The 55437-nt window shown below is 67.5% G+C and carries 54 protein-coding genes and 8 pseudogenes (2 of these 62 running past the window's edge); 33 read left to right on the top strand and 29 right to left on the bottom strand.

Annotated features, from left to right (window positions below; all coding sequences use genetic code 11):
* The 4 genes from ACQUQD_RS41365 to ACQUQD_RS41350 form a co-directional block, all read left to right on the top strand.
* Positions 1–2336 carry the 3' portion of an AfsR/SARP family transcriptional regulator gene (locus ACQUQD_RS41365; RefSeq protein WP_428957390.1) on the top strand. It extends 712 nt beyond the left edge of the window, so only the last 2336 of its 3048 coding nucleotides appear in the window; its start codon lies off the left edge, out of view; its stop codon occupies positions 2334–2336.
* A 443-nt stretch (positions 2337–2779) separates the two neighbouring features.
* Positions 2780–3175 carry a hypothetical protein gene (locus ACQUQD_RS41360; RefSeq protein WP_428957389.1) on the top strand — a complete coding sequence of 132 codons (396 nt, stop codon included), beginning with the start codon at positions 2780–2782 and terminating at the stop codon, positions 3173–3175.
* 268 nt (positions 3176–3443) lie between these two features.
* Positions 3444–3779, top strand: coding sequence for a hypothetical protein (locus tag ACQUQD_RS41355; protein ID WP_428957388.1), 336 nt, complete (start codon positions 3444–3446; stop codon positions 3777–3779).
* Between the two features lie 183 nt (positions 3780–3962).
* Positions 3963–4319, top strand: a complete 357-nt coding sequence (locus ACQUQD_RS41350) for a hypothetical protein (RefSeq protein ID WP_428957387.1) — start codon at positions 3963–3965, stop codon at positions 4317–4319.
* 333 nt (positions 4320–4652) lie between these two features.
* Here ACQUQD_RS41350 and ACQUQD_RS41345 read toward each other — a convergent pair.
* Positions 4653–5723, bottom strand: a pseudogene (locus ACQUQD_RS41345) (transposase); the annotation flags it as partial.
* Positions 5724–5828: 105 nt separating this feature from the next.
* Here ACQUQD_RS41345 and ACQUQD_RS41340 point away from each other — a divergent pair.
* Positions 5829–6266, top strand: coding sequence for a glutaredoxin domain-containing protein (locus ACQUQD_RS41340; protein ID WP_428957386.1), 438 nt, complete (start codon positions 5829–5831; stop codon positions 6264–6266).
* A 170-nt stretch (positions 6267–6436) separates the two neighbouring features.
* Here ACQUQD_RS41340 and ACQUQD_RS41335 read toward each other — a convergent pair whose 3' ends face one another.
* A complete protein-coding gene (locus ACQUQD_RS41335) occupies positions 6437–7255 on the bottom strand; it encodes a DUF6185 family protein (protein ID WP_428957385.1) in 819 nt (272 codons plus the stop codon).
* Positions 7256–7293: 38 nt separating this feature from the next.
* On the opposite strand from ACQUQD_RS41335, the pseudogene ACQUQD_RS41330 reads away from it, so the two are divergent.
* Together ACQUQD_RS41330 and ACQUQD_RS41325 are read left to right on the top strand one after the other, a co-directional pair.
* A pseudogene (locus ACQUQD_RS41330) lies at positions 7294–7416 on the top strand (IS5/IS1182 family transposase); the annotation flags it as partial.
* A gap of 278 nt (positions 7417–7694) precedes the next feature.
* Positions 7695–8078 carry a YrdB family protein gene (locus ACQUQD_RS41325; protein WP_428957384.1) on the top strand — a complete coding sequence of 128 codons (384 nt, stop codon included), beginning with the start codon at positions 7695–7697 and terminating at the stop codon, positions 8076–8078.
* A gap of 301 nt (positions 8079–8379) precedes the next feature.
* On the opposite strand, the gene ACQUQD_RS41320 is transcribed toward ACQUQD_RS41325, so the two are convergent.
* The 3 genes from ACQUQD_RS41320 to ACQUQD_RS41310 form a co-directional block, all read right to left on the bottom strand.
* Positions 8380–10062, bottom strand: a complete 1683-nt coding sequence (locus tag ACQUQD_RS41320) for a tetratricopeptide repeat protein (protein WP_428957383.1) — start codon at positions 10060–10062, stop codon at positions 8380–8382.
* Positions 10063–11546: 1484 nt separating this feature from the next.
* Positions 11547–12149 carry a dihydrofolate reductase family protein gene (locus ACQUQD_RS41315; RefSeq protein WP_428957382.1) on the bottom strand — a complete coding sequence of 201 codons (603 nt, stop codon included), beginning with the start codon at positions 12147–12149 and terminating at the stop codon, positions 11547–11549.
* Positions 12146–13054, bottom strand: a complete 909-nt coding sequence (locus ACQUQD_RS41310; RefSeq protein ID WP_428957381.1) for a metalloregulator ArsR/SmtB family transcription factor — start codon at positions 13052–13054, stop codon at positions 12146–12148. Before ACQUQD_RS41310 ends, ACQUQD_RS41315 begins: the two co-directional genes overlap by 4 nt.
* A gap of 153 nt (positions 13055–13207) precedes the next feature.
* Here ACQUQD_RS41310 and ACQUQD_RS41305 point away from each other — a divergent pair, with 153 nt between their 5' ends.
* Positions 13208–13894, top strand: a complete 687-nt coding sequence (locus ACQUQD_RS41305; protein WP_428957783.1) for an HAD-IA family hydrolase — start codon at positions 13208–13210, stop codon at positions 13892–13894.
* 732 nt (positions 13895–14626) lie between these two features.
* Here the strand turns inward: ACQUQD_RS41305 and ACQUQD_RS41300 are convergent.
* Both ACQUQD_RS41300 and ACQUQD_RS41295 read right to left on the bottom strand, forming a co-directional pair.
* A complete protein-coding gene (locus ACQUQD_RS41300) occupies positions 14627–16039 on the bottom strand; it encodes a S8 family peptidase (protein ID WP_428957380.1) in 1413 nt (470 codons plus the stop codon).
* 857 nt (positions 16040–16896) lie between these two features.
* Positions 16897–17285, bottom strand: a pseudogene (locus ACQUQD_RS41295) (GNAT family N-acetyltransferase).
* A 256-nt stretch (positions 17286–17541) separates the two neighbouring features.
* On the opposite strand from ACQUQD_RS41295, the pseudogene ACQUQD_RS41290 reads away from it, so the two are divergent.
* The 3 genes and pseudogenes from ACQUQD_RS41290 to ACQUQD_RS41280 all read left to right on the top strand — a co-directional run bounded on the left by ACQUQD_RS41290 (position 17542) and on the right by ACQUQD_RS41280 (position 19730).
* Positions 17542–18443 (top strand): annotated as a pseudogene (locus tag ACQUQD_RS41290) (DUF6192 family protein).
* A 2-nt stretch (positions 18444–18445) separates the two neighbouring features.
* The gene (locus tag ACQUQD_RS41285) at positions 18446–18856 is read left to right on the top strand and encodes a RacP protein (RefSeq protein ID WP_428957379.1); all 411 of its coding nucleotides are present in this window, start codon (positions 18446–18448) and stop codon (positions 18854–18856) included.
* A gap of 16 nt (positions 18857–18872) precedes the next feature.
* Entirely contained in the window at positions 18873–19730 is an 858-nt protein-coding gene (locus tag ACQUQD_RS41280; protein WP_428957378.1) for an IS5 family transposase, read from the top strand.
* Positions 19731–19742: 12 nt separating this feature from the next.
* Here the strand turns inward: ACQUQD_RS41280 and ACQUQD_RS41275 are convergent, their stop codons facing one another.
* From ACQUQD_RS41275 to ACQUQD_RS41260, 4 genes are all read right to left on the bottom strand, one after another.
* Complete coding sequence (locus tag ACQUQD_RS41275) at positions 19743–20282, bottom strand: class I SAM-dependent methyltransferase (RefSeq protein ID WP_428957377.1); 540 nt, start codon at positions 20280–20282, stop codon at positions 19743–19745.
* Positions 20231–21358 carry a hypothetical protein gene (locus ACQUQD_RS41270; protein WP_428957376.1) on the bottom strand — a complete coding sequence of 376 codons (1128 nt, stop codon included), beginning with the start codon at positions 21356–21358 and terminating at the stop codon, positions 20231–20233. Before ACQUQD_RS41270 ends, ACQUQD_RS41275 begins: the two co-directional genes overlap by 52 nt.
* Positions 21337–21822, bottom strand: a complete 486-nt coding sequence (locus tag ACQUQD_RS41265) for a hypothetical protein (protein WP_428957375.1) — start codon at positions 21820–21822, stop codon at positions 21337–21339. Before ACQUQD_RS41265 ends, ACQUQD_RS41270 begins: the two co-directional genes overlap by 22 nt.
* Before the next feature lie 599 nt (positions 21823–22421).
* The gene (locus ACQUQD_RS41260; protein WP_428957374.1) at positions 22422–22745 is read right to left on the bottom strand and encodes a putative quinol monooxygenase; all 324 of its coding nucleotides are present in this window, start codon (positions 22743–22745) and stop codon (positions 22422–22424) included.
* A gap of 64 nt (positions 22746–22809) precedes the next feature.
* On the opposite strand from ACQUQD_RS41260, the gene ACQUQD_RS41255 reads away from it, so the two are divergent.
* From ACQUQD_RS41255 to ACQUQD_RS41245, 3 genes are all read left to right on the top strand, one after another.
* Positions 22810–23181, top strand: a complete 372-nt coding sequence (locus ACQUQD_RS41255) for a MerR family transcriptional regulator (protein ID WP_428957373.1) — start codon at positions 22810–22812, stop codon at positions 23179–23181.
* A 1268-nt stretch (positions 23182–24449) separates the two neighbouring features.
* The gene (locus ACQUQD_RS41250) at positions 24450–24911 is read left to right on the top strand and encodes a DUF2871 domain-containing protein (RefSeq protein ID WP_428957372.1); all 462 of its coding nucleotides are present in this window, start codon (positions 24450–24452) and stop codon (positions 24909–24911) included.
* 408 nt (positions 24912–25319) lie between these two features.
* Positions 25320–25676, top strand: coding sequence for a hypothetical protein (locus ACQUQD_RS41245; protein WP_428957371.1), 357 nt, complete (start codon positions 25320–25322; stop codon positions 25674–25676).
* A gap of 82 nt (positions 25677–25758) precedes the next feature.
* On the opposite strand, the gene ACQUQD_RS41240 is transcribed toward ACQUQD_RS41245, so the two are convergent.
* Positions 25759–26199: a hypothetical protein gene (locus tag ACQUQD_RS41240; RefSeq protein ID WP_428957370.1), complete on the bottom strand. Its 441-nt coding sequence runs from the start codon at positions 26197–26199 to the stop codon at positions 25759–25761.
* 165 nt (positions 26200–26364) lie between these two features.
* Between ACQUQD_RS41240 and ACQUQD_RS41235 the strand changes: the two genes are divergently transcribed.
* The 4 genes and pseudogenes from ACQUQD_RS41235 (at position 26365) to ACQUQD_RS41220 (ending at position 29462) form a co-directional block, all read left to right on the top strand.
* Entirely contained in the window at positions 26365–26919 is a 555-nt protein-coding gene (locus ACQUQD_RS41235) for a hypothetical protein (protein WP_428957369.1), read from the top strand.
* A 47-nt stretch (positions 26920–26966) separates the two neighbouring features.
* Positions 26967–28505, top strand: a pseudogene (locus ACQUQD_RS41230) (ISKra4 family transposase).
* 42 nt (positions 28506–28547) lie between these two features.
* Positions 28548–28868, top strand: a pseudogene (locus ACQUQD_RS41225) (transposase); the annotation flags it as partial.
* A gap of 135 nt (positions 28869–29003) precedes the next feature.
* Positions 29004–29462 (top strand): SMI1/KNR4 family protein, encoded by a 459-nt coding sequence (locus tag ACQUQD_RS41220; protein WP_428957368.1) that lies wholly within the window; start codon positions 29004–29006, stop codon positions 29460–29462.
* Between the two features lie 346 nt (positions 29463–29808).
* Here ACQUQD_RS41220 and ACQUQD_RS41215 read toward each other — a convergent pair whose 3' ends face one another.
* From ACQUQD_RS41215 to ACQUQD_RS41195, 5 genes are all read right to left on the bottom strand, one after another.
* On the bottom strand, positions 29809–30372 hold the full coding sequence (locus ACQUQD_RS41215) for a dihydrofolate reductase family protein (protein ID WP_428957367.1): 564 nt from the start codon (positions 30370–30372) through the stop codon (positions 29809–29811).
* 260 nt (positions 30373–30632) lie between these two features.
* A complete protein-coding gene (locus ACQUQD_RS41210; RefSeq protein WP_428957366.1) occupies positions 30633–30971 on the bottom strand; it encodes a hypothetical protein in 339 nt (112 codons plus the stop codon).
* A gap of 243 nt (positions 30972–31214) precedes the next feature.
* Positions 31215–31466: a Rieske (2Fe-2S) protein gene (locus tag ACQUQD_RS41205; RefSeq protein ID WP_428957365.1), complete on the bottom strand. Its 252-nt coding sequence runs from the start codon at positions 31464–31466 to the stop codon at positions 31215–31217.
* On the bottom strand, positions 31463–32119 hold the full coding sequence (locus ACQUQD_RS41200) for an iron-containing redox enzyme family protein (protein ID WP_428957364.1): 657 nt from the start codon (positions 32117–32119) through the stop codon (positions 31463–31465). Before ACQUQD_RS41200 ends, ACQUQD_RS41205 begins: the two co-directional genes overlap by 4 nt.
* Before the next feature lie 282 nt (positions 32120–32401).
* Positions 32402–33310, bottom strand: coding sequence for an alpha/beta fold hydrolase (locus ACQUQD_RS41195; RefSeq protein WP_428957363.1), 909 nt, complete (start codon positions 33308–33310; stop codon positions 32402–32404).
* Between the two features lie 110 nt (positions 33311–33420).
* On the opposite strand from ACQUQD_RS41195, the gene ACQUQD_RS41190 reads away from it, so the two are divergent.
* Both ACQUQD_RS41190 and ACQUQD_RS41185 read left to right on the top strand, forming a co-directional pair.
* Positions 33421–33969: a helix-turn-helix domain-containing protein gene (locus ACQUQD_RS41190; RefSeq protein WP_428957362.1), complete on the top strand. Its 549-nt coding sequence runs from the start codon at positions 33421–33423 to the stop codon at positions 33967–33969.
* Between the two features lie 619 nt (positions 33970–34588).
* Positions 34589–34921 (top strand): hypothetical protein, encoded by a 333-nt coding sequence (locus ACQUQD_RS41185; RefSeq protein ID WP_428957361.1) that lies wholly within the window; start codon positions 34589–34591, stop codon positions 34919–34921.
* Between the two features lie 74 nt (positions 34922–34995).
* Here ACQUQD_RS41185 and ACQUQD_RS41180 read toward each other — a convergent pair whose 3' ends face one another.
* Positions 34996–35823 (bottom strand): alpha/beta fold hydrolase, encoded by an 828-nt coding sequence (locus ACQUQD_RS41180; protein ID WP_428957360.1) that lies wholly within the window; start codon positions 35821–35823, stop codon positions 34996–34998.
* Positions 35824–35892: 69 nt separating this feature from the next.
* Between ACQUQD_RS41180 and ACQUQD_RS41175 the strand changes: the two genes are divergently transcribed.
* Complete coding sequence (locus tag ACQUQD_RS41175) at positions 35893–36348, top strand: MarR family winged helix-turn-helix transcriptional regulator (protein WP_428957359.1); 456 nt, start codon at positions 35893–35895, stop codon at positions 36346–36348.
* A 621-nt stretch (positions 36349–36969) separates the two neighbouring features.
* Here ACQUQD_RS41175 and ACQUQD_RS41170 read toward each other — a convergent pair.
* The 4 genes from ACQUQD_RS41170 to ACQUQD_RS41155 all read right to left on the bottom strand — a co-directional run bounded on the left by ACQUQD_RS41170 (position 36970) and on the right by ACQUQD_RS41155 (position 38730).
* A complete protein-coding gene (locus tag ACQUQD_RS41170; protein WP_428957358.1) occupies positions 36970–37455 on the bottom strand; it encodes a nucleoside deaminase in 486 nt (161 codons plus the stop codon).
* 125 nt (positions 37456–37580) lie between these two features.
* Complete coding sequence (locus tag ACQUQD_RS41165) at positions 37581–37706, bottom strand: hypothetical protein (protein ID WP_428957357.1); 126 nt, start codon at positions 37704–37706, stop codon at positions 37581–37583.
* Positions 37703–37984: a hypothetical protein gene (locus ACQUQD_RS41160; RefSeq protein ID WP_428957356.1), complete on the bottom strand. Its 282-nt coding sequence runs from the start codon at positions 37982–37984 to the stop codon at positions 37703–37705. The genes ACQUQD_RS41165 and ACQUQD_RS41160 overlap by 4 nt, the downstream gene beginning before the upstream one ends.
* A 224-nt stretch (positions 37985–38208) precedes the next feature.
* On the bottom strand, positions 38209–38730 hold the full coding sequence (locus ACQUQD_RS41155) for a hypothetical protein (RefSeq protein WP_428957355.1): 522 nt from the start codon (positions 38728–38730) through the stop codon (positions 38209–38211).
* A 651-nt stretch (positions 38731–39381) separates the two neighbouring features.
* Here ACQUQD_RS41155 and ACQUQD_RS41150 point away from each other — a divergent pair.
* Positions 39382–39738, top strand: a complete 357-nt coding sequence (locus ACQUQD_RS41150; protein WP_428957354.1) for an SH3 domain-containing protein — start codon at positions 39382–39384, stop codon at positions 39736–39738.
* An 81-nt stretch (positions 39739–39819) separates the two neighbouring features.
* Positions 39820–40121 (top strand): annotated as a pseudogene (locus ACQUQD_RS41145) (GNAT family N-acetyltransferase); the annotation flags it as partial.
* A 30-nt stretch (positions 40122–40151) separates the two neighbouring features.
* Here ACQUQD_RS41145 and ACQUQD_RS41140 read toward each other — a convergent pair.
* The 4 genes from ACQUQD_RS41140 to ACQUQD_RS41125 all read right to left on the bottom strand — a co-directional run bounded on the left by ACQUQD_RS41140 (position 40152) and on the right by ACQUQD_RS41125 (position 42947).
* Positions 40152–40403, bottom strand: a complete 252-nt coding sequence (locus tag ACQUQD_RS41140) for a hypothetical protein (protein WP_428957353.1) — start codon at positions 40401–40403, stop codon at positions 40152–40154.
* 146 nt (positions 40404–40549) lie between these two features.
* A complete protein-coding gene (locus ACQUQD_RS41135) occupies positions 40550–41938 on the bottom strand; it encodes a DUF6357 family protein (RefSeq protein ID WP_428957352.1) in 1389 nt (462 codons plus the stop codon).
* Between the two features lie 72 nt (positions 41939–42010).
* A complete protein-coding gene (locus ACQUQD_RS41130; RefSeq protein ID WP_428957351.1) occupies positions 42011–42664 on the bottom strand; it encodes a DUF6357 family protein in 654 nt (217 codons plus the stop codon).
* A 133-nt stretch (positions 42665–42797) separates the two neighbouring features.
* On the bottom strand, positions 42798–42947 hold the full coding sequence (locus tag ACQUQD_RS41125) for a LuxR C-terminal-related transcriptional regulator (RefSeq protein ID WP_428957350.1): 150 nt from the start codon (positions 42945–42947) through the stop codon (positions 42798–42800).
* A 140-nt stretch (positions 42948–43087) separates the two neighbouring features.
* Between ACQUQD_RS41125 and ACQUQD_RS41120 the strand changes: the two genes are divergently transcribed.
* From ACQUQD_RS41120 to ACQUQD_RS41110, 3 genes and pseudogenes are all read left to right on the top strand, one after another.
* A complete protein-coding gene (locus ACQUQD_RS41120) occupies positions 43088–43294 on the top strand; it encodes a transposase family protein (RefSeq protein WP_428957349.1) in 207 nt (68 codons plus the stop codon).
* A 765-nt stretch (positions 43295–44059) separates the two neighbouring features.
* Positions 44060–45180 (top strand): annotated as a pseudogene (locus tag ACQUQD_RS41115) (IS630 family transposase).
* A 43-nt stretch (positions 45181–45223) separates the two neighbouring features.
* Positions 45224–46006, top strand: coding sequence for a class I SAM-dependent methyltransferase (locus ACQUQD_RS41110; protein ID WP_428957348.1), 783 nt, complete (start codon positions 45224–45226; stop codon positions 46004–46006).
* Between the two features lie 74 nt (positions 46007–46080).
* On the opposite strand, the gene ACQUQD_RS41105 is transcribed toward ACQUQD_RS41110, so the two are convergent.
* A complete protein-coding gene (locus ACQUQD_RS41105) occupies positions 46081–46686 on the bottom strand; it encodes a hypothetical protein (RefSeq protein ID WP_428957347.1) in 606 nt (201 codons plus the stop codon).
* Between the two features lie 467 nt (positions 46687–47153).
* Between ACQUQD_RS41105 and ACQUQD_RS41100 the strand changes: the two genes are divergently transcribed.
* From ACQUQD_RS41100 to ACQUQD_RS41090, 3 genes are all read left to right on the top strand, one after another.
* Positions 47154–47426, top strand: coding sequence for a hypothetical protein (locus tag ACQUQD_RS41100; protein WP_428957346.1), 273 nt, complete (start codon positions 47154–47156; stop codon positions 47424–47426).
* Between the two features lie 457 nt (positions 47427–47883).
* Positions 47884–48753, top strand: coding sequence for an alpha/beta hydrolase family protein (locus tag ACQUQD_RS41095; protein WP_428957345.1), 870 nt, complete (start codon positions 47884–47886; stop codon positions 48751–48753).
* Positions 48754–49181: 428 nt separating this feature from the next.
* The gene (locus tag ACQUQD_RS41090) at positions 49182–49781 is read left to right on the top strand and encodes a hypothetical protein (protein WP_428957344.1); all 600 of its coding nucleotides are present in this window, start codon (positions 49182–49184) and stop codon (positions 49779–49781) included.
* A gap of 273 nt (positions 49782–50054) precedes the next feature.
* On the opposite strand, the gene ACQUQD_RS41085 is transcribed toward ACQUQD_RS41090, so the two are convergent.
* A complete protein-coding gene (locus tag ACQUQD_RS41085) occupies positions 50055–50462 on the bottom strand; it encodes a pyridoxamine 5'-phosphate oxidase family protein (protein WP_428957343.1) in 408 nt (135 codons plus the stop codon).
* 59 nt (positions 50463–50521) lie between these two features.
* Positions 50522–52000 carry an MFS transporter gene (locus ACQUQD_RS41080; protein ID WP_428957342.1) on the bottom strand — a complete coding sequence of 493 codons (1479 nt, stop codon included), beginning with the start codon at positions 51998–52000 and terminating at the stop codon, positions 50522–50524.
* A 145-nt stretch (positions 52001–52145) separates the two neighbouring features.
* Here ACQUQD_RS41080 and ACQUQD_RS41075 point away from each other — a divergent pair, with 145 nt between their 5' ends.
* The 4 genes from ACQUQD_RS41075 to ACQUQD_RS41060 all read left to right on the top strand — a co-directional run.
* Entirely contained in the window at positions 52146–53171 is a 1026-nt protein-coding gene (locus ACQUQD_RS41075) for a LysR family transcriptional regulator (protein WP_428957341.1), read from the top strand.
* A 240-nt stretch (positions 53172–53411) separates the two neighbouring features.
* Positions 53412–54431: a DNA-directed RNA polymerase subunit alpha gene (locus ACQUQD_RS41070; RefSeq protein ID WP_428949820.1), complete on the top strand. Its 1020-nt coding sequence runs from the start codon at positions 53412–53414 to the stop codon at positions 54429–54431.
* A 274-nt stretch (positions 54432–54705) separates the two neighbouring features.
* Positions 54706–54990 carry a hypothetical protein gene (locus ACQUQD_RS41065; protein WP_428957340.1) on the top strand — a complete coding sequence of 95 codons (285 nt, stop codon included), beginning with the start codon at positions 54706–54708 and terminating at the stop codon, positions 54988–54990.
* A 362-nt stretch (positions 54991–55352) separates the two neighbouring features.
* Positions 55353–55437 carry the start of a glycoside hydrolase family 15 protein gene (locus tag ACQUQD_RS41060; RefSeq protein WP_428957339.1) on the top strand. The gene runs 1829 nt beyond the window's last position, so the window shows 85 of its 1914 coding nt (coding positions 1–85); it begins with the start codon at positions 55353–55355; its stop codon lies off the right edge, out of view.

Raw genomic sequence — 55437 nt, 5'->3', positions numbered from 1 at the left:
CCATCCTGCGGGACGACCCCCAGCTGAACCAGCCCGCGACCCAATGCGGTCCGGCCAGGGGGGCCGCGCAGGGCGGCCCGAGGCCGGAGTGGATCGTGCAGTTTCAACTCCCGGCCCCCGTACCGGGTTTCGTGGGCCGCCCCCAAGCGATCCGGCGCCTGGAGGAACTGCTGACAGCAGCGGCACAAGGCGCGCTCGTCGCGCCCGTCGTCATCACCGGCTCGCCCGGCGTCGGCAAGACCGCACTGGCGGTGCATCTCGGTCACCGGCTGCGGCCGCTCTTCCCGGACGGACAGTGGTACGTGCGGCTGCTGGGCGCCCGTGACCGGCCCCGCGATCCGTCCGAGGTACTGGCGGTACTGCTGCGCGCCTCAGGACTGGATGCGGCCGCAATCCCTCAGACGTTGGACGACCAAGCGGCTCTTTTCCGCGCCCGGCTGGCCGATCGCCGGGTGCTGCTGGTCCTCGACGACGCCGGGGACGCCGAGCAGGTCCGACCCCTACTGCCCAGCACTGCGGGGGCGGGCGTGCTGATCACCAGCCGGCCCGAGCTACGCGGCCTCGGCGTCAGCCATGCCGCACACACGTTGCGGCTGCAGGTGCTCGATCCAGGCGAGGCACACACCCTGCTGTCCGGCATGCTCGGCGAGCGGCGGGTGGCCGCCGAGCCGGAGGCGGCCGGGCAGCTGGCCGACCAGTGCGCCCGGCTGCCGCTGGCTTTGCGGATCGCCGCCGCCAATCTCGCAGCCCGTCCCGGACGGTCACTGAAGGCCTACACCACCGAACTGGCCCACGACGGACGCCTGGCCAAGCTGTCCATCGCCGGCGACCGCCACAGTGCGATCCGTACCGCCTTCGACCACTCCCACGCAGAGCTCGAGCCTGCCACGGCTAGGCTGTTCGCCCTGCTAGGCCTGCACCCCGGGCCCGACTTCTGCGCCGAGGCAGCCGCGGCACTGCTCGGGGCACAGCCGGCCGTGGCCGAGGACCTGCTGGACGTGCTCGCCGCCGCGAACCTTCTGCAGCGCACCGCGGCCGACCGGTACCAGTTCCACGACCTGCTGCGCCTGTACGCGGCCGAGCACGCCGCAGCCCAACCGGACGCAGAGCAAGCGTGGCACCGGCTGTGCGACTGGTATCTCGCCGCCGTCGACGCCGCCACGGCCTTCGAATACACCGGCGCCGCGCAGCTGCCCCGCCAGCGCGCCACCTCCGACCGGTTCACCGACCGACAGGAGGCTCTGGAGTGGCTGGACCAGGAACTCGCAAACCTGGTCGCCCAGGTCACCCGCGCAGCCGCGACGGGCCCGCACCACATCGCCTGGCAGCTCACCGACCAGCTGCGCATGTACCTCTACTACCGGCACCACCGGGTCGAATGGAAGACGATGGCCACCGCCGGCTTGCAGGCCGCCGAGGCCGCCGGCGAAAAGCTGGCACAGGCGGCCATGCTGCAAAGCCTTGGTGTGCTGGGCCATCACAGCGAGGACCAAGGACACAACCTGGAACACCTTTTTGGCGCCTTGGAGGGCTACCAGAGCTCCGGCAACGTTCCTGGCGAGGCGGCCGCCTTGGGGAACCTGTCCGTCTACTTCGGGCGCCGCGGCCAGATGCGCCAGGCAGGAGAATGGCAGCAGCGCGCCCTGACGCTACTCCACGACCTCGACCGCCCAGTGATGCTGGGCATCGCGCTCGACGTCATGGGACTGATCCATGCCCACCTCGGCGAATGGGAACAAGCGATCACGCACACGAGCGAGGCGATCGAGCTCTCTCTGCGGCACGGGCAACTGCTGGAGACCGTCAGCCCCCTGGTCAACCGGGCCATCGCCCACCACGGCCGGGGGGATTACGAGGCGGCGCTGGCCGACGGCACCCAGGCCCTGCGGCTGTCCCAAGAACACCGTGAGCGCCGCAACGAAGCCGACGCCCGCGACGTCCTGGCACGCATTCACCGCGACACCGGCCGCCTCGACCTCGCCCGCCCCCTCGCCGAACAGGCGCTGGCCTACGCCCGCGAGAGCGCCGACCCAAGCGCCTTGAGCGACTACCTGACCACCCTGGGCGAACTGCTCCGCCTCAGCGGCGAGTTGTCCCAAGCGTCGGCGTACCTGGAGGAGGCACTGGAGATCACCACCCGCTCCGGTTTCCGCCACCAAGAAGCAAACGCCCGCATCGGCCTCGCCCAGGTGCGCTACGCGCAGGGACACACCCAGGCCGCCGCGGAACAAGCACAAGCCGCCCTGGAAGCGGCCAAGGAACTCCACCTACGCCCCACCGAACACCGCGCCCACACCATCCTGACCACCGCCCGCCACAGCGACGAACAGGACTGACACCGCTCTACCGGATCGCTGCCGCAACAGTCTTGGTGCTGCCACGCCAGCGTCCCACGGGTCGTGTTGACCGTGCGGGACGGCACATCGTCCCGCTGCTCCGCACGGTCAACCCTGCACGGGCACCCGAGCCTTGGCGAACCCGGCATGACCCGGCGGCGCCCACTGCGTCCCCCTGCAGGGCAGCAGAAGAAGCCATGGCGGCAGCGACTGCACGTAGCGGAACTCGCCACCCAGCCCAAGGCGATCGCATTGCAAGCCTCCTGCAGGAATCTTGCAAGGGCAACGCGGCATGCTTCTCCTGCGGCAACAAGCCTCACAGCAGCCCCAAGACTTCAGCAGAGAGCGCTCGCTCATGACGTTGTACAACCCGACGGCTCACGACCCGCCGCACGAAGAACATCACAATCCCTCACCCGCAGCAGTGAATGCAGGGAAGCGAAATGAAGCCGCACAATTTGGCAACGAAATTGACGCTGGCAGTCACCGCTGCAACTAGCCTACTTCTCGTCGCCACACCCGCCCAGGCCAGCGCAGGTTGGGATTACATAGGCACTACAGACTTCGGTAAATTCGATAACCGCTGGGCGACGTCGCCCTCCGCTCTCTCCTCCGGCGGAGACGTAAAATTCTGCATCATCTCCGGCACCACCAAGACCGAGGAATACGAACTCTGGGAGAACGACACCACCGACGACGACTACGTACTGGCAGTCAAGGGAAGCGGCTGCTGGACCGTCCGGGACATCGGAAATTATGTCGACGGGGATAACAATCGCGCCGAGTTCCGGATCGAAACCTTTGACTCCCAGGCGCTATGGGTTAAGTGGTACGACTAAAAATCTTGAGTTCTGCGGGTTACGTCGGGCGGTGACGGCTGTCGCAGGACACTCTATTCCTGGCTACCTGAGATATCCCAAAGCCGGGGGCTACTGACCTGAATGTGTAAGGGCGTCACGTTGCCAGTCGTGCGGATCTCCTACATCATCGCGAGCCGAGATTAGTAAAGATCGCTCCAAGAGAGGGAAACCGTCCATGAGATTCCGCAGAACGGCCACTGTCGTGACTTCTTGCGTTGCGGCACTGTCGATAGGCGCAGGGACGGCGATGGCAGGACAGGACGCCGGATACGTCACGGCATATCACTCGGACTGCGACAACCCTGATCACTCGGCGGCCGCCGGCCGCTTTTGGAACGAAGGCGACAAGTTCTGGGTCGAGGACATCTGTCCGGACGGCCATCGCGCGGTACTGCAGGTGGATGCTGGGGCAGCCGAAACCGGCGAACGCTACGACTGGAAGGTGGAAGCCACCGGTGGGTTCGGCGATGAAAAAACCGTGGTGCACAACTACACGGAAGGCACCACGGTCCAGATCCGTGCTTGCGTCTACGAAGGCTCGACAAAGCTGAGCTGCAGTAAGTGGGATCAGGGCGAGGCCTGACGGGTTCGTCATCTGCCGAGAACGAGAGTGGAGTCCGCTGCCGGACTTCGTCAGACCGACGCCGCCATGCCAACCGTCAGGCAGACGCCTCTCACACCGACGAGCGGCATGTGTGTGCGATGCCGGAACCTGCAGCACTGCTTGCTGCCGTCGGCCCGAGACCGAGGGGCCGTTCCTGCCCTCGTGGTGGGCGTCAGCAGCAGTCCGGCTTTTGCCTCCAACCAGAACACCAATATCGTCGTAAACAACAAGCAGGTCGGCGGACTGCTGTTCCTCGACGACGGCGATGACTGGGAGCTGTGGGACTACTATTCCGACGGCCACGGCGTACGGGCCTACATAGAGGTAGGGGTTGCCGGCGGGTGGGCCCTGTGGACGGACGGCACCTGGTACAACGGCAAGGGTGCGAGCACCGTCGCCAAGAAGACTGACGGAAATCTCTACACGGGAATTTCCTACAGGGCGCGGGCCTGCACCGTGGATGGCGCCTCCGACACCACGCCCGTCAACTGCTCGTCCTGGATGTACATTCAGGAATAGACGCCGGCGCCCGGTGTCGGCATTCGCCGAAGCTGATTCCACGGAACATGTCGCAAGCCTCGACCACGCGGGGCGCAGACCAATGACGGCAAACCCGAGCATGACCAGCCGGGTTCGCTCCGGACGGGGGGCATGGTGGGTCTCCCATCACAGTGATGGGAGACCCACCATGAACGGTACAGGGCCACCACTCATGAGCCGGCATCGATACGGAAGGCGACGGCGTCGAACTGACCGGTGACGTATGCGTCTTCACAGTGTCGCCAAAGCCGCCGACCAGTGGGAGCAGCACTAGCGCAAGCGCAGTTAGCAGACAGACTCCCACCTTGTCTTTTAGCCTCTGCGGCTGTCGCGCCCGATAATGCTCTCGGGTCGCCTGGTCGTTTTTCCGACGTCATAGCGGGTCATGGGGCGGTGATTGCTGTAACAAAGTGGCCTTCATGGTCCGGGCGTTGAGGGTTCGGCACGGGCCGGACAGTGGAGGTGCGGGCGGAGGTTCCGAAACCCCCGGCGGACACGGGTGGGCCGCCTGTGAGCCGTGTGGTCTCGGCCGGCCCATCCCAGGGTGGCGGAGATCCACCACGGGCTCCGCGGGTGAGCCAGACCTGGGTGCGGGCGGCGATCACGGGCCACGTCCGGTGGTCTCCGGCCTCGGGGGCGTGGATTTTGGGCCGGATCCAGCCCTGGGTCTGCTTCATCAGCCGGAAGGTGTGTTCCAGGTCGAATCACCGCAGGAACACCTACCAGCGCACGTCGACGTCGTCGCCGCTCAGGCCGGTGGCCGACGACCACGGCCAGGCGGCAGCGGGTCTCCGCCGCCGGGAATCGGTCGACCTGGGGCAGATCAACGTGCCTTCGATGATGGGGAGTTCGCCGGTGTGGTCGACCCACGCGAAGCGGGCGGTCAGGTAAGGGTGGATGCGGTCCCAGGCAATCGCGTGGGCGGTTCCGTGCCGGTCAGGGGCCTGCACCGCGGCCGCCTCCGGATCACCCCAGGTTTCCTCCTTGTCGAAGCGGAACTCCTCGCCGTGCTTCGACGGCCGCCCGGACTGCGCCGGGAGCACCAGGGAACCAGGCGGCGCTTGCGCATCACCCGGTGCGTGCGCATCCGTCCGAAGCCCTCACCCGACACCCTGGCCATGAGGTGGGCCATGCGTGGGGCGTCGTAGCCAGAGTCGAACACGACCAGGTGTCCCGGTCACGGGTGCCAGCGGCCCATCTCGATCAGATCGACGCCCACCCGGCGGACCTGTGCGGCGGTGACCTTCTCGACCGGCCAAGGCCCACGGCGTCCAGCAGTTGACACCAGGACGTCCGGCCCGTTTCCAGAGCGGCGACGAACGAGTACGGCCGGCCGGGCTCGAACTGGTCCGAGGACCGTCCACTACGGCCATAGACGTGGCAGGACGGAGCACATGATCAGACAAAGGCCGCCTCAGCGTCCGGCGAACACCCAGGCGAGGAGCCTAGTTCGAGGAGTGTTGCGACTCATCGATAGCCTGCATCACCATGATGCGCGCTTGGATTCTGCCGACACTGCTTGTGCTCAGCGGCTCAGCCGTCGCGACTGGGCAGATCTTCACCGGAAGCCCCGCCACAGCCGCAGCACTCCTGCTGGCATTCCTGGCGCTCGCCGGCATCAACTCACCACTGATCTTCCCGAAGTCGATCGGCGCGCAGGAGGCACAACGCCGCAGCGCACTAGACGGCCGACCCGTCGTCTTCTGGCGGCCGGGCTGCAAGTACTGCATACGACTGCGCATCCGGCTGGGCCGTAGTGCCCGCCACTTGCACTGGGTCAACATCTGGCGCGAGCCGGCAGGAGCCGCAGCGGTGAGAGCAGCCAACGACGGCAACGAGACCGTGCCGACCGTCGTCGTGGCGGGCCAGCCACACACCAACCCCGATCCCGCATGGGTGCGCGAACAGCTCTCCCCTTCCGCGTGATCAGAAAACGTGTCCTACGGGAGAGGCACCCGCAGACCCAGCGGACACAGGTCAAAAGACAAGGTAAGTCGGTGACGGCTGCGCGCCATCACCGGCTCTGCGGCTGAATGACACGGGCGCGACCGCGGGTGCGATCAGGGCGCAGAGGAACATGATCGGGCGGACAGGGTCTAGCAGGGAACGATCGACGGGGGTGATCCTCCGGTCTCGGCGAAGAACTGCCAGATCGTCGCGATGGCCGCCGCCTGCGCCAGGAGCCAGGCGAGTTGAATGGACACGAAGCGCATCTGGTAGACGGAGAGCAGTAGCGCGAATCGGCTGCGCCAGTAGTGGCGTTCGTCGCGGAAGGTCTCAAGGTCCATGAGAATGCTGGTCACGGTGAGGATCAGGAGCATGGCGGTGAGGGCCAGCGCCAGTCCCGCCTGTTCCTCTCCCAGGGCCCAGTTGCCCAGCGAGAAGAGTCCGGCAGGGACGGCGTAGGCGAGTGTGAGGACGAATGCCTTCATGGGGCCGCGGCGACCGGGGAGTTGATGCCAGAGCGCTCCCAGGACCTGTCCCGCGGCGGCGTAGCCGACCTGCCAGAGAAGGAACTGGAGAGCCACGTCGGGAAGGCCGAGGCGGTCGTGCAGGGTGCTGGTGAGGCCCTCGCCCCGCAGTTGTTGGGTCCAGACCAGTACGGCACTCAGGGGCAGCGCCACGGGCTGTGTCAGTTGTGCTGCCTTGACGCCGTTCTCCCACCATGTGGCACCGGGCCCGAGAGACAGTGCGGCGTCGACGACCGAGACGTGGCGAGGCAGTCGGTCGCGGCCGCCCGCGGAGGATCTCCAGCGGTACAGCCCGGACAGGCGTTTCTCGAGTGCGCGGCGGTGGCCACTTGTCGTACGCCGGGGATGCCGAGAACCGCATCCCGGATCTACATTTCGAGACCTCGCATCTGCGCGAGTTCGTTGGGTTCTGGGTGATGGTGAACAGATTCCCCAACGTGTCACGGACCGCCCAGGACCTGCGCGAGCGTGTGTCCGCGCCCACCACCACCGCCTACCGCTACATCGCCGAGGCCGTCGAAGTCCTGGCCGCTCACGCCCCAACCCTCGCCGAGACGATGAAGACCGATGCCATCAAGGCATTCGTCCTCGTCCAAACCGTCCTCACCCTGCACCTGACCTGCACGAACTGAGGTGGGTGCGGCTCTTCTACAGGGAGGGCAACGTTGGTGGTCTGGCAAGTCAATGGTCCGCCCTCCCCCCCCCCCCCCCCCCCCCCCCCCCCCCCCGAGTTCAGATCGCTGGCCCTTGTGGAGGCTTCCCGGATGGGGAACGATGCGCCAATCCACCCGAGGTGACCTGACCCACGACTGGGCAGCACGCACGGGCCGGCGACAACAGGGGGCGACGACATGCTGATTGAGTCACGGACAGAGGCGGCCGGGTGAACGTCACGCTGGCGTTCGCCAACAACGACGCCATGCTTGCGATCCGCTTCCTACTTGAGCTGGTCTCGCTGCTCTGCCTGGCCGTCTGGAGCTGGCGCAAAGTCCCCTCTCCATGGCGCTGGCTGATGGCCGTCGCGCTGCCCGTCGCTGTGGGCTGGGCGTGGGGTTCCTTCACCGTGCCGGATGACCCGTCCAAGGGCGAGAGCGATATCCACACCCCCGGACCATTGCGCCTACTCCTCGAGCTCGCCGTCTTCTTCGGTGCGGTGGCTGCGCTCTACCTCGCCGACCTGCGCCGCGCGGCACGCTGGCTCCTTGCGATCATGGTCGGCTACCAGGTCCTCGCCTTCGACAGAATCGGCTGGCTGCTCAGCCACTGAGCAGCCACTGCCTCCGACACTGTTCCCGCCGTTGGCCAGATTTGCGCTGGCGGGGCCATCCTCTCCAACCGAGCCACACTCAGCAGAGGTTGGAAAAGGCTCAGTATCGGGACTCACCGACAGCATCCTGAGGTCACATCGGCCGGCCGCCGACCGCGTCTCTCAGCCCCGCGGGTGGGTCCTCAACGACCATCGCTGTCCGGCTGCTTCTGCCACAGAAGTGCCCCGGGTAGCCTGCATAGAGGACCGATACAGGGCCAGCGCCCCGCAGACAGTCCAGTCACCCGCCGCCGTACGGCGATCAGGCGCGACGCTCCGCCAACAGGACCTCCACCTCGGCGAGTTCCTTCGCCGGGCGAACCATTCGCGACCGGACCTCCAGGTCGTCCACGTCGTAGCGGGTGAGCACCTCCTCGTCCCAGCGCGCGGCGGCCTCCCGCAGCGGCGTTTGTGCCTCCTCCGGGCGGCCTAGGCGCGAGAGGGCCAATCCGTAGTAGCCGGCAGCCTCCACCCACTGAAGGGTGTCCTCGTCACAGTCCTCCCAGACGCTGCGCAGGAAGGGCTCGGCCTCCGCGTAGGCGCCGCGTTGCGCCTTTAGCTTGCCCACGAGCATGGTGTGCAGGTACGAGCCATCGGCGGCCGCGCGGACGTACCAGCGTTCGGCCTCCTGGTAGTCGTGGTGGAACTCGGAGAGCCACCCCATGCGCCGGCACGCGCGAGGGTGCCCCGCCTCGGCCGCCTTACGGTGCCAATGGTCACGCAGCGTCGGCCTGCGCAGCGCGCTGTACAGGTCCGCCAGGTCGTATGCAGCGTCCGGATCACCGGCCAGCGCGGCGGGCTCGATCCAGCGGATCATGTAGCGGTACGACGCCTTGGCCCCGTCACGCAGGATCTTCCCGTATGTGTACGAGGCCTCGGCGTCACCCGCCTCGGCCCGCGCCCGGATTGCGGGCAGCCGGTGCAGGTCCTCGCCGGGGTCCACCGGGCCCGCGTCGCGCAGCGCCGCGATCGTGTCCAGCATCGTGACGGCCTTCTGCACGTTCGTCCCGAGCCGGTGCAACCACACCTCTGCCTCGTCGTAACGCTGTTGGCGTTTGAGGAGGACGGCGAGGTTCCACTGCGCGTCCCGGTCGCCGGCGCCCGCGGCGATGTCGTACCAGCGCTCGGCCTCGACGAGGTCGCCGCGCTCCGCGTGGACAGCCCCGAGTACGTAGGTGGCCTCGGCGACTCCTTCCTCGTGGGCGCTGACCAACAGGCCGACCGACTCGGCCCAGGACGCCTCGCCGAATGTCTCGACCAGGAACAGGGCGTGGTCCACGCGGGCGGCTGCACTGAGCGTTGAAGCCCGGCCGTAGAGGTGCGCCGCCTCGATGGTCAGGCCGTGGTAGTCCACGAACTGGTTTTGCAGGTCAACGAGAGCGCGTACGGCTGCCGCGGCGACGTCCCCGTCGCTGTCGTCCTCCGCCACGTCGAGGTCCGCGGCGACTTGGTCGAACGTCGCGCGGACCGTCTCGAAGAGCTGTGCCCAGCGGAACACGGCGATGTCGCCGATCTCGACGTCGCTCATGAGGAACCGTGCGGCTTCACCGGGGTGGCCGTCGGCGGCCAGCAGCTTGCCGAGCTCGACCTTGCAGTCCAGGTGGCGGCCGTTCTCCCAACCGTGCCGGAACCACTCGGCGGCCTCCGGGTCGCCGTTCTCCCGGAGCAGCACCCCGAGCCCGTGGGCGCATCCGGAGTCGCGGTCCGCCGCGGCCCGGTAGAGGGCTTCCGCGGCCGCGCGGTCCCCGCGGATTTTCCGGTACCGGGCGAGGGTGTAGTGCGCGAACGGATCGCCCGCCGCCACTGCCCGCTCCCAGTAGGGAATGCCTTGGTCCACCAGGTGGCTGAGCACGAAGAAGTCGCTGTGTTGCCGGGCCGACTTCCAGTCACCCGCCTGCGCGGCGGCGACGAGTGCTTCCCCGTGGGTCTGTATGCCGTGCGTCACCTGACGCATCTTGTCACGAAGGTTCCATGGGCTTCTCGTGCCGGGTGACCCGTCGGACCCGAGCCAGGGTTTGTGTGCGGCAGTCTTCGTACGACTTCGATGTGGCGCCTGGCTGACGGCCGTTGGTGCTGGAGCGCCATCAGGCCGTCGTCGCCGAGTTCCAGGAGTATGCGCGTCAGGTCGTGAAGCTGAGGTGGGTGACTTCGTCCTCCTCAGGGTTTCCACCGCCCTGCCGGCCCGGCGGCCACGGGACAGAAGGCGGATCCGCACAGTTTGGTGCTGTAACTGGTGGTGTCTCCATTGAGCGCAGCGAGGTGATCTGCGAACGGAGCGGTGCCGACGGTGCGCTGCGTGAGAGCAAGCGCATCCCTGCGGTGTTACGTGAGACACGCACAGCGATCGTTTCGGAGCACTGCCGCCTCGTCGTACTTCGGATCGCTTGCCAGCGCACGAACCATAGGAAGATGCCCGTGAAGTGCAGTTGTCCTGAGTCTTCGTCTGGTCGCACTCCTCGACCGACCCTAGTTTCCCTGGTCTGTCGTCTCGCGCAGGTTTGCCTTGATGTGCGCCAAGGCTTCCGCGGGCGGCAGATGCGTCAGGCCCTTCGTGAGAGGTAGATGTGAGGGGCAGAACCACTCACAGTGATCCGGGTGACCAGCCCAGTCATCTGGATAGGTCTGCGTGGGCCGGAAGTACACGAGAGTGAAGTCCTCGTATGCAAAGCCTGAACGCTGGTAGGGAACACAGCATATGGCGCAGAAGGGCGGCATCATCAGGGGCTCGCGTTCTCTGACGGGTCGACACTTGACGACGGCTCACAGTATCCGACAACAAAGGTGGGCCAGAGCCCTAAGAACCGTCCGTGCACCTGACGGGTGCGCCGTGGGGGGGGCGATGAGCGTGGAGTTGCTGAGGTTCTGCGACGAATGCGAGCTCCTGGCATAGCGAGGGAACTGGCAGTGCTGGCGGTCGGAATGCAGGCGGCGTGGAAGCGCTCGTGTGGAAGACGCACCGGCCGAGCATCCTGAGCGCATGCGAGAGCCCTCTACTCCCTTCTCGCCGTGCAGTGGCGCATTGTGGGAGCCATCCAGCTATCCGTCTTGGGTGCGGGCGCAGCGCTCTTCGTCTACCGGGTTAGCCGTCAGCATGCGAAGAGCAAGGCACCCTGGGGCCTCATCCCTATCAGACCCATCCAGCAGGCTCTTCAACGTGCGGAATGCGACTTGCCGCCTGACCTCGAGGTCCGTGACGTTCGCCTCTGATCAGCACACTTCGCATCTCATAGCCCGCCGCTTCACCGCCGATGCCGCCCCCCCCATCGGACGCACACCCCTGACCAGGGGGCAGACACCCCGGCTACGGCGACATGCTCGATCAGGGAAGGAGGGGCAAGGCCTGGGGCGAGGTACGGTCACAGGTCGTGAGCGGCGCGGAGCACAGCGCCGATGCGGGCCCTGGCCTCGGGGCGACGTCGGCGCGCCACATCAGCGCAGCCGGTCGTAGACGAGGGCGGTGGTGCCGTGCTCCCCCGCGCTCTGGCTGACGAGCGTCCACGCTCCCGCAGGCAGGCCGTCGTCGAACAGCCTGGGGCCACCGCCGAGGAACACGGGGAAGACCGTGAACGCCAGGCGGTCCACCTGGTCGGCGGCCAGCAGCGCCTTGATGACGCTCGCGCTGGACAGGACGAGGATGTCGCCGCCCTCGGCCGCCTTGAGGTCCCTGACCACGTCGGCGGTCGGTCCGTGGGCGAGCCTCGTCCGCTCCCACGGCGCTGCGCGAAGAGTGGAGGAGAGGACCACCTTGTCGGCATCGACGAGCCACTTGGCGAAGCCCTCGTCGCGTGGGTCGGCGCCTTCCATGCCGATGACGGTGGGCCAAAAACCCAGGAAGCCCTCGGCGTTGACCCGGCCCAGCAGGGCCGTCGTCGCCGGCTCCCACAGGCTGGTCAGGTGATCGCGGGCGACGTCGGTGACGGCGAACGGCATCACCCAGCCCATGTCCAGCGGGTTGTCCGGCTTCGCGTAACGGCCGTCGAGGGAGAGTGCGATGTTCGTGACGACCCTGCGACCGCCAGCCTGCTCAGTCACTTCGTGCTCCTCGTGTCGGTACTCACGGTGCTTTCGGGGCTCTCTGTGTTCGCTGCGTTCGCGGCGCGCTCGGCGCCGTCGGTGGTGTGCGGTGCCGCGCTGAACGTCGCGGCAAGCTTGTCGAGGCTCTGGCCGAAGCCGATCTCGATGCCCGCGATGAAGTCGGCGGAGTCCACGGTGCTGTCAGTGATCCGGTACTGGACGTCGAGGTCCGTGCCGGTGCCGCTGGGCCGCAGGTCGAGGCCGACGTGGGCGGTGAAGGCCACGCCGCCATCAGGAAGCCGGGGCGAGAGCCGATAGGTGAGCCGCTCACCGGGACGGACGTCCTCGACGACGCCCTCCGCGCGCCCGGCGACCGGGCCCAGGTCCTCGGTGTCCTCGGCGTCGCGGTATTCCTGGACGATCCGCCCACCCGGCTGTGCCTCGAAGACGAGCTCGGCAACGCGCAGGTCGTCGGGCGTCCACCACCGGGCGAGCAGAGCGGCCTCGGTCAGGTGGCGCCACACCAGCTCGGGGCGCTCCGCCAGGGGACGTAGAAACCTGAACGAGCGGCCGTCCGCCCACCCCGGCTCCCCCGCCGCGAGCCGCTCCGCGCGCAGGCTCAGCCCGTACCGGTCGAACGCCGCGCGCGGGCCATCGCCCCGCTGCGCGGTGTCGGCGAGGTGGCCGAGCGCGGCCGCCAACTCCCGCAGCGGCTCGGGCCGCAGAGCATAGATGCGGCGCTGGCCGGTGCGCTGGGAGGTGACCACGCCGGCACGCTCGAGGGTCTGGAGGTGCTTGGTCGTCTGTGGCTGGCGGGCCTCGGCGAGCTGGGCGAGGACGCCGACCGAGCGGGGCCGCTCGGCCAGGAGGCTCACGAGCCGCCAGCGGGCCGGGTCGGCGAGTGCGGTGAGGAGTGCGTCCATACTCACTAGCATTCTCCACAACGAATATTCTTGTCAAGGAATATTCTGAGCTCGCACTGTCACAGCCGAATAAGACGTGGCGCGCCACCAGAAGCGCGGCAGGACTGTCCCGCGAACTGCCTGTTCAGGGCCGGATGGCACGATCGGCACGTGATGACTGAAGCTCGCCCGAACGCTGCCATGCGGTATGTCCTGTTTGATGCCGATGGCACGTTGATCGATGCCCTGAACAATCAGCGTCTGGTCTGGCGAACGTGGGCAGAGCGATACGGACTGGAGCCGGATGAGGTCTATCGAGTGGCGCTCCGAACCCGGCCGATGGAGACATTCGCCCAGATCGCTCCGGACCAGGACCCCCAAGAGTGCCTTGCCGCATTGCACGAATTGGAGGACGAGGATGTCCGCACCGGAGTCTATGCAGCTTTCGACGGCGCCTCGGAACTACTCCAGGCTCTGCAGCCCGGAACCTGGGCGCTGGTGACATCGAACTATGAGCACCGAGTGCGTGGCCGTTTCGCGCGGACGGAGTTGCCGGTCCCGGAAGTCCTGGTGGACGCGGCCGCCGTGAAGGAAGGCAAGCCGTCACCGGTGCCATATCTGCAGGCTGCTGAGCGACTTGGTGCCCAGCCGGAGGACTGTCTGGTCATTGAGGACGCCCCCTCCGGGGTGCAGTCCGGGCTACGTGCCGGGATGACGGTGTGGAACGTCAACACCCTGACGGCGGTGGACGGCGCACAGCGCCACTTCGGCACTTTGCGCGACGCGGTCGGCGACATTCTCGCCTTCGCATCGGCGGGTCCCCTACCTCCCCGGCCGCAAGGACCAGCCACACCGAAATGATCTTGCTGCGCTACCGGCACGGCTGGTCCCGCCAAGGACCCGCGCCTGGGGCCGGCGCGGGCACACCGGCGCGGCGGTACCGAAGCCGTTCCTCGATCACCGCCCTGTGCTGTGACCGGCCGGGCGCGCCTTCCCGACTTACCTACCGGCCCCGGCGCCACCGGCAAGGCTCACGACAGCATCGCTGCCCGACTACCGCGACCTCATCGTGCGCGCCCACATCCAGCTCAACGCGCCCATCGGCCTCATCTGATACGGCCTCAACACTCTCCGGGCCGCTGGGATGCGCCAAGCACGCGGTGGAGCACAACTGGCTCACCATCGACCAGCTCCCTTCCTACGAGCCAGACATAAACCCCGTCCCACGGAACATCACGAACTGCGTCGTCGACCGGCGCAGCCACGGTGAACGCCGCACGAAGTCTTGGTCGATCGCTCTGCGCACGGTATCGACATCGGGCGGCGGGAGCGGAGCGTGGTCTGCGCGGCGTTGGCGCGGTAACTGAGCCCAGACACGGCGGAGTCGGCACCCGACGGTTCCTCTCCCTGCCCGGTGATCCGCCACCAGGGGCACCCCCTCCCGCCCACTCCCCCGGCCGCCGCACACGCCGCAGCCGTAGCCCGCCAATACGGCAGCTGCGGGCGGGTGTGGTTAGGCGCGGCTCGGCCTGATGGCGGGCCGGCTGCGGCAGACGACGGGAACACGGGGGCATCGGTGTTCCGCAGCGGTAACTACTGCTGGCCGTAGGGAGGTTGCGGGGGCGTCTGCGGGTACGCGCCCGGCATCGGAGGCGTCTGTTGATACGGCCCCGGGTACGGCTGCTGCTGTCCGGGATACGCCTGCTGGCCGGGGTACGGCTGCTGACTGGGGTATGGCTGCTGAACAGGGTACGGCTGTGGCTGGCCAGGGTAGGGCTGTTGGGCCGGGAACGAGGGCTGACCGCCGCTCCCGGGGGCTCCGGGACCGCCGGGGCCGCCAGGACCGCCGCGATTCTTCTTGCGGGAGCTCAGGACGACGATCAGCACGATGGCGAGGACGACGACAGCACCGCCGGCGATGCCCGCGTAGAGCACGGTGTCGGAGCCGCTGTCAGTCGCCTTGTCCGCGGTGCTCAGCTTGGGCAGCTCGGACGGGTCCCAGGGGCCGGATTCGCGGCCCTTGGCGATGTCCTGTGTGAGGGCCTTGTGCGGGCTGAGGTCGCCGTAGCCGTGTTCCGCGTCCGGGAGCCTGCTCTTGTCGACGCCTTTGGCGATGTACGTGGACTTGATGACGCGGTTGATCAACTGGCCGGGGGTGTGGTCCGGGAACTTCTCTTTGAGGAGCGCGAAGGCGCCGGCGGCGATGGCACCGGCGGACACATTGCCCTTGATGGTCTCGTAACTGCCATCAGGGTTGGCTACTTTGATGGTCTTGGCCGGGGCGGTGAACATCAGGGACTCGGAGGTGTTCGAGCCGTGGTCCTTGTCCCGCCAGACACTGCCGTCCGGCGTGGAGCCGCCGACCAGGGCGACTCCGGGGACGTTGGCGAGCCCCTTCGGTTCCTCCTCGTTGTCGTCGGCCGCGTTCTGGACGAGGACGACGTCGTGGGCGAGGGCGTAGGCGACGGCCTGCCTCACCTTCTTGTTGTCCTCCGGCGACTGGGAGATGTCGATGACGTCAGCGCCCTGGTCGACGGCGTAGCGGATCGCCTCGTCCGCATCGCATGCCTCGGTGTGGTGGTGGCCGGCGATGATGCCGTCGCGCACGTAGATGTCCACGGGGAGGATCTTCGCGTCCGGCGCGATCCCCAGGATGCCGTCGCCGTTGCCCGCGCCGTGACCGTGACCGGCGATCAGCGCGGCGAGGTTGGTGCCAAGGGAGTCTTTCGTCTCCTTGTTGGCGGGCTGGTCGTCACTGCAGCGCTTCCCGGGAAGAACATTGCCGGTGAGGTCGGCCTGGTCGCCGTCGACCCCGTTGTCGAGGATCGCGACCGTGACATCCTTGCCCGTCGCCTCCTTGTGGACGGCGTCGATGTTGTAGGCCTTGTTCTGCCACTGCTTGTCTCTGGTGTCGTCCGCGGAGGCGGTGGGCGCGGCGCTGAGCACCAGGGCTCCCACCACGGCCGTACCGCCGATCATGCGGATCATCTGCTGCGCGAAGCGCACGTTCTGACATCCTTCTGCGTTGGATCCTGGCTGTCGTTCGCGGGGTCCGCGACCGCTGGCCGGCTGTGCGACGACGGACGGATCGTCCGCGTGCTGCTTCGGCCCCCGTGTGGTGTTGTCGTTCTCCCCGAGATCATCCTCGCAGTCGCGCATCATGCACAAGGCGCGCACCAGGCCCCTCACGGAACGCGCGCACCATGCGCAACGCCCCTGAGGTGCCAAGGGGGCGTTTGGTTCTGCGGTGTCTGTTTGGTTCGCCGTCAGGTGTCATGCCAGGTGGGGTGTTTTCGCGGGTGAGGCGGTGGGTCATGAGGTCGAGGACCGCGAGCTCGATCATGGCGGCGGAGCGGTGGGGGTGTCTTGCGACGTCGCAGACGGTCATCGGTGGCGCGTGAGCCAGCCCAGGGTGCGTTCGATCACCCAACGCCGGGCCAGCGAGTGAATCCGCCGACGGCGGGGGCGCGTTGGACGACTTGGAGGTCCAAGCCGACAGCGCCAGTGGCGTTCGAGCTCAGGACCCGGGGTCGATGGTCGCCGGGGAGAATGGCGCGCCCGCGGACGCCACCGTCCCCGGCACGGTGCGCGCGGGCAAGTCTTTCCGCTTCACGGCCGTGACCTGCGACAACACCGCCGAGCCCGATCAGTGGCGCATGACCGTGGCCACGGTGAGCCTCGAATGTGGCCAACGCCCACATCTCCGCACCGCTCATCAAGACGGAAGTACACGCCCACTGCCGGACCGTCGCCGACCAGGCCCACTCGGCCGCCAGCAACGTGGCTGAGAGCACCTCGCCGACTGAACGTTCTTTCCTTCCCGTCCGCTGGACACGTCTGAAGGGGGCCCGGGAGGCCCAAGGTCACACGGCGATCGGTCCCGCCGCCGTCTCCCTGAAGCCGCAGGCATCGACGTAGAACGGTCGCAAGTGCTCTTCGAAGTCGACATGTATCACTCACACCCCGAGGCACGGTATCCCTCAGCAGCCGCCCGAACGAGTGCGGCTCCCACCCCGTTCGCACGACTGCGCTGAGCTACGGCCGTGTCCAGGAGGAACGCATGGACACCGCCGTCCCAGGCGACGTTGACGAAACCAACCGACCGATCGTCCTCCCGGGCGCAGGCCCAGCCCAGGCTGTGCCGCTGATGCCGTGCACACCAGTCCGTCCGCCCGACCGGATGATCGAACCCCTCAGCATGCAGCCGGTTGAGAGCCGCGTTGTCGACGTCGCCCCGCCACTCAGAACCCATCTCTGAACCTCGACGGATCTCTTACAGGCGCCACGTTGGAGGACTTGAGTACGCGCACGGCCCGCAGTTCGCAGCGGTCAGGAACAGGGCTTTGCGGAGAGCTTCCGAGCGCCCCACGTACGTGAGCGGTGGGCCTTTCCGGAGCCGCCACTCAGGCGGATTCTGCCGGTACCGGGTGGGCCGGAGTCCCTTGTTTCACGGCCACGGGGCCGTGCTCCGGCCTGGCAAGGGGGTGGGTGCGGTGACGAGTTCGGAGATGGTCGGCAACGTCAGCGTCGGTCGGTACGAACAGATCGTGGAGCGCCTGCAAGAGGCCGTCGAGAACATGGCGAAGTGCCAGTTCATCATCGGTGACGGCGCTCTCGAGTTGGTCCCGATGCAGGAGCACGGCGGCCGGTCCTTCCGCGACGACCTGTTCGGCGTCTCCGCGTGGCTGCACCGGCTGTCGGAGGACATCAACGTCCCCTACAACACGATCAAGGAGTACCGGTGGGTGGCCAGCCGGTGGCCCGAGCGGCACCGGTGCCCAGGGGTCGCCTTCAGCACGCACCAGATTCTCGCGGCGATCCCAGACGACGAGGAACGGTGGCAGGCGATCAAGAATCCGCCGGTGGACGAGCGGACCGGAAAGCGGCGGTGGACGCCGCAGACGACCCGGCAGCGGGTCGGCTACCACGGGCCGGGCCCGGAGACGGTGCAGGAGAAGATCGAGGCCGTGCACGACCTGGTGGCCGACGAGCAGTTGCCGCGAAGGTGGCCACGGACCTGTTGCGTCGGCCGTCGGTGGCGTTCAAGGCCCTGACCGACGACACGGCCCGCCACCAGGTCAATCACGCTCAGGTCGAGCAGTCCCGCCAGATCCGCGAGGCATACGAACAGCAACTCACCTGCGAACAGCCGCCATTTGAGCCGACCGTGCGCCGCATCAACCATGCGCTGGAGTTCCTGCACCTGGTCGGGGCCTGCCAGCGGTTCATTGCGGCCACCGGCCGGATCGTGCCGTCTCTGCGCGAGCGGCCCTTCTCGGAAGACGAGCGCGACACTGTGCACCGTAACGTCGACCGGGTCCGCGCCACCTGCGAGTGGATCCTGACCGCCGTGGACACCGGTGAGGTCGACGTGGACGAGGAACTCGCGAAGCTCTTGCGGGGCGAGTAGGAATGCCCCGGTCACGGCACCGGGGCGACGCATCACGCGAGCACGCGGAAGCGGTCTGGAAGGCGCTCAAGCAGGCCCGCCCGGCCGGGGTGCACATGCCGCAGCTGATGCGGGCCACCGAACTGACCCACAGCCAGGTGCGATCGGGACTGGCGATGATGCGCGACATCATCATGCAGAAGGGATGGCCGCCGGTGATCTACACGCGCGCTGACGGCTACCAGTTCACCGTCGACCCCGACGAGTTGGAGTCTTACGAGACGGCCCGGGTGCACGTGCTGCTGACCGAGGTCCGCCGTCTGATCACCGGGACCATCGCCCCGCACGCTGCGGTGGCGCCGGAGGACAAGCGGATCCGGCACATCGTCGCCCAGCTGAACTCCGTCGAGTCCACCCTCGACCTGATCGTCTGACGGGGAGGCGGACGTCATGCGTCGGCGCCGGTATCCCTCGGACACTACGCACCTTGAATGGCTACTCATCGAGCCGTTGTTGCCGGTGCCGGCCTGCCGGACCCCGCGCGGCGGCAGGCCGGAGGCCCACCCGCGGCGCGAGATCGTCGACGCCCTGCGCTATCTCGTGGATACCGGCTGCAAGTGGGCAGCGCTGCCCGGGGACTACCCGCCGTTCAAGACGGTGTTCGGGTTCTTCACCCGCTGGTCAGCCGTCGGGGTCTTCAACCTGATCCGTGACCAGCTGCGGCTCCGGATCCGCCGCGCGATGGGCACCTCCCCGCATCCGGTGGCGGCAGTCATCGACTCGCAGTCCGTCAAGGTCGCCGCCACCGTGCCGCGCGCCACGTCGGGCTACGACGCGGGAAAGAAGACGCCGGGGCGGAAGAGACACATAATCGTGGACCTCAAAGGGCTCCCGCTGTTCGTCATGGTCACCCCTGCCGATATGCACGACAGCGTTGCCGCCCGAGAGGCCCTCTTCCGGCTCCGGATCTTGCATCCCGAAATCACCATCGTCTGGGCCGACTTGGCCTACGCGGGCACCCTCGTCACCTGGGCCAAGTCCTTCCTCCACCTCACCATCAAGACCGTGAGCCGTCCCAAGGACGCGAAGGGGTTCGTGATCTTGCCGAGGCGCTGGGTGGCGGAGAGGTCACTGGCATGGTTGATGCACGCGCGCCGCAACGTCCGGGACTACGAGACCTTGCCCGAACATGCCGAAGCGATGCTCACCCTTGCCGCCATCACACTCATGACCAGGCGGCTTACCCGGCCCGTCACACTGCCCAACGCCTCAAAACCTCGACCTCAATCTGCTCTGCAAGCGGCCTGATCGCCGAACAGCTCAGACGTTCCGGCGATAGATCGCTTCCCACTGGGACCACTGCCCCAGGTCCTTCGACGCACGGTGAGTCTGATGGATGCGAGGCGCGAGAACGGGGGTGAAGTCATCCGGCAGCAGCGCCGTGAGCTCGGGCAGGCTGAAAAAGTGGATATCCAGGCCGGCCTTGGATCCTTGCAGATACCTGACGGTGAGCCCTCCGTCAGAGGCTTCCTCAAAGACCTCATGTTCGGGGTGAATGTCCGTGCCAACGGCATTGACGCGGACGCAGAACAGGCCGCCCACCCTGACTCGGTCAAGTGCGGCACGCAGGTGCGCATGTGCCGTGGCACGGTCGCCGTGCTGGAAGACCTGGATGCCGATGACCAGGTCGAACATCTGGGCATCGGGAAGGTCTGTGACGCCTCCGTGGAAGAGGAGCGGTGCATCAGCAGGTGAGCGTCTGGCCAGCGAGGCCAGTGCTACCTCGGAGATGTCCAGGCCCACGAGGTTCAATCCCGCGGCGCGCAGAGGCAGATAGTTGCGGCCGTTGCCGCATCCCACATACAGACCCTCTGCCCCAGGTGGAATGCTGTGTGCCGCCTGCACGATGTCGTCGACGAATCCGACCGGCGGCTCATCCTCGTAGCGGCCACGCCGGTGGGCGCCCACGCCTTCTGCTGTCCTAGGTCGACGATGGGGACGAGGACATCGAGGGTGTAGGCGATGGGGTGGAATGCCGGGGCCGGGGTGGCTGTGGCGGCAAGGTGTGCCGGGTGGGCGTGGGCGAAGACAGCAGTCCCGAGGGCGAGCAGGGCGAGGAGCCAGAGGGCTGCCAGCCATGTCCGGTAGCCGTAGCCGACGGTCAGGTACAGCAGCCAGTTGAGCAGCCGCCCAGCCGGGTTGAGTGTGTGGCGACGATGCTTCTGCTTGTGGATGGCCACAAGTCGGGCGGCGTCCTCCTGGCCGGCTTGGCGGTAGGCAGTAGCGAGTTGATCATAGGGTTGCGGGGCGTAGCCGTGCTGCTGTCGCTGTAGCCAGTCCAGTCGGGCATGCACGGGGAGATGGTCGTTGCCCAGAGTCTGGTAGGCGAGTCCGCGCAGGTCGAGGCGCGCGGGCCACGTCGCGGGGTCGTCGTGGAACGTGCCGATCTTCGCGTGGCTGAGGTCGACGATTCCGTCCGGTGTGCGATGCGGCAACAGGTACAAGGCCGAGGTGTTGAGCCTCTCGAAGTCCAGAGCGAGGCCACCGGAGTTGGTGAAGGCGGCGTCGCGCAGGTCCACCCGGGCACCAACCTGAGCGCCGTACAGACTGAACTCGCCACGTGCAGTGAAGCCCTGACGGCCAGAGACCTGGCGGTCCACCGTGAGCCAGCCACCTTCGAACGCGAAGCCGCCCGGGCTGTCGAGTTCAGCCCCGTCCAGGATGAGCGCGCCGAGGTGCGCCGATCGCACGTCGATGCCGCCACGTGCGGTGAAGCCGTCGTTGAGGCGCACATCTTGTGCCACCTGAAGGCCAGGGACGCTCAGCGCCCAGTTCTCCGTATGGGTGAGGCTGGCTCCGGTGAGAGTGAGGGAGCCGCCGATGCGCGCGGCGGGTGCGTGTGCGCCGCCTTCGATCACCAGCCCCTCGGCGAGCACGCTCTGCGCTGTGTCCATCTGGTCGGCGGCCAGGGCCGTGCCGCCGGGTTGGAGATCCGCACGGCGGTGAGAACCAGGTCTCCACTGATCCGGGCGCCGGCCAGGCGGACCTCGCCGCGGGCGGTGAAGCCGTGGCCCAGGCACACGTGGTGGTCCGCCGTGAGTCGCGCGGCGTCCAGCGCGGTCGCGCCGGGATTGTCGAGCAGAGCTCCGGCCAGGGACAGCATGCCGCCGATCCGAGCCCGGGCCAGCTTGACCTGGCCTTGGCAGGTGAAACCCTCGTCCAACGCTAGGTCGGCGTCGATCCGCAGATTCTCGGCGTCCAGGCCGGGCAGATGGCAGCCGGTCATGCGGATCAGAGGGGCGGTGGTGTGGGCGAGGCTGACCGGTTCCTCCAGCCAGCAGCCGGTCAGTAGCAGCCAGCGACCCAGCGCGGCGCCTTCCAAGTCCAGCGGGCCGGTCACACGGGCACCAGCCAGGCGAAGTGGGGTGCGAACCGGGGAGTCGGTGAGCAGTTGCGCCACCAGCTCGGCCCGTATCGTCCGCTCCGGTCCCCAGGACGCACCGCGTCCAGGATCATCCTCAACACCGTCGCCTCGCAGGCCGACAGCCTGCCCGCGAGCTGCCGCACGGACCAACCGCTCCTCAACTGACGTCAAGTCGTCGGCGGCCAGCATCGTCCCCCAAAGTGTAGGCACCGAACTACCGGAAGCCTATCCACCTGCGAACAGTGTTCACCGGCTGAAGCGCTTCCCTCATCGCGCGCAGAGCCGGACGTCCCCAAGTCATCGTCAGCGAATCTATGGTGGCCGCTCCACCGTGGTGGGTTGGGTGCCTGTCGAGGAGTGCGCCCGGCCGGCCGGCTTGCCGCCTGCAGGGCACACGCAGCCGTCACTTGCACATGTCTGTGACGTCCACCTCCCGAGCAGCGCCGACTCTGCGTCGGTGTCCTCCGGCTCGCACCGCTCACAGTCGTTCTCCAAAATGGGTCGCTCAAGGGGACGTCACACCGCTGCGGCCCGCACTCAGAAGCGGAGAACGACGGTGGTTCGAGGTCGCTGAGCTACTTGCTGCTGGGCGTCGGGTACGCGCTGACCATGGTGTTGAAGTAGCCGTCAGGGGCCTCTTCGAGGAAATCCAGCAGATTGTCCAAGAAGGCGCGCAGTGGTGGGGTCGCGTTGTGCCGATCAAGGTCTTCTTGAGAAAGCCAGACTTCGTACAGGAAGAGCCGGCCGTCGTCCTGTGCGTGCAGGTGGTACTCCAGATTGCCCTCCTCCTGCCGGGTGGGTTCCACGAGGGAGGCGAGAAGCTGGCGCACTTCGTGCGCACGTTCCGGCTTGGGGCGCAGGAATCCGTACAGGGAGATGGGCGCTTGTGTTGTCGTCATGCCCTTGACGCTAGGATCTGACATCAGTGTGAGCTTCAAGGTGGGGGCGCGTGAGGTGAGTCACATGAAGATCGGTGATTTGGCCCGTGAGACGGGTGTGAGTGTGCGTCTGCTGCGCTACTACGAAGATCAGGGCCTGCTCACGTCGCTCCGGACGGACGGCGGCCATCGCCACTACACCGCCGATGCCCCGACTACGGTCACACGGATCCGCACCCTGCTGGACGCCGGTCTCCCCACCAGGATCATCCGGGACCTCATGCCCTGCTTTCTCGGCGACGGCCCCGAGCTCGATGTCTGCGTCCAGGGACACCTACAGGCGCAACTAGAGGATCTGGACGCCCGCATGGCCCAGATGCAACGCGCTCGCACGTCGCTCAGTGACCTCCTCGACGCTTCCGCACGAGCATCCGCTACTTCGCCGCCACCCACCTGAACCAAACTCAGGACCCCTCTGTCGCCGGTCGGTCCAAGCCGCGCCCTCCACTGCCGATTCAAGGACAGCGCGGGGGATTCGATCCCCGTGTGGGCTGCTGTCACCCCAGCACCTTCTCCCAGGGTGAACTGCAGCTGTTCTGTGCACATTGCCCGCGAAAGGCCCTTGGGGAGGGCCGAAGTCCGGGCGGATGGTCGGGCACAAGCAGCACGAAGGCTCGAGCATCTGGGCGATGGGTCTCGCAGGGCCAGGACGGTTACGGCTACGAGCCTCGCTGCAGGTAGTTGTGTGCGGCCTGCCCGTTCAGAATGAACGGCGCGGGGGCCGGCCCGCTTCCGTCCTTATGAACGATGACGCACTGGACCGCGTTCCCGTACTGTTCCCACACCACAGACAGGTTGGGGTCGTTCGTTTCCGAGACTCCACAGTTGTCCATGCGCTCACCCTAGAACGCTCTCGTCGATCAGGTAAGCGATGCGCGCACACCGTGTTGCAGCACTGTCCGCTCACCCATCGCTACTTAGGGGTTGTCGTGCGACGAGTACCCCCTCACTTCCACCTACGAGGGGTCGGCGCAGTCGACCTACGAGCTAGACAAGTCGGCGAACAACTTCTGCGCGCTGGCAGTGGCGGCCGATGACAACACCACGGCCAGGACCTCAGCGGCGAGCCCATCGTCGGCAAGGGAGCGGACAAGTCCGCGTTGGCACCTGCGCCACGGCATGCTGGAGTCGAGACACTGCTAATGCCGGGAATGACGTCGGCGGTCACAGAGTAGGCGCCGCGGGCTTCGATGTCGGAGGGGGTTCCAAGCGTGCAGTTGTAGAGGGTGGCTCACCCCACACGACATACGCTCCGGTTTCCCCTTCCGCCAACTCGTCACGCATCAGGCGCCATTGAAATTGCCCCCGCGCGCATGGCGCGGATCCTGGACGGCAGAGGCGTAGTCGCAGCGGTCCGTGGGGCGGCGGCATCAAGCCCGTCACTGCGGTACACACCCCACCCATGACAGACCACCGCGCACTACGCACGCAAGAACCCCGCCCCCGTCATGGCTTCATAGACCATCACCACCCTTCTTCCGAACGGTAGTTCACAGCGCCGGCATCCGCGTCAGCGACTAGCGGAGGGCACCGCAGTACACCGGCACCCTCCCCCGGTACCAACTGCGGACTTCGAACGTCAGTCTCGGCGAAACGGCACCACGCCCCGTCGGACAGCGCTTGAATGGACGCGATCACGCAACGGGTGACTCAGGGGGATGCACCATGCGCAAGTCGTACTACGCGGCACACGTCTACATGATCGTCGGAGTCGTCTCGGGACTCTTCTACCGGGAGTTCACGAAAGCCGAAGACTTCCACGGCGACACGCAACTTGCCCTCATGCACACCCACTTGCTGGCCCTGGGCATGCTCGTCTTCCTGATCGTCCTCGGCCTGGACAAGGTGTTTCAGCTCTCCGGGACCAGACTGTTCACCGCCTTCTTCTGGTTCTACAACGCCGGTCTGGCGATCTCGACCGCGATGATGGGCGTGCACGGAATCCTGACCGTGTTGGGCCGCGACGAGGACCACATCGCAGAGGCAGTGCCACTGACCGCCGGACTCGGCCACATCCTCCTGGCCGTCGGCCTCGTCCTCCTGTTCGTGCTGCTCGGCCAGCGTGTCAACGAGCACGTTCAGCAGTCCGGGGCAACAAGCGAAGACGAGGAAACCGCAGCCGCGTGAGGGCCGTGCGCCAGGCCGCAGGCGCACTCTGGGCCGAACAGCCTGCCAACTCCCATGCCGCAGGCTGGCGAAGATCATCACCGCGACGTCATCCGTAAAGTACGGCCCAATACGATGCCGGTTTGCCGCGGAGGGGCAAGCTGGGCACTCACCATCGAGGACTGTATGACCGACTACCTGCCCGACGTCATGGCGATGCTCGGCCCGGCCCAGAACCGCTTTGCGGGCCCGGCTGCCTGGGACCGTCTCCATTCGGATCTCGGCATACAACTGCCGCCCGACTAACAGGTCCTGGTCGACGCCTATGCCCCGATCCGGCTCAATGGCCACCTGAGCCTCCACCATCCGGCGACCGAGCGATGGAACCTAGGCCAGCAGATCCGGAGAAGTGTCCAAGCATGGTCCGAGGTGCCATGGGACGAGCTGGATCTCGACGCGAACGAGGACCCGCGCCAGCTCTTCGGACTCGACGAGCTGACCTTCGGCACCCGCAACGGGCTGTGGCCGATCGCGAGCACCGACCGAGGTGAGACAGTTTTCCTCGTCGACGCCATCAGTGCCCCCAGGCTCCTGGTGAGCTTCGACGAAACCTGGGCAGAGCACCGCATGAGCTTCGCCGAATGGCTCTACCGCTATCTCATCGGTGAAGACATGACCGGTCCCAACAGCGCAGCCTTCTATCCAGATTCTGTGCAGATGCAGCATCTGCCGATGTCCGCCGACGCACGCCCCGAGCCTTGGTATGGCCCGGACCGCGGCATGTGAGGGAGTGAACTGCGCTGGCAAGAGCGGCAGCCTGAATGAGATGGGTGCGGATCCTCTGAAGTGAAGGCTTCCTTGCGTGAGCTCAGTTCGTGGCGTCCCATTCATCAGCAGTCATTGGCCTGGCGTCTGGGTAGTGCCGTCGGATCTCGCTGAGTACCCACTCGTCTGCTGTGCGGACGTCCCAGCTTGAACTATCGAACTCTCGCAGGGTCAATACGAGGTCAGTCCCCGCATACCCTTCGAAATCTCCGTCGACCGCCTGCAGGTAAGGCGCGTCCATGGCGAGCAGCTCAAGGGTGGGGATTCCATGGGCTGAAGCCCTGGCCAGCTCGGCGAAGCCGGGGTGCGGGCGATCATCGAAGACCTGGGTTCGCCATGTGAGGCCGAGACCGTAACTCCCCAGGCGGACCAAAAGCTCGGCCAGGGTGACATAGTGCCGGTCGGTCGCGTGCCCGACATGCGGGGCACTGTCCCGCCAGGCGGCGAAGGAGATCATCTGCGTCGTCGTCGGTGTGTTGGTCATGAGTGCAGCGCCCTGCTCCGATTTTGAGGAGTCACCGGTTCCAGCTCGTCCATTGTCCCGGTTACCTCGCGAGAGGGATCGATCGGGCGGGCCCCGGAAGTCGGTCATTCGCCCTGCCGAGGGCGGTGGCTGGCTTCTACCGTGGTGGAGTGGAGGTGGGGCGCCATGGTGTCTTTGCCGGAAGAACTGAAGGCCAGGGAAGCTGCGGCCCGGCAGAAGGTCGAAGAACTTCAGTCGGAGGCAGCCAAGTTGGCCGTCCGGTTGGCGGAGGCCAGAGAGTACCTGTCTCGGCTGGAGATCACTCGGGAGACCGTCGCGCAGGTCCTAGCGGACCTGTCAGCCGCAAAGGCCGCGGCCGAGCCGGACTCTGTGGAGACCAATGGGCGTCAGGAGAGTGAGACATCAGTGCCGCATGGCGTCGGCGTCATGATGGTGCCGCCGTGGCGGGAGGGTCTGGTCGTGGCGGTGCTGCCAGATGTCTACCGGGACATCGTCGAGATCATCGCGGATGCACCGGGACCGGTGCAGGCCAAGCAGATCGTCCCACGGATCGGGCTGCCGACGACGACCGGGAAGATCGAGGGGACCCCGGGGAAAACTGAAGCGGCTGGTCGAACGGGGCTGGCTCGACGAGGACTCGCCGGGACAGTTCGCCCTCGCCCGCCAAGGACCGGGCCGGGAACGCGCCAACTCGCGGTGACCAAGGGCTCTTCTCCGTAGATTCGAAGGTGCCAACCGAACGAATCACTCCCGAAGAAGAGCCCTCGATGGAACCGTACGACGCCTTACCCGAGCCTGATCCGTACTCCGCCTCCCACGATGCCTTCGAACGCCTCATCTCGACGCTGGCCGACGGCCCGTCGGCGGACGTGCCCCACGATGCGCTGGAGACCCACCTCGAAGTGCAGGGACGCGCGCTGCTCAGGTAGTTGATGCAAGACCACCTCGATCTGCGAGCCTCGAAGGAGGAGGCCAGGCTGCGAGCGGATGGACCGCAGCCGGTGGTACTCGGTCCGGAAGGACAGCCGCGGACCTGGCGAGAGAGGCGCCACCGACGGCTGCTGACCTGTGTGTTCGGTCCCGTGCGGGTGACCCGGATCGCCTATCGCGGCCGCGACGTGGCCAACGTGCATCCGGCGGATGCGGAACTCTCACTGCCCGCAGGTCGGCACTCGCGGGGGTTGGCCCGCCTCGCGGTCCTGGAAGCCGTCCGCGGTTCGTTCGATCAGGCCGCCGCCGCGATCGAACAAGGGTGCGGGAAGGTACTGGGCAAGCGCCGGCTCAAGGAACTGGTGGTCCAGTCCGCCGTCGACATCGCCGCCTATTACGCGGTGAAGATCCCAGCTCCGTGCACCCGTGAGATGCCGCTGGTCATCCAGATCGACGGCAAGGGTGTGGTGATGCGGCCTGAAGCACTGCGGGAGGCCACTCGTCAGGCCGCGGCCAAGACCGCGGCGGCCGGGCGCCGCGGACGCTTGGCCCCGGGCGAGAAGCCCAACCGCAAGCGCATGGCAACGGTGGCCTGCGTCTTCGACACCGCGCCTGCCCCGCGCCGGCCGCACGACATCATCCATCCACCCGGCGGCCGCAGCGACTCCCGCCATCCCCGACCCGGCCCGAAAGCACAGCGGAAATGGTGCACTGCCTCAGTGACCTGCCCACCGGAACAGGTCATCGGCGACGCCTTCTCCCAGGCAGATGCCCGTGCCCCGCAGCATCTACGGGACTGGATCGTGCTCGTCGACGGCGCCCGACACCAACTCGACCTGATCCACACCGAAGCAGCCCGCCGCGGCATCCGCCCGACCGTCCTGCTCGACTTCGTCCACGTCGCCGAGTACTGCTGGACAGCCGCGCACGCATTCCACCCGCCCGGCAGCCGCCAGGCCGAGACCTGGGCCGCGGACAAACTCACCGCGATCCTCGCCGGGCACGCCGACCGAGCCGCCACCGAGATGACCGCCCAGGCCGCAGCCGAACAACTTCCCACCGCCCGCAGCGAGGCAGTGACCACCTGCCACCGCTACCTCACCGGCCATCTCGACCAACTCCGCTACGACACCGCACTGGCGGCCGGCTGGCCCATCGCCACCGGCGCCGTCGAAGGCGCATGCCGCCATCTGATCGCTGACCGCCTCGACATCACAGGGGCCCGCTGGGGCCTCGACGGGGCTGAAGCCGTCCTCCAACTCCGCGCGCTGATCACGAATGGAGACTTCGAGAACTACTGGATCGTCCATGCGGCTCGCGAACATCAGCGCCTCTATCCCAGCCCTGACCAGCAGAACTACAGGCTCACAGCTTGATCCCGACCGTCACTTCAGAGGATCCGCACCCGAATGAGATGACCCCCTACTGACTACTGGCGCGTGCGGCCCACCCAAAGGTTCGAGGCCTTGGGCAGGCCCTTCGCCGACCGCGGCTATGACCACGACGTCTACCGCGACCGGTTCCGCGCCCGCGGCATCGTGGCGGCCATCGCCCACCGCGGCACCCCGCACGGCACGGGCCTGGGCACCTAGCGCTGGGTCGTGGAGAAAAGTTTCGCGTGGCTGCGCGGCTTCCGACGTCTGCGGATCCGCTGAGAACGCCGGGCCGACATCCATGAAGCGTTCCTCCAGCTCGCCTGCTGTCTCAGTACCCACCGACAACTCAACGCATTGAGTTGAGACTTGGATGCAAGGCCGCTGGTCACACCAGGGTGTCCGTGACTCATGCCATGATCCGGCCTCATGACTGACCGATCGCTTTCGCCCGCTTGGCTGACCTCATGGACAGACCGAGTCTGCCGCACTCTCACGGCCATGAAAGGCGAGTTCGAGCATCGGCACGGTTTCCCGCCTGGGACCAACGAGGTTCGGCCGGCCGACCACGACGATCAAGCCGCGGCTCGCACTCTTGCCCAAGCCACTCCTACACCGGCTGACCTGATCACCTTCTACGACATCATCGGCGACCTCACCTGGGCGGACGTCGGAAACGGCTACTTCTTCGATCCACCAGATGACCTCCTGCTGCGGCTCCAGGAGCGCGGAGTTGTCGACGTCGGCACAGGCCAAAAGGCCCGCGGTCTGGTCATCGGCTCGAACGGTGGTGGCCTGGCCTACGTCGTGAGCCCTGATGGAGCGGTCTACCGGACACGGACGGCGTCGTTGGATGAACCGGAGTTCGACAAGGTGGCCGATGGCCTACAGCAGTTTCTGGAGCTCCTGGAGCTATCCCTGACACAGTTCGTCGCCGACGGCGAAACGGGATACCTGTAACCGCAGACGCCAGCGCCCATTCTGTTAGCGACTATTAGCCTTCACGGAGTGAGGTCTGCCGCCGTCGCAGACGACGTCGAATTCATTCTGCACTTGGCCGAAGGGATGGCAGAGCGGGGAGCTCTTGAGCCGGAAACTCTCCGAGACCTCAGGGCTATTGACCGGTTCGTCGAGGCGACGCGCCTCCGCGGCGTGGAAGGACCATGAGTTGAAGCTTTGACGGGTCTGAACGCTCTGGCAGACACGGCAGTTGGCAGGTGGATGGCAGGCGTGGATGGCAGGCAGTGCAGGGGCTTCACCCGCTTGGGCGGCTCGGGCGGTAGTCCGGGTCACCCAGAACGGGCGCTCAGCGCCTCGTCTCGTACCTGGTCAGGATCACGCCGCAGGGAAGCGTCCGCGTCTCCACCAGGTTGAGGTTCACCCAGTTGTCAACCGCGGTGAAGAACGGCGTGCCGCTGCCCACCAGGACAGGCGCGGTGGCCAGCACGTACTCGTCAATCAGCCCGGCCCGCATCGCCGCCCCGGCGAGCGTCGCGCCGCCGATGTCCATCGGGCCGCCGTCCTCGGCCTTGAGGCGGGTGATCTCGGCGACCGCGTCGCCGGTGACCAGGCGGGTGTTCCAGTCGACCTTGTCGATCGTCGAGGAGAACACCGCCTTCGACATGTCCCGCCAGCGGCGCGCGAACTCGATCTCCGCCGGGGTGGCGTTGGGCTGCTGGTCGCCGGTCGGCCAGTAGGAGCTCATCGTCTGCCACAGCTTGCGCCCGTACAGCGACAGGTCGGTCGCCTGCAACTGGTCGGACCAGAACTGGAACAGCTCGTCGCTCGGCACGCCCCAGCCGATGTCGTCGCCGGGCGCGGCAATGTAGCCGTCCAGGGTCAGGTTCATGCCGTAGATGAGTTTCCGCATGGCGCCAGCCTTCCGTGAGTCGGTCTCACGCGTACAGACCGGCGCGGCGCGGGAAACTCATCGGTGCGCGATCCGAGCTCACATGTAGTCCTCGTGCTCGGTTGCTCAGCCGCAGACTCATCGTTCCGCCTAGGAGATGGCATCGACCTGAGACGATCTTGGGTGACATCGCGGTGCGACGACAGAGAACCAGCAGGTCACAGAAGATCGACATGTCATCGGCGGCGAGACCCTACAAGCTTGTCATCGGCGGCGAGACCCTACAAGCTTGCCAGGGCGTCCACGGCGGGTTCGCACTCGTAGCGGAGTTCGCAGTGAATCCGTACGTAGTGGTCGTGCTCACCGCCGTCGTCACTGATGTCGAACTGTCGCTTGAGGTCCACAGTGAACATCGGACGCCCGCTGAAGGCGTGCGTGCCGTACTGGAAGAGCAAGCCGTCTGAGTCGGGTGTCGGCGCGGTGGCCAAGCGCTGCCGCGCGAGTCGCATGAAGGCCAGCCGTGCAGCCCACGTGGTCAACTCAGCCTTCGTCGATCGCCCCACCTCCAGCTCGGCAGGCAGGACATCGCGGGCTTCCTCCATCCGCGCCCTGTCATGCACGTCAGCTCTCCTCGGTTCGTGGATCAGCACCCCAACTTCGTGGGCCGGATCAGATCCAGCCCTGACCAGCCAGGCAGCCACCTTCCGGCTCGCAACGCTCAGTCACTGCTGCACGGAACCTGAGCCAGAACCTCGTTCTCACGCCATCGTCGGCAGCGGCCTCCTCCGGAACGACCGTCCCGGAGGAGGTGGCAAGGCTGCACGACCGCGCGTACACGCCGTTACGGGCCTGTGTGCCGGCCGTCAGCCCTCGGTCCTTCGCACGCACAGAGCCCGTCCGCTGGGTCCTCCGTGCGGCTCCCCCGTTTCGAGGCTGTAGCTGGAGTGGTGCAGCGGGCACGTGATGCGCAGGGCACGGGTGTTGACGTAGCCGTGGGCCAGGTGGCCGCCGCGGTGGGGGCAGTGGGCTTCCGTTTCGAACTGGCGGTCACCGACGGTGATTCTCAGTCGGTCCTCGCCGATCTGCTCGATCGTCACCTCCGGCGGGCGCTTCACGGCGCCGTCCGCTGAGCCGACGCGACGGCGGATTCCGTCGCCGCTCCAAGGATTTCGCTGGCCAGCATGAATCCGGTCCAGACCTTGGCCGGCTGAAGGTCGGCCTCCGCGTCGAACTCCCTGATCGAGTTCTGGAGTTCCTTCATGTGGAACGTGTCGATGTGCAGGTGTTCCGTGTAGTAGCGGGCCCCTTCGAGGCCGAGCCGCTTCGCGCCGTCGGCGAAACACTGGAACGCGTAGAGGATGCTGGACTCGAGGTAGCACAGGCAGCCGAGGAAGTACTCGGGCCGCGGGGCGCGGGTCGCCGCCCAGAAGAACATGTTGACGTAGTCGAACGTTTCCGGGTTGGTGGTGTGCAGGTAGTCCCGCTCGTCCTGCGACAGGTTGAGTTCGGCAGCGAGTTCCCGGTAGATGTTGAAGTGCGCCTGGTCCAGGTTTCCGCAGCCGAACTCGTCGACGAGGACGCGGAAGATCGCCATCTTGGCCCGTTTGGGCAGACGCCAGACGATCGGCAGGAAGGATTCCGACTCGGTGAGCCCGTCGACCGCGAACTGGGCCACCACTTCGCGGAACTGGTTGAGCGTCAGATCCTGGGCGAGGGCGCGCTCATACTCCGGCGGGCTCGCTTCCTCCTCGGCGAGGCGCTCGCGCACGTGCCACTCGGCGATCCCCGACAGAGACGTTGGCGCCCCGTCCGTCCCTGGGCCGCGTCTCGTCGAGCATCCGGTACGTTCGCCGACGCCCGGAGCGCCCCCAGGTAAACCTTCAGGCGGCCTCGCCGAGTCTCACCCACGCTTCCAAAGAAGGCCGTGCACAGGAGAGTTGAGTGCGCTTCCCGTCGTGTCCTCGGCGGCATTCTGGCGCTGTGCTCGAGGAGATTGACGCCGCGTTGACGGCGCGGGCGGCGGCCCGTCCGGGCGAGGCGGAGGCAGGGCTCACAGACGCGCGGCCGCGCGGAGCAGGTCGTCGACGGCGGCGAGGACCGCGTCGGGCCGTTCCTCGTGCAGCCAGCCGTGCCCGGCGTCGTCCAGGACGCGGTGTTCGCCGCGCGGCGACTCGGCGGCGAGTTCGGCGTGCAGGGCGCGCTTGGCCGCGGCGATCTCGCCGAGCAGCTCCGCGGGCCACAGGTGGGCCTGGGTGGCGTCGTGCCCCATGGCGGAGAGCACGATCGTCGGGACGTCCGGGGTGGGCGACGCGGCGCGCAGTTCGTCGGCGACCTTGTCGTAGAGGTTGTCGTTCTCGCGGCCCGCGGCCCGGAAGGTGGCCAGGTGGCGGTCTGCGAGCGGTCCGCGCACGGCGTCCGGCCAGGCGGCGAAGTGGGTAAGCAACTGCTCTCGGGCGGCCGCCAGTTGGCCGGCGGTCGGCTCGGTGCTCTGCTGCCGCTCCAGGTGCCTCGTCATCCGGTCGAGGTGGTCGCGCGCCTCCTGCGGCACCCGTCGGCCGAGGTCCTCGTGAAACGGGTCGAGCAGCAGCAGGCCGGCCACGTCGGCGGGGTGGGTCCGGGCGTAGTGGCGGGCGTAGGCCCCGCCGAGCGAGTGCCCGACGAGCAGGTAGGGCCCGGGCACACCGGCCGTCCTCAGCAATGCGCGCAGTTCGGCGACGACGTCGGCGGCCGTGCGCGGCAGCGCATCGGCGCCGTCGCTCCAGCCCGTGCCCGCGCGGTCGTAGAGGACAGCGGTGGTGCGCTCGGCGATGCGCTCGTGAAGGTTGAGGTAGTCGAGGCCCATCATTCCTGCCCCGGCGAGGAGGACGACGGCCGGGCCGCCGGCCCCGGCCCGGTGCAGCATCAACTGCCGTCCGGTGACGGTGTGGTGGCGCCCCAGCGGCGGCCGGTGCACGGTCATGGCGTTCCCCCTCGGCTCGGGCGCGCACGTCACGCGCCACGATGCGTTCTCCCCTGCGAGCGACACATTCTCAACTTTGAGAACGTTATCAGCTGTGAGAACGTACACCCATGGACACGGTCGATCTCCTCCTCCACCCGGTCCGGCTGCGCCTGGTGCACGCACTGTCCGGCGACCGAACGCTCACCACGTCACAAATGTGCGCGCTGCTGCCCGACGTGTCGAAGGCGACTGTGTACCGGCACGTGGGCGCGCTCGCCGACGCCGGCCTCCTCGACGTCTCGGACGAACAACGGGTGCGCGGCGCCGTGGAGCGCACCTACCGGCTGCGCCGGGAACGGGCAGCCGTCGACGCCGAGGCCGCCGCGCAGGTCACCCCCGACGAGCACCGGCGGATCTTCGCCGTGGCGACGGCGACGCTGCTCGCCGAGTTCGGCGCGTATCTGGACCGGGACGGCGCCGACCCGGCGGGCGACCAGGTCGGCTACCGACAGCACGCGATCTGGCTGAGTCCGGCCGAACGGGCGGAACTGATCCAGGAGTTGCGGTCCGTTCTGATCCGCCACATCGGCAACGCCCCCGCCCCGGACCGCGTCCGCCACCTCATCAGCCCGATCCTGTTCCCTGCGGAGGAGCCGCCCGCTACCCGAAATCCTTGAACCGCGGCCGCACGGGAACCGAACTCCTCGTTGCCCGGAGCGGCACAGCGGTAACCGGCAAGGCGGCCTTCTTCGCCCGAGCTGAGACGGCCACCGCCTGGCATCCCACGACTTGTGATCCCAGTCGCGTACCTCGCCGATGACTAGGGCGACGGTCGCCCCCCACACGCACGGGCGGCAGTTCCTGCACGAGTCGCTTCATTCCCGGCTCGCTTCCGCGGCGAATCAAGTCCAGTGAGGCACCCACCGGGTCGTACTCATCGAGCTTGTCCGTGAGGCCCCATGGCTGGTGACTAGTGATCGTTGCTCGCACTGTCTCATCCCTTCCGCAGACATATGGTCGACGGCGGATGGGGTGGGAGCTGGAGCGAGTGGTGGGTTGAGGAGGGGATGCCGCCATGGCGGAGGAACCGAGACACCCCCTCAGCGAGCTTCGGCAAGGAGGCAGACTCCCAGGAGAAGCGAGCATCCGTTTCACCCACGCCGCCAAGGAAGAGTGACCAGATGCGCACGCGACTCCTCCTCGGCCTGTCGCTGCTCTCCAGGCTCTGCTCGCCGCGACCTTCGGTTACGGCGCCGCCAATCTCGTCCCCACCTTCAACTCCGTGCAGCTCGACGTGTGACTCGCCTTCCACACCGAGCTGATGAGGATGAGCGGGATCACCATGCAGGGGCGAAGGCGGCCTCCGCTCTCGGCGCCCTCACGCTGGCCGTTCTGACACGCGAGCGGACCCGACTCCTCGCAACCACGGCCGGGCTCCTCACCGTCACATCACTCCTGATCACCCGGTGCGGGAACGTCCCGATCGACAGCCGCGTCAAGCAGTGGGCCGCCGCCGTGCCGCCGACCGACCACGCGAAGATCCTTAGCCGCCGGGAACTGTCCAACGACTCCCGGACCTGCAAGGCCGTTGCCGCGTTCGCCATCCTGATCTACGTTGCCCTGCGCTAGGCAGAGAGGGAGGCGACCGCGCACCGCTGAACACAATCGGTCGTCGCGATCGGCCGACCCGTCGACTGGCACGGTCAGCGGAGAAAATCCATCAGCCGGTCGTTCAACTGCTTGGGTGCGGTGAGTGGCAGGGAGTGGTGGGTGGCTCCGGGGAGCAGGGCAACGTCGCCGTGCGGGAGGATCCGACGGGCCCTGTCTGCGACTTTGACGGCTCGGTGGGCGCCGCTCTGCTCCGCGAGCAGGACCAGCACCGGCATGCGCAGGTCAACGGTTCGGGGGCGGCCTCCGGTGACGAACTTGCGACCGGGAACAGTGGTGGCCAGCGCGTAGAGGCGCTGCCAGGTCTCGTCCGGGTGGGCACCTGCCGTTTCCCAGTCCAGGAAGGCGCGAGCACGGGCCTGGCTCGGGCGGATCAGGGTGGGCAGTGCGCGCAGCAGGTACCCAGGGCGGAATCCGGCGAAAACCTGGGTGGGATCGACGAGAGCGAGGCGGTCGACGCGCTGCGGTGCCTGCAGTGCGTATCTGACGGCCAGCCAGGCACCGTACGAGTGACCGCACAGGTGCGTGCGGGCGAGCCCGAGCCCGTCCAGCAGGGCGTCCAGCCAGGCTGTCAGATCGTCGGCGTTCTTCAGCGGTGTGCCTCGGCGTTCGGTGCGGCCGGCGTCGCCCAGCAGGTCCACCGCATGGACCCGGTAACGCTCGCCGAGAACCGGTGCGTTGGCGAGCCAGACCAGACCGGTGGCGGAGCCGCCGGGCAGCAGGACCAGTGGGCTGCCGTCCGCAGGGCCGTACACATGGACCCGGGTGCGCCCGTACGGCGTGGCGACGTCGCGTTCCTCGGTGGACTCGGGCCAGCGAGCGCGGAGTTCGTCGTAGGCGAGGTCGAAAGCGGACGGAGTCACAACACATTCCTCTCGCTCACCGATATTCTCGTTAAGCGAGATATTACGCTGCGGCCGGAAGGAATGGGCATGGACGAGCAGAGTCCGGCGATGGAGCTGGTTCACCTGCTGCGCCAGGTGACCGTGGAGTTCGACCTGCTCGGCGCGGAGTTCGCCGCCCGGCAGGGACTGCATCCCACCGATGTGCGCGCGCTGATCCACCTACTGGACGCGGCGCGGACCGGAACCCGTGCCACGGCCGGGTGGCTCGGCGGGCAACTGCGCCTCAACTCGGCCGGGACGACCGCCCTGGTGGACCGGCTGGAGCGGCTCGGTCTCGTCCGGCGCCACAGGGACACGGCCGACCGGCGCCGCGTGCTGCTGGAGGTGGAGGACAAGGCCACAGAACTCGGGTGGGCCTTCTTCGGGCCGGTGATCGGCAAGGTAGTGGCGGCCGCCGAAGGTTTTGAGGCGGGTGAGCTGGAGACGGTACGCCGCTTTCTGACCTCGGTGCGGGAGTCCGCCGGGCGTGCGCGCTCGGCCTGAAGCGGCAGCGGCGCGGCGGCGGCGTGACGGTTCGCTCGACGGCGACGGTGCCGCACGACCCCGCCCGCTCCTCTCTTCGTCGTCACGGTGCGCGGCGCCCGGGGCGCGCAGCGGGCGGGGACCGGTCCGGGGCCTCGCTCAGGAACATCCAGGGCAGCGGATCCAGCAGAGCTGCACCGCCATCACAGCCGGTGAGCGTGCGAGGGCCGCAGCGCGATCGGACCGCGGCCGTGCCCCGGCGAGGACGAGGAACCGCTCTGGCTCCAGGCGGGCGGGCCCTTTGGTGAACCTCCCCTACGCCCCGGCTTGCTGACCGAGCCGTGATTCACTGCGCGGCCTGCCAGCTCAAGGACGCCGGAACGCGACAGACGCGGCTCCAACTCCAGTCCCCGGGTAAAGGTGCCCCCAGCGGCTTGTTCGGGCAGGTGGCGAGCTTGTCGGCCCGTCGTTCGCCGCCTGGAGGCACACGTTCTCGTGGGTCTGGGCCGCGCCGCCGCTTTCTTGCGCGGCCCGAGGCGGCGCGGCGTTCACCGTTCGGAGCATCATCTGGCGGCGTACAGAGGCACCCTTGATCACCTATGACATGGGGCGCCGCACAGTCACCGCCCTCGCCACCGAACGTCAGCCGAGCGAGGACCGCTCGGCCAACCTCTGGTGCAGCTCTTTGATGTCGGGGACCAGTTCGTCCACCGGGCCCTCGACCCTCACGTGCGGAGCGATCTCCTCAACGGGCAGGGCGCGTACCGGTGCCTGCGGGCGGCCCCACTCGGTGAGCCACTGGCTCAACTGGGCCGAGGAGGCGACGTACACGATCCGGCCGAGCCCGACCCAGGCGTGGGCTGCGGAGCACATGGGGCAGTGCTCGCCCGAGGTGTAGACGGTGGCTTCGCGCCGCTCTGCCTCGGAGAGGTGGCCGGCGGCCCAGCGGGCCAGCTCGAACTCGGGATGTCGCGTGGCATCGCCGCCCGCGATCCGGTTGCGGTCCTCGGCGCGGACGGCGCCCGTGCCGTCCACGAGCACCGAGCCGAATGGCTCGTCCCCGGCCTCAAGGGCCTCGGCCGCCAGCGCCACGCACCGCCGCAAATAGGTCAGTTCAACCTCGTTCATCACAGCCCCTCTCAGCTGTCTCTGTCACCAACGCAGGTCCTGCCGATGGTGACACGCCCCAGCCTGCGGGATTGCGAACCTGAAGCGAGCCGCCGCTGACTTGTTCCGGACAGCAGCGGGCGCGGTCAGCGGGCGACGGTGACGTTCAGTGGTGCGTCCGGGCAGGCGTTCCGCTTCTTGCCGAGCGCGGCTTTCTCGGGAGGGTAGAGGGCGAGTTGCCAGCGCAGCTTGGTGACTGCCCAGTCCGTCACATCACATCCGTGCAGCGATTACTGGTGCGACAGACGCCGGGCGAGAGAACCCGCAGGGTGTGCAGTCCCGCCCGGAGTGAGTCCGAGAGCGCATCCCAACTTAGGGAGCTCTCCAGCGGCGGTTCCAGCGGAAGCGACTCACGCACGGCGCCAAGGAACGCCTCCCGGTCCATACGTCCCTCGGTCGACACCACCAGGGTTGGGCCATCGCGGTGGGTGGCTGCGTCAAAGATGCCGTCGACCGCCTCATGCGCCACGATCGCGAAGTCACTGCCCAAAGGAGTCACCACCGAACCCGGACGAAGGCCAAATTGCCCGCATCACCACCTGCGTCCAAGTGCCATAGGCCTCGCCGCTCTGCGTTTTCTTGACGCCGAACCTACCCCGGCTACGAACGCCAATCGTCGCCGCTCATGTGGGGCGCCACGGGAACAGGGGCAGAGGCTCCGTATGCGGAGTTTGGCTGTTTCGGGTTATCGGGCTGTCGGGTTGTCGGGCTGTGTCAGTCCGAGGTACCGCACTTCTCCACAGTCGTCATGGTCACTGCGGAACCGGTCAGAGGGCCCGGTGCGAGACTCACGATCGGGTCCCTGTTCAGGAATTTGATGGACACGAGGGAGCCGTCTGGATAACGCCGCCAGGTCCGCCCCGCAGCGTCAGTGATCGTGATGTCCGATACGTACGCGTCGGACAGTTTTCCCACGGGTTCCTGAATGGACTTCCTGTCAATCTTGGAAAAATCCCTGGGCAACTCGATGCGCGTACAGGGAGGCAACGTCCCCAAGCGGATTCCGGCGTCGTCGTCCTTGTTCAGTCCCAGCCACGCCGTTGCCGGGTCGAGTGACCGGTTGACGACCACGACCCTCGTCCCCTCAATCCACACGACGATCTTTGAAACCTGGCTCCGCGCCTCCTCCTGCTGCTCTTCAGCCGAGTGCCTCAGCTGATCGTCCGCTACCTGAGCGGCTTTCCAGGAGCTCCAAGCGGTCAGCCACAGCCCCAGCGCGGCTATCACGGCAGCCACAACCGCTGTGTGCTTCGCCCAGTCAGCGGCCCGGTACCAGCCGATAACCCGGCGGAGCGGACTCGTCGCGGCGGCAGGCGTGGTCGCAGGTCTGCGAGGGAGTGGGGGCTGCTGAGGGATCGGCGGGCGGGGCGCACCGGTACGTATCCGAAGTCGCGGTCGGCGGTGTGCCACAGGACGCCTCCTGTCCAAGTCCCCCACAGCAGACGCCGAGAGGCCCGGGCACCGAAAGTCCCCGATCAACGCTGAACTACCCACCCCTAAAGGGCGACGAACGCAAGGACCACAGGCGACACGGTGCCGCCCAACTCCCCCAACACGGCGACCGCGCCCCCGTTGGAGGCAAGCGCTGTAAGTTGCGCACGAGCCGTACGGCGCGAGAAGTAGGCAGGGCCGCGCCGGTCGACAGACATGGCGATGACGCAAGCACCGCCCGCGCCTGCCTCCGTCCATCGCAGCACGCGGAAGTCGCCACGGCACGCGCGCAGAGTCCACAGCTACGAGAAGGCGGTCGTTATCGGGTGCAGGGCGTCGGCTCTTCGGCTCGGCACGACTTTCCGGGGACGGCAAAAGGACTTGTGTGCACCCCGTCTGGGTGATCTCTGCCCAGTGATCGTGACTGCGCTGGTCTGCGGGGCGGTTGGACGGATCATGAGTAAAGATCTGACCCGTACTGCACGGATCCGCAGGGCCGCCACCGCGCTGGCTCTGACCGCCGGCCTCGCGGCGTCCGGCCTGGTCGCGGCCGGGACGTCTGAGGCCGCAGCGAAGGGCTGCTACATCACCGCGAAGGCGGCCTCGCTCCGGTCCAAGCCGTCTTCACGTTCCACGTCGGTGGGCGTCGTGTACAAGGGCAACAAGTGCTCTGATCGATCCTCGGCCTACAGCGGCGGTCACAGCTGGTGGAAGGTCAAGATGACCACGGGCAACGCCAAGGGCCGCACCGGGTGGATCCGCGGTGATCTGGTCCACCCCGCGGCCGCGGACGTACCGACCGAACTGCACTGAGACCAACTGCCGTTGACCTCGGCGGCCGCCGGGCTGGCGGCCGCCGAGCTCCAGAACCGGGGCCGGGCACAGCCGTTCCCGCTCAGGAGAGCGACGGGGCACCGTCGCCCGGCCGCCGCGGAAAAGGCCGATCTCGGCTACCTGTTCCTGGCGCGGGCGTGGAGATTCAGGTCCGCTGGCCGAGGCATGCGCGGGCGGCACCCGACTGGCTCACCGAAGCAGTCCCGGCGAGCCGGCCGGTGGTCCTCACTATCCAGACCGCCAACATCCATTCGATGCGTCTCGCCGCAAAGTTGCGGTTCACCTAGGCAGAACGATTCGAGGCCTGGGGCGCCGAGCAGTGGCCCGGCATGCGTTCCTCCTCCATCACGCCGTCCCGTTAAGTGCGTGCTCGGGTGCGGACCGCACTCAGGTCAGCCAATCCAGTCTCGGAACCGGGCGTCTGATGGCCCGCACGCCCCGTCGGCCACGGCATTCTCGTATGCCTGTCGGGCGGCGGCGTCCCGGTCTGCAGAAGAGGTGCCGGCGGGAACGTAGGACCCGGAGAAGACCGTGCATGCTGGATAGACCGGCTGGACGGCGTACCAGCCGAAAGCAACGACGGCGGTCAGGATGGCCGCGGCGATGAGCTGACGCTGTGGCGGGCGGAAAACCTGGTTGATCACCTGTGGATCGTACGGAGTGCGTCTGCTGGCCTTGAATACTGGGGCGGTCCACAGGGGTACCGGTGCAGCCTGATGGGTCTCCACTCGGCCGGGGCCGAGCGAGGTGTCGATCAGCAGGCCGGTGGGCAGTCCCTGGAGCTCGTCCCTCAGCGTGGAGGGGACGGAGACCATGGGAGCGCGGATCGGGTCGAGAGTCTGCGTTCAGGCCTGACGGCGCCCGTACCCGCTCTCCGCAGGTCCTTCCGACGGCGCGGGCGCGGGCTTCCGCTGAAGACTACCGGGCGTCGCGGCGCCGGCGCGCGCTCGAACTCGGCGACATCCGACATCCAGGGACCGTGCTGTTCGAGTGCGGCGTAGCCGCCTCGGACGAAGGCGTTCACCAGGTTCCGGTACCCGCCGATCCCGTCGACCAGGCTGTACTCGACCCGGTACTCCGGATCCGATCTGCCTTCACCCTCGCGCAGCGTCGTGATCCGGGCGATGGAGTCCGCGTAGAAGTGGAGCTGGATCCCTTCACCCATCTCCTCGTCCTCGATGGTGAACACTTCGTTGTCCGCGGCAGAACGATCGCCGACGAACTCCCAGAACTCCGCGGCGGCAGTGCGGGGACTGCCCCGTAGCCACTTCTTCTCGACGCCCTTGTCGTCGGTGAACGACAGGACCGTCTTCCTCGCGCTGCCGCCGAAGTCGGCGTGGTGGTCGGCAGCCTCCTCGTCATCCTCGATGGGTGTGCTCCTGGAGCGGTCCGCGGCCTCCGAGCACATCAGGAAGCTCACGCTACGCACCGCGTCATCGACGAACTCAGGGTGTGCACGGCGCACGGCCGCTTCGACCGTCGTCTCCATCCGACCCCAGTCGCGCCTGTCCGTGGCGCGTTTTCCCCGTCGTGGATCGCGGCCGATCCGCATCCCGGCGCACGCCTGCTCCGCCGTGGCGATCACCCGCATGACCTCGGGCAGCAGCATGGGGTCGACGGCATCGGGCATCCGCCTCGGAACCGTCGCGCCGTGCAGATACTGGCCCGTGTACCTCAGAATCGCGGCGTCGAGTGGACCGAGCGCCGCTCCGCGCTCGGCGCGGCGGCGGTCCACGTGGTACTCCTGAGCTCGTTTCTCGTTTGGCGTCTCTGTCGCCGTGCGCATCGCCGCGTATACCTGACCGCGCTCAAGTAGACCGATGTCGGCCCCGTGGGCGATAGGCCGGCTCCTGTCCCACCGGATGCGCTGGAAGAGCGCGTCGACGTCCGCGGGCGAGGCAAGGAGGATCGGGTTGAGGAGGGCGACGGCAGCGTTCTCGTCGAGGCGGCCGCGGGTTCCGGCGGCGTCGAACAGCGGAAGGACCGCACTCCACAGCAGCAGGTGTCTGGCCAGGTCCTCCCGGATCACCGCAAGGTGGGCTTCGCTGATCGGGAACGTGAACGTGCGCGGCTCGTGGTTGGCGTCGGCCCCGGCACCGAGCATCAGCTTCAGCTCGCCGTCCTCGCGGATCACGTTCGGGATCCAGCCGCTGCTGCGTGTGAAAACGATGTCTCTCACGGACTCAGCCTTCCCAGGAACGGCGCCGTCTGGCATCACTGCGATGCTGCAGCCCCACCCCGCACCAGCTGTTCACGACCACCGTGCACATTCGACGTCGAGGCGTGTGTCGGTGCGCACCCAGACTTCGCCCCCGGCGGCCTCGGCCGGGGCCTCGACTCGTTCGATACTGAGGAACTCGATCAACTTGAGCAGTTCGGCTCGTTCGGCTCGGTCATTGTCGACATCATGCGCGTCGAAGAAGACGTAGTACTGGCCGCTCGGGTTCACGCTGCCCGAATCTGCCCAGATCCGAGCGACTTCTTCGATCGCCGCTGCTTCTGTCGTGATCGTGGCGGCGCGGGCGGCACCGCGCTTCTCCGGTGACGCGTCGAGGTCGGCGAGGTCGGAGAACCACTGGCCGAAGCGGTCGAGGCTGGCATATCCGTTCTCAAAGAACAGCATCGCGCTCGGGAGGTAGCGATTGGCCCTGTCGACCCGGAGGTACTCCGACCGAGGTTGGTCCGCGTCTTTGATCCGGGAGATCACACCTTGCCCGGGCATGAGTACCAAGCTCTGTCCCGACGGTTCATCATTGATGGTGTAGATGCCGGAATCGCGATCACGGAAGAACGCGGAGAACGCCACGTACGCTTCCTGAGGGTCGCCCACGGAGACCTGTTGGTCGTTGCCATCACCGGCAGCGAAGACGAACTGTTTCGGTCCAGGGTTGTAGGGGCGAGCCATGTGCGTCCTTCGTTCACGTGTGTCAGCTCCAGCAGCGTAGTCGAATCAGATCGGACGGACCTGCCGTTCATCGCCGACGAACAGCCAGGAGAACCGGCAGATCGGCCTGCCCCGCGCCCCGTCAGCCGTCGCGTCATGTCAGGCCCGCCTCGTAGGTGGCGATGGCGGCCTCCACCCGGTTGCGTACGCCGAGTTTGCGGCGCGAGGCACTGACGCAGACCCTCACCGTCCCCTCGACCAGGTGCAGCCGCCCCCCGATCTCGGCGTTGGAGAGCCTCCCCACTCCCCGCCCGCTCAACAAGCCGCCATTCACCGGCAGTCGCCGGCCTCGGGTCTCCGTCTCCTGGCCGCTCTCGCGCCCACGCGGGAACAGGCCATGACGACCATGCGGAAGAAGGCGTACGTGACCCTCGACGAGGCAGCGTGCTGCCTATTGGCCGTATCGCCGCCGACCAGCCGTACTACTCGGGGAAGAAGAAGCACCGCGGCATGTACGTGCAGGTCCTCGCGGATCCAGCCGGCCGTCTGATCTGGACCTCGGACGCGTCACCCGGGGCCGTGCACGATGTGACCGCGGCCCGGACCCACGGCACTCCCGCCGCTCTCGCCGCCGACGTCGTCAAGTGCTGAGCGAACAAGGCGTGTCAGGGTGCAGGACATGCTGTCCGCGTCCCGTTCCGGGGCAAGGGTCTGAGCGGCTAGGTCGACGTCACGACCGCGCTCACGCCGATGTCAGCAGCCTCGGCGAACGTGCCATGGCCCTTGAGCAACTTGGCCCGGTTGACGTGTCCTTCGACGACGCCGGAGTTCCAGGGCAGGATGAGTCCGGCAATAGCCGCGCCCCGGTCTCGGTCGGTGCCGACCGCGAGACAGGGCGAGAATGCTCCTCTTCGCAGACATCATCCCGCCGCCCCCACGGCCGACGGCCGGGGCCGTGCAGCCGGAGACGGTCAGTCAGCCGGGGCAATCACTCAGCGAGACCACCAAGCGCGTCGTACCCGTCAGTTGGGTTGAGGGGCTACCTCTTCGAACCGGACGGACGAGGAAGATGCGTTCCACCTCGTTATCGGTGATCGTCAGGGCCTCCTCGTACGTTGTGGCACCTCGCGAACTCAACCACGGCTTCGGCCTGGCCACTTCGAGGCCGCACCTGGCACGGCTGGCACCATCACGTCACCGCCGCTCAGACCTACCTCACCTTTCGGTGCCTGGACCCAAAAACACCGAGTCCGGCCTGACCCTCTGCCAAGTCCCCGACACCCTGATGGACATGCTGCGTTGCTGGACCGGCACCTGCACGAAGCACTGCTAGTGCGCTGACCAAGTAGGTTCGCCGGGTTGGATATCCGAGCGGTTGGATGAGCGGTGACGTCCGATCCGACCGCTGGGGGTGTCGTGGCTGAGCCTGTCCGTGTGCGCAGGTTGACTGACCAGGGGTACAGAAGCTGCAGCAGATCGTGCGCCGGGGCAGCACCAGTTCGGTGCGTTACCGGCGCGCGATGATGTTGCTGGCCTCGGCTGGCGGGAACCGGGTGCCGGTGATCGCGACGTTGGTGCAGGCCGACGAGGACACGGTCCGGGACGTGATCCACCGGTGCAACGAGATCGGTCTGGCCTGCTTGGACCCTCGGTGGGCGGGAGGCCGTCCCCGCCTGCTCGGTCCTGACGATGAGGACTTCGTCGTCCAGACGGCCACCACCCGCCCGACCAAGCCTGTTGCAGCCCTTCACACGCTGGTCCCTCCGCAAACTCGCCGCCTACCTGCGCCGCGTACACGGCCGTGTGATCCGGATCGGCCGCGAGGCGTCACGGTGCCTGCTCGCCCGCGGCGGCGTCACCTTCCAGCGCACCAAGACCTGGAAGGAATCCCCCGACCCCGAGCGCGACGCCAAGCTGGACCGCATCGAGGAAGTACTGAATCGCTTCCCGGACCGCGTATTCGCGTTCGACGAGTTCGGCCCGCTCGGCATCCGCCCCACCACCGGAGCCGGCTGGGCCCGCGCCGACCACCCCGAACGCCATCCCACGACCTACCACCGCACCCACGGTGTCCGGTACTTCCACGGCTGCTACTCCATCGGCGACGACACCCTGTGGGGCGTCAACCGCAGGAAGAAGGGCGCCACGAACACCCTGGCCGCCCTGAAGTCGATCCGCGCGGCCCGCCCGGACGGTGCCCCGATCTACGTCATCCTGGACAACCACTCCGCTCACAAGGGCGACACGATCCGCCGCTGGGCGAAGAAGAGCCGGGTCGAGCTGTGCTTCACCCCGACATACGCGTCCTGGGCCAACCCGCTCGAGGCCCACTTCGGACCATTGCGGCAGTTCACCATCGCCAACTCCAACCACCGCAACCACACCGCACAGACCCGATCCTCCACGCCTACCTCCGCTGGCGCAACGCGAAAACCCGCCACCCCGACGTGCTGGCCGCCCAACGCCGCGAACGCGCCCGTATCCGCAGCGAGAAGGGCATCCGCTGGGGCGGCCGAAGTCTGACAGTCGCTGCCTAAAACTGCCCGCACTCCCCGGCGACCACACACTACGGTGAGACACATGTCCGAGCGCTCCGTGCGGGATTTCTACGACGAGTTGGCCCACGACTACCACCTGATGTTCCGGGACTGGGACGCGAGCATGGCCTACCAGGCCGAGGTATTGGGCGGACTCGTCCGCCAATCTCTCGGCGCGGGACCGCACAGGGTCCTGGACTGCTCGTGCGGGATCGGCACCCAGGCCATCGGGCTGGCCCAGGCCGGGCACCAGGTCATCGGCAGCGACCTGAGCGCGGTTGCTGCAGCGCGGGCCGCCGCCGAGGCGGCGGCCCGGGGGTACCGGCTTCCGGCCGCTGCGGCTGACATGCGCCAACTGCCGTTCAAAGAGACATCATTTGACGTCGTGCTCTGCGCGGACAACTCGCTCCCGCACCTGCTCACCAGGAAGGATCTCCGGGCGGCCCTCCTCGGCATGAGACGGGTACTCCGAGACGACGGACTGTTGCTGATCACTGTCCGGGCCTATGACGAGACGCGTCAGACCAGACCCACGGCGGCACCTCCCCAGGTCTCGGAAACACGCGATGGCCACGTGATCACCTTCCAGCTGTGGCACTGGCATGAAGACGGCGAGCGCTACAACTTGGAGCACTTCCAGCTCATCCCCACGAAGAACACCTGGCAGGTCCGAGTTCGCCGGAGTACCTACTGGGCGCTGACGACCCCTCAGCTGACAGAGTTCGTGGCTGAAGCCGGCTTCACCAATATCACCTGGCACAGTCCGGCCTCCAGCGGGTACTACCAGCCCGTGCTCACCGCACAGCGCGCTCCCTCAGCGCAATAGTCCAGACATCGATTCCGCGAATCCTGGCTTTCCGCTCATCCATGGCAACCCGGCGAACGTTACCGGTCAGAGCATTAGGCGCGAAGGCCCGCCCGCCGGAGCGTCAGTGCCGACAGGTCGGCGATGACGTCCGGATCCCCGCGGCGCCAGGCACCGGCCAGACCGTCGGGCGGCGACGGGATCACGGCCAGCGGGCGTTGCGGCCCGGTGAGGGCCCGGAGGGCCAGGAGATCGGCACCGCCTGGGGCGTCGAGGAGGTGGCGGGTGGTGGCGGTGCGGCGGATCCATAGAAGGCGCGGAACGAGCCACAACACCAGGATGACAGCGGTCGGCAGGACGATCAGGGCGAGTGCGGTGAGGGTGGCGATGTGGCCCACGGTGTCCTGCAACGACTGTCCGGCATCGGAAAGGCTGGTGCCGGCGTCGGCTGCGGACTTCAGCGGCGTCTTCAAGGAGTCCCCGACCAGCGGGACCTTCGAGGCGGCGTTGCCCGCGTCGCCGAGACTGGAGGCGAGGCTGTCACCCGCGCTCTGCGCCTTTCGTCCAGGCTCTGCCAGCGTCAGGATCGCGTCCCGCACGACCAGGGCGAACTTCACCACGACCGCGATCAGGAGCAGAGCAATCAGGTCCGCGACCAGCTGACGACTCCGGCGCGCAGGGGTTTGGGCGTAAAGACGCATGGACGGTACTCCCGTTCCGACGCTGGTATCGATGAAGGCCGACTCCGGCCCCTGTACCCGGCACAATGGCGTCCTGCACCATCGCACCGATGAATACCCGCACAACGGGCCGCCGTGCCCTCCTGCCCGAGACAGCCGTCTCGGACACAACACCATTAGCTGGATGAGGCGATGAGTGCCTCATCAAAACGGGGACATCACCCGCCGCGGCTCGGATCATCGGCTGGCGGAGCGAGCACGTGAGATGGAGCAGGCGTCATACGCCGTGGACCTCGACGAGTACCGAGCCCAACGAGACAAGACCACGCGACAGAACTGTCCCAACTTCATCAAGCGCCCGGAAACGCTCCCCGCCGAGCGGATTTCCCTGCTCCCTCAAGGCGCCGCTCCTGCCTCCGGCCGCTCCACATCGGCTGCGGCGACGCTTCTCTTGGGGACTTGCACTTACGTTGTCGATGTGCGCTGTCATGATCGATGCCTGCTGGCCCCTGCTCGCCATCGTCCGCGCCACGACGACGGAGGTCGTCTGGTCCGGCTTCTACCCGCCCCAACGGCCGGAACGGGGAGAACTACCCCCGGGGCCCTACGTCTTCTCACGCCCGGCCTGCGACGAGACCCTGGCCGCGCCGGTCCCGCTCCCCCAGGCTCTCTCGCCCCGCCGCTGGGTAAGCGACAGCTACCAGGAGGTGGCCCGCCGTCATCGCCCCTTCAGCCGTCGACGGTTGATCCAGGACCCCTGAAGTTCCTCAACTTGCACAGCGGCACTTCTGCCAGCGGCCGCGTGGACAATCAGCGGCGCGACCTGCATGTGGACTGTGGGCAGTTGCCAACGTTGGTCACCGCTGAGCGTCCGTGGGAGACCGGCGCCCCTGTGCCACGCGCGTCTCTGCGTGGATCATGAGGGGCACCACCACCTCGTGCGGGGAGACATCCAGCTCCGCCGTCCGCTCGGTGGTCACCGGCGGATCCTCACACCCCGCCTCACTCCGCGGTCGGCTCTCCGACAGTCACGCTTCATCGTCACCGTGTGCGGCCGGACTTCGCGCACAAGAGGGCTGCGCCGAGATCGACGACCGCCACAGTCCGAGCACACCGTGCAGCCAGGCTGCTGGCCACACAACCGACCGCGAAGCAGAAGAGCGCACGCCAGGGCGGAGACCCAGCACTCAGGACAGGCGACCTCCCTACGATGCCGCTATGCCGAACTCCGAACAGACGCAGCCGCTGATACGTGTCCTGCACGACGAATCCCGACGCGACCTGCGGGATCCGACTCGTCCGCGCCCGATCCGTCTCTACCTGTGGGAGCAAAGCCGCCCACAGGATGGGCCTGCTCCGGTGGTCGTCGTCTCGCACGGCACCGGAGGTTCGGGCAGCAGCATGGAGTGGCTCGTACGGCCGCTGTACGAGGCGGGTTTCCAGGTCCTCGCCCTTGATCACCACGGCAACAATTACGTCGACGGCTACGAGCCGGAGGGCTTTCTCCACGTATGGGAACGGCCCCGGGACGTCTCCTTCGCCCTCGATGAACTGGCCCGGGAACAGGTGCTTGGTCCGGTCGGTGTGGCGGGCTTCTCCCTCGGCGGTTACACGGCGGCGGCCCTTGCCGGGGCCCGTGTCGATCTGCAGATGCTGTGGGCTGTACTGACGGGAACCCTCCCTCTGCCGGAGATCCCCGAGTTCCCCGGCGCACTGGAGGCGCTGCGGAAGAAGTATCCGCTGAACGAATCGTCACGCCATGCGCTGGATGCCGCCGCCGCGGACCTCTCCGATCCACGGGTGCGGGCGATCTTCCAGGTAGCCCCCGGAGTCGGGGGTCTCGTGACCCCGGAAAGCCTGGCAACCGTGCGAGTGCCCGTGGGCATCCGCTGGGGCGGAGCAGACACGGTCAACCCGTACGACGTCGACACCAGGCCGTACCTGGAGCACATCCCCACAGCGAGAGGCTGCTCGGCCGGCCCCGATGTCCGCCACGACGACTTCTTCGCCCCGGAACCTGCCGACCCGACCGTCCGCATTCGCGTCGGCAGAGAGGCGGCCGCCTTCTTCCAGCAGCACCTGGGCTGACCTCTCAAACCCTGGCCACAGCGTCCACAAGGCCATCTTCCGCAGCCGCCTGCAGGAAGGAGAACCCTCAGTGGACCGCGCTGCGCAAGTTCTACGGCTTCACCGCCGTCATTTGCGAGCCGGGGCTGCGCGGCTTCCAAGAGAAGGGCGAAGTGGAGGGGCTGCTTGGCTACTTCACCGAACGGACCTTCGCCCCGCTTCACCAGTTCAAGCGCCTGTCCGTGCGATGGGAACGACGCCTCCAACTCTACGACTCCTTCGTCTTGTTGGCCTGCAGCCGCATCAATTGGCGACGCCTCAACAGGACCCACACACGAACGGGCAGCGGGAAGCCACTGTGACGTAGATCCCGCGCGCCCCGCCAAAACTAGCGGGCGTACGAGGAACGGAAGATGAGAGGGTCCGGTTCGATCCGGGACAGGGGAAGCATGGGACTGATCTATAGCTACGACATCTATCTGCATCCTAGGAATGTCGCCAGAGCGCTGGTCAAACTGGCCGAGCTGTCGCCACCGGCCCGTGCTGTGCCGCCGCTTGAGATCACTTTGCCCGGTGGTGACTGGCTCGTCCTGCCGTTCACGTCCCATTTCGCGAGCGAGCCGGTGGACTCCACCACAAGCGGCACGCTGGAACTCGACACGTCCCTCATGTTCGACCTCGATGATGCACTGCGCGAGTTCGCGCGGACGAGCGGCCCTGAACCCGAGCCGGACGGGCGCATTCAGATCGGGTACGTCTACGCGACGATCCGGTTCGAATCCTTCTTGCACCCTGGTTACGCATCGGTGGAGTGCTGGGCAGCGACGTCAGGGATGAGCCGCCTGTTCGCGCGGTCGACCAACATCAAAGAGACGTTCATAGGCCTTGCCGCCAACAGCGGCGGAGTGTGCTGCCTGTTCGACACCGGCGACGGCGCCCCGGCACAAGTGTGCTGGCTCAACGGTGAACCCTCCCAAGAGAACGTCTCCGGTCCCCGTTTTCCAGAATTGCGCGCACTGGTGGCAACTTGGCCCGACCCCGAGAAGTAGGCACGGGTGCTGAACACACTTTCCTCCCTGGGGATCAGGCAGGAGGAGCGCCCGCTGCGGCCAGGGCGTCGGCCACCTGCTGGACGTGCTGGACGTAGGGCGCGGTGGCCCGGTCTGGTGCGCTCCGGGCCAGGGACGGCTTGACGGTGAGCCCACCGCACCCGCCGCGTCGGCGACCTCACCCGCCGGGCACCCCCGCCGGGACCGCTCTCCAGACAGTGCTGCCCAGGTCCGAGCCCCGTACCAGCTGGATGCGCCGGGGCTCGATGTGGATCACGTGGTACTCGGGATCCTGCGGATCGCCTCTCCAGTAGTGCACCGGGTCGCATCCCACCCGGGCGGCCCGCCCTTGAGATACAGGTCCCAGGCATGGCACCTGGCGGCCTCATCGTCGCCCCAGGTGGAGAGAGCGTCGACGTGGACGGTGTTCTGGCGGGGGCTCCAGTAGGCATACGTGGTGTGCGGGCCGTGTGCCAGGTGGGCCGTCTTCACCGGGGTCTTGTAGGTCGCGAGCCAGCCTACGGGGCGGCCGTCGACGACCTCCCAGACCGGGAGCAGTACCCGGGCGCGGGGCCGGTTCTCGCGGTCGACGGTGATCATCGTGGCGTACTTGATGTCGCGTATGTAGCGGAAGAAGGTGTCCTGGAGGTCGGCGAACGCGGCGACTTCGGTGGTGGTCACGGCGGGTGCTCCTCTCGGCCTTTCGGCCCGTGTGTGGCAGGTCGGCGGGAAACGGGAGGTCAGTGGGGTGTGGGAAGTCCGGCGGTCGGACGGTCGGCGGGGTGCTGCTCGGCCGAGGCAATGACCGCAGTGCCGGCGCGCGTCCGCACTCCGAAGGCGGCGACGAGCACGGCGAGCAGGGCCGCGGCGAGGGGCACCCACAGGGCCGCCCGGTAGCCGTCGAGCAGCGCGGCCGGTGCACTGGACGCTGTGGCCGCGACGTTGACGGCCGTGGTCGCCGAGAGCCCGAGCGCGGCGCCGAACTGGAAGGAGGTGTAGAGGAGTCCACCGGCCAGGCCCTGCTCCGCTTCCGCGACGCCCTCGGTGGCGACGATGGTGAGCGGGCCGTAGGTGAGCGCGAACGCGAGGCCCAGAAGCAGCAGGCTGGGCAGCATCGCCAGGTACGTCCAGTCGGCGTCGACCCTCAGGAACAGGCCGTAGGACAAGGCGGTGACAAGCAGACCGGCGAGGATGAGGCGCGCGTTGCCGAAGCGGGCCACCAGCCGTGGGATCAGGACCGGCGAGAGGATCGCGTCGATGCCGATGACGAGCATCGCGAAGCTGGTCTGCAGGGTGGACCAGTCGCGCAGTTCCTGCAGGTAGAGGACGACCAGGAACTGGAAGCCGAAGAAGCCTGCGGAGAACAGGAGCGCGGCGAGGTTGGCGCGGACCAGGGCGCCGCTGCGAAGGATGCCGAGCCGGACCAGTGGGTCAGCCGAACGGCGCTCCACCATGAAGAAGGCGAGCAGTGCGGCGAGACCCGCTCCCAGGGTGAGCACGGTCTGGACGGAGCTGGTGTGAGAGGCACGTTCCACGCAGAGGACGATCAGCACGATGGCTGCGGTGACGGTGAGGCCGCCGGCCAGGTCGACCGGCCTGCCGGTCGTCCGGTCGGGCCGCGGCGATCGCGGCACGAGGACGAGGGCGGCGAGCAGGATCACAGCGGAGAGCACCACCGGGGCGAAGAACACCCAGCGCCAGCCGGCCGACGTGAGCAACCCGCCGGCGACCAGGCCGATCGAGAATCCGCCGGCCCCGGTGCCGGAGTAGATGAGCAGCGCCTTGTTGCGCTGCGGGCCCTCCGCGAAGCGCGTGGTGATGATCGACAGGCCGGCCGGTGTCATGAAGGCGGCCGCGACCCCGGTCACGAACCGGGCCACGATCAGCGTCCAGTCCTCGGAGGCGAGGCCGCCGAGCCCGGAGAAGAGCAGGAAGACCGTCAGCCAGAAGACGAACATCTGGCGGCGCCCGAACAGATCGGCGGCGCGTCCGCCCAGCAGCATGAAGCCGCCGTAGCCCAGGACGTAGGCGCTCATCACCCACTGCAGTGAGCCGGTGGACAGGCCGAGGTCGGCGCGGATGGAAGGCAGAGCCACGTTCAGCATGGCCACGTCGATGCCTTCCAGGAAGATCGCACCGCACAGGACGAGCAGGACGCCCCAGTCCCTGGCGCTCAGCGTTCGTGCTGGTCCCGGTGGGGTGTTAGGTGATGACGTCATGGCGATTCCTCGGCGGAGAGGGGGTGTTGGGGCCGCGTCTCGACGGCTGCTCCACCTTCCGTCCCGGCCGACGGGCGGAACAACGGCGATGATCGCAACGTTCGTTCAACCAGGCTTACCGATCCGCGCCGCCTGGGGGACCTTGATGGAACGCGACGAACTGGAGTGCTTTCTCCTGCTCGCCGAGGAGCTGCACTTCGGCCGCACCGCCGAGAAGATGCGGCTCTCCCGGGCGCGGGTGAGCCAGCTGGTGCAGCGACTGGAGCGGCGGGTCGGCGCACCGCTGTTCGTCCGCACCAGCCGCCGGGTCGGCCTCACCGCGCTCGGCCGGCAGCTGCGCGACGACCTGGCTCCGCACCACCGCGGCATCGAGGACGCGCTCGCGCGCGCCTCCGCCACCGCGCGCGGCGTCGACGCGGTACTGCACGTCGGCTTCGCCACTCCTTTGGCCGGCGAGATCGTCATGAAGGCCACTGAGTCCCTGCGGACCACCCATCCGGGGCTCGTCGTGGAGATCTGCGAGGTACCGCTCGGCGATCCCTACGGGCAGCTGCGAAAAGGGGAGTTCGACCTCCAGCTGCAGGAGTTCCCGGTGCGCGAGGACGATCTGGGCGGCGGGCCCGCCCTCTTCGCCGAGGAGCGGGTCCTCGTGATCAGCTCGGCGCACCCCATGTCCGCGCGGGACACGGTGACCTTGGAGGACCTGGCCGAGGTCCCGCTGCTCACCGTCGAGGGCGAACAGCCGCAGTACTGGCGCGAGCACCACGCCCCCACCAGGACACCGGCCGGCCGGCCCATCGCCCGCGGTCCCGCCGTGACCAACATGCAGGAGGCCCTGATCCTGGTAGCGGCCGGCCAGGGCGCAATACTCGCCCCCGCGCACACGGCGACGTACTACGCCCGCCCCGGTGTCGCCTACCTGCCGCTCACCGGCACAGAACCGGTCGGTTACGGCCTGGTGTGGCGAGCCGGAGCGCACACGGGTCCGGTCCAGGACTTCGCCCGCTCCGCCTTAAACGCCGCACGCCAGACGGCACAAGAAGACCCGCGCCGCACCGTGCCCGACCGAGCCGCCAGCCCGCTCCCGCCGCCACGCCGCCTGGCGCGGCGGCACGATCGGCACCAACCCGTCGGCGTCACAGCCCAGCCTGATCAGCTCCAAACTTCCTGAACGCTCCGCAGCCACGCGCAGCGTCTGAAGGTCCAGTCCTGTCTGACCGCACGGACCAGGGTTAGGGACTACTGCCCCCGGCATCTCGTCCACCCAGGACAACCCGTGCGGGGAGCTCACTGCCGGGTTTGGTGGGGCGGCAGAGGCATGGCGGGACAGGTGAGTCGGTTCCCGCCGGTTAACCTTCACCCTGTCCACGGCGTCAAATAGCGGGCGCCCCCGCAGGAAAGGCACTACTTCATGCTGATCGCTCAGCGTCCCTCGCTGACCGAAGAGGTCGTCGACGAGTTCCGCTCCCGGTTCCTGATCGAACCCCTCGAACCCGGCTTCGGCTACACCCTCGGCAACTCGCTCCGCCGCACCCTCCTGTCCTCGATCCCGGGCGCGGCCGTCACCTCCATCCGGATCGACGGCGTGCTGCACGAGTTCACCACCGTGCCGGGCGTCAAGGAAGACGTCACCGACCTCATCCTCAACATCAAACAGCTGGTCGTCTCCTCCGAGCACGACGAGCCCGTCGTGATGTACCTGCGCAAGCAGGGCCCGGGCCTGGTCACCGCCGCCGACATCGCACCCCCGGCCGGCGTCGAGGTCCACAACCCCGACCTCGTCCTCGCCACCCTCAACGGCAAGGGCAAACTGGAGATGGAGCTGACCGTCGAACGCGGCCGCGGCTACGTCTCCGCCGTCCAGAACAAGCAGGCCGGCCAGGAGATCGGGCGCATCCCGGTCGACTCGATCTACTCCCCGGTCCTCAAGGTCACCTACAAGGTCGAGGCCACGCGTGTCGAGCAGCGCACCGACTTCGACAAGCTGATCGTCGACGTCGAGACCAAGCAGGCCATGCGCCCCCGCGACGCCATGGCATCGGCCGGCAAGACCCTGGTCGAACTGTTCGGTCTGGCCCGCGAGCTGAACATCGACGCCGAGGGCATCGACATGGGCCCCTCCCCCACCGACACCGCCCTCGCCGCCGACCTGGCCCTGCCGATCGAGGACCTCGAGCTCACCGTTCGGTCGTACAACTGCCTCAAGCGCGAGGGCATCCACTCCGTGGGTGAGCTCGTGGCCCGTTCCGAGGCGGACCTGCTCGACATCCGCAACTTCGGCGCGAAGTCCATCGACGAGATCAAGGCCAAACTCGCCGGCATGGACCTCGCCCTCAAGAACAGCCCGCCCGGCTTCGACCCCACCACCGCCGCCGACGCCTTCGGCGCCGACGACACCGACACTGGCTTCATCGAAACCGAACAGTACTAACCACCACACCCACCACAGAACCCCCGCCCAACGCCGACACCGGCCAGCGGACCACGGCCCGGACTGCACCCGCCAGAACAACCCGGCGACGCAGTCCGGGCCGCGGCCATACCGGACCTCCATCTCGGCCCGGGCTCCTGACCCCGTACAGCCACGGCGCACCGGGGAGCACGGTGCGGAGTCATCGGCACCCGCCCGGCCTCTCGGCGCACAGCGCGAACAGCTGGGCACCGACCCCAGTCTCACCCTAAAGTTGAGGTTGAGGATTCACTCGATGTGCTCTGCCGAAGGCGTGGGCCCGTCTCACCGCCGGCAGGCCCACACCCTGCCCTACGACAACGCGGTCATGGGCGACCGCCAGCGGGGCAAGCCGCTCAGCGCCGCGGAGTGGGCCGGCGTGCACGCGCCCACCCGGGTGCTGACCGGAGGCAAGAGCCCCGTCGCCTTCCAGCACGCCGCCCGCGCCCTGACGGGGCTACTACCCACAGCCGACCACCGCACCGTGGCCGGCCTCACCCACGGCGCGGTCGTCATGGCCCCCAAGAAGGTGGCCCCATAGATGACCGAGGCTCTTCACGGTTGAGCCTTTTCCTGGCCTCCGCAGAGTCGATCGACGATCCGCGCTCGCTCGTTGGGATGGGAAATTCTCTGGTATTCGTTCTCCCAAAGGCGCGGCACGGACCGCCCGTTGGCCATCAAATGATCCGCAGGATACGGCCTGAATCCCCCGAGGCCTCGTCACCAGCGGTCATCAGGCGAACGAAAGCTTCATGAGGATCCATGCATCCCGCCCCTGAATCCGGGTTCACCCGTCGTGGGTGAGGCGACGGGTGGGGCGCTGCCGAATGCTGGCACGGACAGATCGCCGGCGAGCTGCTTGCCCATGCCGCCGCAACGCGTTGGACCGAACAGGGAGACCTTGTGAACCGGTACCCGCCCATTGCGGAACACGGCATGGTCGGCGATCTCCAGACTGCCGCCCTGGTGTCGTCCGACGGAACCATCG

Source organism: Streptomyces sp. cg35 (assembly GCF_050410835.1).
Classification (GTDB): Bacteria; Actinomycetota; Actinomycetes; order Streptomycetales; family Streptomycetaceae; genus Streptomyces.
This window is presented reverse-complemented; position numbering and strand designations above follow the sequence as displayed.

What these genes read in the sequence shown, in the direction of transcription:
- ACQUQD_RS41150 (WP_428957354.1), top strand. Translation starts at nt 39,382, where the DNA reads ATGAGTAAAGATCTGACCCGTACTGCACGGATCCGCAGGGCCGCCACC.
- ACQUQD_RS41190 (WP_428957362.1), top strand. Translation starts at nt 33,421, where the DNA reads ATGGACACGGTCGATCTCCTCCTCCACCCGGTCCGGCTGCGCCTGGTG.
- ACQUQD_RS41075 (WP_428957341.1), top strand. Translation starts at nt 52,146, where the DNA reads ATGGAACGCGACGAACTGGAGTGCTTTCTCCTGCTCGCCGAGGAGCTG.
- ACQUQD_RS41065 (WP_428957340.1), top strand. Translation starts at nt 54,706, where the DNA reads ATGTGCTCTGCCGAAGGCGTGGGCCCGTCTCACCGCCGGCAGGCCCAC.
- ACQUQD_RS41310 (WP_428957381.1), bottom strand. Translation starts at nt 13,054, where the DNA reads ATGGACGCACTCCTCACCGCACTCGCCGACCCGGCCCGCTGGCGGCTC.
- ACQUQD_RS41305 (WP_428957783.1), top strand. Translation starts at nt 13,208, where the DNA reads ATGACTGAAGCTCGCCCGAACGCTGCCATGCGGTATGTCCTGTTTGAT.
- ACQUQD_RS41080 (WP_428957342.1), bottom strand. Translation starts at nt 52,000, where the DNA reads ATGACGTCATCACCTAACACCCCACCGGGACCAGCACGAACGCTGAGC.
- ACQUQD_RS41105 (WP_428957347.1), bottom strand. Translation starts at nt 46,686, where the DNA reads ATGCGTCTTTACGCCCAAACCCCTGCGCGCCGGAGTCGTCAGCTGGTC.
- ACQUQD_RS41240 (WP_428957370.1), bottom strand. Translation starts at nt 26,199, where the DNA reads ATGACCAACACACCGACGACGACGCAGATGATCTCCTTCGCCGCCTGG.
- ACQUQD_RS41100 (WP_428957346.1), top strand. Translation starts at nt 47,154, where the DNA reads ATGATCGATGCCTGCTGGCCCCTGCTCGCCATCGTCCGCGCCACGACG.
- ACQUQD_RS41280 (WP_428957378.1), top strand. Translation starts at nt 18,873, where the DNA reads ATGCGTCGGCGCCGGTATCCCTCGGACACTACGCACCTTGAATGGCTA.
- ACQUQD_RS41250 (WP_428957372.1), top strand. Translation starts at nt 24,450, where the DNA reads ATGCGCAAGTCGTACTACGCGGCACACGTCTACATGATCGTCGGAGTC.
- ACQUQD_RS41255 (WP_428957373.1), top strand. Translation starts at nt 22,810, where the DNA reads ATGAAGATCGGTGATTTGGCCCGTGAGACGGGTGTGAGTGTGCGTCTG.
- ACQUQD_RS41235 (WP_428957369.1), top strand. Translation starts at nt 26,365, where the DNA reads ATGGTGTCTTTGCCGGAAGAACTGAAGGCCAGGGAAGCTGCGGCCCGG.
- ACQUQD_RS41170 (WP_428957358.1), bottom strand. Translation starts at nt 37,455, where the DNA reads ATGAACGAGGTTGAACTGACCTATTTGCGGCGGTGCGTGGCGCTGGCG.
- ACQUQD_RS41110 (WP_428957348.1), top strand. Translation starts at nt 45,224, where the DNA reads ATGTCCGAGCGCTCCGTGCGGGATTTCTACGACGAGTTGGCCCACGAC.
- ACQUQD_RS41355 (WP_428957388.1), top strand. Translation starts at nt 3,444, where the DNA reads ATGGCAGGACAGGACGCCGGATACGTCACGGCATATCACTCGGACTGC.
- ACQUQD_RS41195 (WP_428957363.1), bottom strand. Translation starts at nt 33,310, where the DNA reads ATGACCGTGCACCGGCCGCCGCTGGGGCGCCACCACACCGTCACCGGA.
- ACQUQD_RS41095 (WP_428957345.1), top strand. Translation starts at nt 47,884, where the DNA reads ATGCCGAACTCCGAACAGACGCAGCCGCTGATACGTGTCCTGCACGAC.
- ACQUQD_RS41220 (WP_428957368.1), top strand. Translation starts at nt 29,004, where the DNA reads ATGAAAGGCGAGTTCGAGCATCGGCACGGTTTCCCGCCTGGGACCAAC.
- ACQUQD_RS41090 (WP_428957344.1), top strand. Translation starts at nt 49,182, where the DNA reads ATGGGACTGATCTATAGCTACGACATCTATCTGCATCCTAGGAATGTC.
- ACQUQD_RS41215 (WP_428957367.1), bottom strand. Translation starts at nt 30,372, where the DNA reads ATGCGGAAACTCATCTACGGCATGAACCTGACCCTGGACGGCTACATT.
- ACQUQD_RS41175 (WP_428957359.1), top strand. Translation starts at nt 35,893, where the DNA reads ATGGACGAGCAGAGTCCGGCGATGGAGCTGGTTCACCTGCTGCGCCAG.
- ACQUQD_RS41070 (WP_428949820.1), top strand. Translation starts at nt 53,412, where the DNA reads ATGCTGATCGCTCAGCGTCCCTCGCTGACCGAAGAGGTCGTCGACGAG.
- ACQUQD_RS41285 (WP_428957379.1), top strand. Translation starts at nt 18,446, where the DNA reads ATGCCCCGGTCACGGCACCGGGGCGACGCATCACGCGAGCACGCGGAA.
- ACQUQD_RS41340 (WP_428957386.1), top strand. Translation starts at nt 5,829, where the DNA reads ATGATGCGCGCTTGGATTCTGCCGACACTGCTTGTGCTCAGCGGCTCA.
- ACQUQD_RS41130 (WP_428957351.1), bottom strand. Translation starts at nt 42,664, where the DNA reads ATGGCTCGCCCCTACAACCCTGGACCGAAACAGTTCGTCTTCGCTGCC.
- ACQUQD_RS41360 (WP_428957389.1), top strand. Translation starts at nt 2,780, where the DNA reads ATGAAGCCGCACAATTTGGCAACGAAATTGACGCTGGCAGTCACCGCT.
- ACQUQD_RS41260 (WP_428957374.1), bottom strand. Translation starts at nt 22,745, where the DNA reads ATGACGACAACACAAGCGCCCATCTCCCTGTACGGATTCCTGCGCCCC.